Annotated in this window: 64 protein-coding genes and 1 other annotated feature (2 of these 65 running past the window's edge); of the genes, 48 read left to right on the top strand and 16 right to left on the bottom strand. The window is 38.6% G+C overall.

The annotated features are described in order from the left end of the window. Positions 1–651 carry the start of a TrkH family potassium uptake protein gene (locus BR30_RS0103650; RefSeq protein ID WP_026563814.1) on the bottom strand. It extends 711 nt beyond the left edge of the window, so only the first 651 of its 1,362 coding nucleotides appear in the window; it begins with the start codon at positions 649–651; its stop codon lies off the left edge, out of view. Positions 652–832: 181 nt separating this feature from the next. Between BR30_RS0103650 and BR30_RS0103645 the strand changes: the two genes are divergently transcribed. From BR30_RS0103645 to BR30_RS0103600, 10 genes are all read left to right on the top strand, one after another. Continuing rightward, positions 833–2,158 carry an aspartate aminotransferase family protein gene (locus tag BR30_RS0103645; RefSeq protein WP_026563813.1) on the top strand — a complete coding sequence of 442 codons (1,326 nt, stop codon included), beginning with the start codon at positions 833–835 and terminating at the stop codon, positions 2,156–2,158. Between the two features lie 33 nt (positions 2,159–2,191). Beyond that, positions 2,192–2,884: a CoA transferase subunit A gene (locus BR30_RS0103640; protein ID WP_026563812.1), complete on the top strand. Its 693-nt coding sequence runs from the start codon at positions 2,192–2,194 to the stop codon at positions 2,882–2,884. Further along, positions 2,869–3,534 (top strand): 3-oxoacid CoA-transferase subunit B, encoded by a 666-nt coding sequence (locus BR30_RS0103635; protein ID WP_026563811.1) that lies wholly within the window; start codon positions 2,869–2,871, stop codon positions 3,532–3,534. Before BR30_RS0103640 ends, BR30_RS0103635 begins: the two co-directional genes overlap by 16 nt. Positions 3,535–3,577: 43 nt before the next feature. Further along, on the top strand, positions 3,578–4,831 hold the full coding sequence (locus tag BR30_RS0103630) for a peptidase (protein ID WP_035445048.1): 1,254 nt from the start codon (positions 3,578–3,580) through the stop codon (positions 4,829–4,831). Between the two features lie 124 nt (positions 4,832–4,955). Next, positions 4,956–5,810 (top strand): putative beta-lysine N-acetyltransferase, encoded by an 855-nt coding sequence (gene ablB / locus BR30_RS0103625; RefSeq protein ID WP_026563809.1) that lies wholly within the window; start codon positions 4,956–4,958, stop codon positions 5,808–5,810. 63 nt (positions 5,811–5,873) lie between these two features. After that, entirely contained in the window at positions 5,874–7,268 is a 1,395-nt protein-coding gene (locus BR30_RS0103620; RefSeq protein ID WP_026563808.1) for a sigma-54 interaction domain-containing protein, read from the top strand. Positions 7,269–7,533: 265 nt separating this feature from the next. Continuing rightward, on the top strand, positions 7,534–8,973 hold the full coding sequence (gene ablA / locus BR30_RS0103615; RefSeq protein WP_026563807.1) for a lysine 2,3-aminomutase: 1,440 nt from the start codon (positions 7,534–7,536) through the stop codon (positions 8,971–8,973). Positions 8,974–8,984: 11 nt separating this feature from the next. Then, a complete protein-coding gene (locus BR30_RS0103610; protein ID WP_026563806.1) occupies positions 8,985–9,269 on the top strand; it encodes a YokU family protein in 285 nt (94 codons plus the stop codon). 119 nt (positions 9,270–9,388) lie between these two features. Further along, a complete protein-coding gene (locus tag BR30_RS0103605) occupies positions 9,389–9,613 on the top strand; it encodes a YozE family protein (RefSeq protein ID WP_231507623.1) in 225 nt (74 codons plus the stop codon). Positions 9,614–9,738: 125 nt separating this feature from the next. Continuing rightward, the gene (locus BR30_RS0103600) at positions 9,739–10,434 is read left to right on the top strand and encodes a hypothetical protein (protein WP_026563804.1); all 696 of its coding nucleotides are present in this window, start codon (positions 9,739–9,741) and stop codon (positions 10,432–10,434) included. Here BR30_RS0103600 and BR30_RS36465 read toward each other — a convergent pair whose 3' ends face one another. Next, positions 10,435–10,602 (bottom strand): hypothetical protein, encoded by a 168-nt coding sequence (locus BR30_RS36465; protein ID WP_155928424.1) that lies wholly within the window; start codon positions 10,600–10,602, stop codon positions 10,435–10,437. A 196-nt stretch (positions 10,603–10,798) separates the two neighbouring features. Between BR30_RS36465 and BR30_RS35635 the strand changes: the two genes are divergently transcribed. From BR30_RS35635 to BR30_RS0103575, 3 genes are all read left to right on the top strand, one after another. Then, positions 10,799–10,972, top strand: a complete 174-nt coding sequence (locus BR30_RS35635) for a YozD family protein (RefSeq protein WP_081825338.1) — start codon at positions 10,799–10,801, stop codon at positions 10,970–10,972. 362 nt (positions 10,973–11,334) lie between these two features. Continuing rightward, positions 11,335–12,132, top strand: coding sequence for a serine/threonine protein kinase (locus BR30_RS0103580; RefSeq protein WP_051633448.1), 798 nt, complete (start codon positions 11,335–11,337; stop codon positions 12,130–12,132). An 11-nt stretch (positions 12,133–12,143) separates the two neighbouring features. Continuing rightward, the gene (locus BR30_RS0103575; protein WP_026563802.1) at positions 12,144–12,914 is read left to right on the top strand and encodes a sporulation protein; all 771 of its coding nucleotides are present in this window, start codon (positions 12,144–12,146) and stop codon (positions 12,912–12,914) included. Between the two features lie 114 nt (positions 12,915–13,028). On the opposite strand, the gene BR30_RS38365 is transcribed toward BR30_RS0103575, so the two are convergent. Beyond that, positions 13,029–13,163 carry a hypothetical protein gene (locus tag BR30_RS38365; RefSeq protein WP_269320596.1) on the bottom strand — a complete coding sequence of 45 codons (135 nt, stop codon included), beginning with the start codon at positions 13,161–13,163 and terminating at the stop codon, positions 13,029–13,031. A gap of 187 nt (positions 13,164–13,350) precedes the next feature. On the opposite strand from BR30_RS38365, the gene BR30_RS0103570 reads away from it, so the two are divergent. Next, positions 13,351–13,662 (top strand): YodL domain-containing protein, encoded by a 312-nt coding sequence (locus tag BR30_RS0103570; protein WP_026563801.1) that lies wholly within the window; start codon positions 13,351–13,353, stop codon positions 13,660–13,662. A gap of 68 nt (positions 13,663–13,730) precedes the next feature. Here the strand turns inward: BR30_RS0103570 and BR30_RS38360 are convergent, their stop codons facing one another. Next, positions 13,731–13,859 (bottom strand): hypothetical protein, encoded by a 129-nt coding sequence (locus BR30_RS38360; RefSeq protein WP_088088665.1) that lies wholly within the window; start codon positions 13,857–13,859, stop codon positions 13,731–13,733. 161 nt (positions 13,860–14,020) lie between these two features. Between BR30_RS38360 and deoD the strand changes: the two genes are divergently transcribed. The 6 genes from deoD (at position 14,021) to BR30_RS0103535 (ending at position 20,914) form a co-directional block, all read left to right on the top strand. Further along, positions 14,021–14,725 carry a purine-nucleoside phosphorylase gene (gene deoD, locus BR30_RS0103560; RefSeq protein ID WP_026563800.1) on the top strand — a complete coding sequence of 235 codons (705 nt, stop codon included), beginning with the start codon at positions 14,021–14,023 and terminating at the stop codon, positions 14,723–14,725. A 223-nt stretch (positions 14,726–14,948) separates the two neighbouring features. Beyond that, positions 14,949–17,138 (top strand): heavy metal translocating P-type ATPase, encoded by a 2,190-nt coding sequence (locus BR30_RS0103555; RefSeq protein WP_026563799.1) that lies wholly within the window; start codon positions 14,949–14,951, stop codon positions 17,136–17,138. Between the two features lie 21 nt (positions 17,139–17,159). Continuing rightward, the gene (gene copZ / locus BR30_RS0103550) at positions 17,160–17,366 is read left to right on the top strand and encodes a copper chaperone CopZ (protein WP_026563798.1); all 207 of its coding nucleotides are present in this window, start codon (positions 17,160–17,162) and stop codon (positions 17,364–17,366) included. Between the two features lie 144 nt (positions 17,367–17,510). After that, on the top strand, positions 17,511–19,022 hold the full coding sequence (locus BR30_RS0103545) for a lmo1851 family serine protease (RefSeq protein WP_026563797.1): 1,512 nt from the start codon (positions 17,511–17,513) through the stop codon (positions 19,020–19,022). Positions 19,023–19,101: 79 nt separating this feature from the next. Then, a complete protein-coding gene (locus tag BR30_RS0103540) occupies positions 19,102–20,007 on the top strand; it encodes a CobW family GTP-binding protein (RefSeq protein ID WP_026563796.1) in 906 nt (301 codons plus the stop codon). An 88-nt stretch (positions 20,008–20,095) separates the two neighbouring features. Beyond that, positions 20,096–20,914, top strand: coding sequence for a hypothetical protein (locus BR30_RS0103535; RefSeq protein ID WP_026563795.1), 819 nt, complete (start codon positions 20,096–20,098; stop codon positions 20,912–20,914). Between the two features lie 67 nt (positions 20,915–20,981). Here the strand turns inward: BR30_RS0103535 and BR30_RS0103530 are convergent, their stop codons facing one another. Further along, complete coding sequence (locus tag BR30_RS0103530) at positions 20,982–21,227, bottom strand: hypothetical protein (protein WP_026563794.1); 246 nt, start codon at positions 21,225–21,227, stop codon at positions 20,982–20,984. A gap of 100 nt (positions 21,228–21,327) precedes the next feature. On the opposite strand from BR30_RS0103530, the gene BR30_RS0103525 reads away from it, so the two are divergent. Both BR30_RS0103525 and BR30_RS0103520 read left to right on the top strand, forming a co-directional pair. Continuing rightward, positions 21,328–21,606 (top strand): hypothetical protein, encoded by a 279-nt coding sequence (locus tag BR30_RS0103525; RefSeq protein ID WP_026563793.1) that lies wholly within the window; start codon positions 21,328–21,330, stop codon positions 21,604–21,606. Between the two features lie 12 nt (positions 21,607–21,618). Next, positions 21,619–22,089 (top strand): FixH family protein, encoded by a 471-nt coding sequence (locus BR30_RS0103520; protein WP_026563792.1) that lies wholly within the window; start codon positions 21,619–21,621, stop codon positions 22,087–22,089. Positions 22,090–22,138: 49 nt separating this feature from the next. Here the strand turns inward: BR30_RS0103520 and BR30_RS0103515 are convergent, their stop codons facing one another. Beyond that, positions 22,139–22,564 carry an Hsp20/alpha crystallin family protein gene (locus BR30_RS0103515; RefSeq protein WP_231507619.1) on the bottom strand — a complete coding sequence of 142 codons (426 nt, stop codon included), beginning with the start codon at positions 22,562–22,564 and terminating at the stop codon, positions 22,139–22,141. Between the two features lie 212 nt (positions 22,565–22,776). Here BR30_RS0103515 and BR30_RS0103510 point away from each other — a divergent pair, with 212 nt between their 5' ends. After that, on the top strand, positions 22,777–23,547 hold the full coding sequence (locus tag BR30_RS0103510) for an SDR family oxidoreductase (RefSeq protein WP_026563790.1): 771 nt from the start codon (positions 22,777–22,779) through the stop codon (positions 23,545–23,547). Between the two features lie 91 nt (positions 23,548–23,638). Beyond that, on the top strand, positions 23,639–23,797 hold the full coding sequence (locus BR30_RS37240) for a hypothetical protein (protein ID WP_197032286.1): 159 nt from the start codon (positions 23,639–23,641) through the stop codon (positions 23,795–23,797). 55 nt (positions 23,798–23,852) lie between these two features. Here BR30_RS37240 and BR30_RS0103500 read toward each other — a convergent pair whose 3' ends face one another. Further along, positions 23,853–24,413: a GNAT family N-acetyltransferase gene (locus BR30_RS0103500; protein WP_026563789.1), complete on the bottom strand. Its 561-nt coding sequence runs from the start codon at positions 24,411–24,413 to the stop codon at positions 23,853–23,855. Positions 24,414–24,723: 310 nt separating this feature from the next. Then, positions 24,724–25,851, bottom strand: a complete 1,128-nt coding sequence (locus BR30_RS0103495; protein ID WP_026563788.1) for an amidohydrolase — start codon at positions 25,849–25,851, stop codon at positions 24,724–24,726. Positions 25,852–26,029: 178 nt separating this feature from the next. On the opposite strand from BR30_RS0103495, the gene BR30_RS0103490 reads away from it, so the two are divergent. The 3 genes from BR30_RS0103490 to dapF all read left to right on the top strand — a co-directional run bounded on the left by BR30_RS0103490 (position 26,030) and on the right by dapF (position 28,850). Further along, positions 26,030–26,884, top strand: a complete 855-nt coding sequence (locus BR30_RS0103490) for a patatin-like phospholipase family protein (RefSeq protein ID WP_026563787.1) — start codon at positions 26,030–26,032, stop codon at positions 26,882–26,884. Positions 26,885–26,995: 111 nt separating this feature from the next. Further along, a complete protein-coding gene (locus BR30_RS0103485; RefSeq protein ID WP_026563786.1) occupies positions 26,996–27,787 on the top strand; it encodes a hypothetical protein in 792 nt (263 codons plus the stop codon). 79 nt (positions 27,788–27,866) lie between these two features. Next, entirely contained in the window at positions 27,867–28,850 is a 984-nt protein-coding gene (dapF, locus tag BR30_RS0103480) for a diaminopimelate epimerase (RefSeq protein WP_026563785.1), read from the top strand. Positions 28,851–28,864: 14 nt separating this feature from the next. Here dapF and BR30_RS0103475 read toward each other — a convergent pair whose 3' ends face one another. Next, the gene (locus BR30_RS0103475) at positions 28,865–30,703 is read right to left on the bottom strand and encodes a DNA ligase D (RefSeq protein ID WP_026563784.1); all 1,839 of its coding nucleotides are present in this window, start codon (positions 30,701–30,703) and stop codon (positions 28,865–28,867) included. Positions 30,704–30,832: 129 nt separating this feature from the next. Here BR30_RS0103475 and ku point away from each other — a divergent pair, with 129 nt between their 5' ends. The 4 genes from ku to BR30_RS0103455 all read left to right on the top strand — a co-directional run bounded on the left by ku (position 30,833) and on the right by BR30_RS0103455 (position 33,625). Next, entirely contained in the window at positions 30,833–31,663 is an 831-nt protein-coding gene (gene ku, locus BR30_RS0103470) for a non-homologous end joining protein Ku (protein WP_026563783.1), read from the top strand. A gap of 110 nt (positions 31,664–31,773) precedes the next feature. Beyond that, on the top strand, positions 31,774–32,736 hold the full coding sequence (locus BR30_RS0103465) for a nucleoside hydrolase (RefSeq protein ID WP_026563782.1): 963 nt from the start codon (positions 31,774–31,776) through the stop codon (positions 32,734–32,736). A 294-nt stretch (positions 32,737–33,030) separates the two neighbouring features. Then, positions 33,031–33,231 (top strand): cold-shock protein, encoded by a 201-nt coding sequence (locus BR30_RS0103460; RefSeq protein WP_026563781.1) that lies wholly within the window; start codon positions 33,031–33,033, stop codon positions 33,229–33,231. Positions 33,232–33,421: 190 nt separating this feature from the next. After that, a complete protein-coding gene (locus BR30_RS0103455; protein ID WP_026563780.1) occupies positions 33,422–33,625 on the top strand; it encodes a cold-shock protein in 204 nt (67 codons plus the stop codon). A 43-nt stretch (positions 33,626–33,668) separates the two neighbouring features. Here BR30_RS0103455 and BR30_RS0103450 read toward each other — a convergent pair whose 3' ends face one another. Then, entirely contained in the window at positions 33,669–33,965 is a 297-nt protein-coding gene (locus BR30_RS0103450) for a DUF6509 family protein (RefSeq protein WP_026563779.1), read from the bottom strand. A 275-nt stretch (positions 33,966–34,240) separates the two neighbouring features. On the opposite strand from BR30_RS0103450, the gene BR30_RS35095 reads away from it, so the two are divergent. From BR30_RS35095 to BR30_RS0103415, 7 genes are all read left to right on the top strand, one after another. Then, positions 34,241–34,912, top strand: a complete 672-nt coding sequence (locus BR30_RS35095; RefSeq protein WP_051633446.1) for a TorD/DmsD family molecular chaperone — start codon at positions 34,241–34,243, stop codon at positions 34,910–34,912. Further along, positions 34,902–37,295: a DMSO/selenate family reductase complex A subunit gene (locus tag BR30_RS0103440; RefSeq protein WP_026563778.1), complete on the top strand. Its 2,394-nt coding sequence runs from the start codon at positions 34,902–34,904 to the stop codon at positions 37,293–37,295. The genes BR30_RS35095 and BR30_RS0103440 overlap by 11 nt, the downstream gene beginning before the upstream one ends. A gap of 12 nt (positions 37,296–37,307) precedes the next feature. Next, positions 37,308–37,907, top strand: a complete 600-nt coding sequence (locus BR30_RS0103435; RefSeq protein WP_026563777.1) for a DMSO/selenate family reductase complex B subunit — start codon at positions 37,308–37,310, stop codon at positions 37,905–37,907. Positions 37,908–37,946: 39 nt separating this feature from the next. Beyond that, a complete protein-coding gene (locus BR30_RS0103430) occupies positions 37,947–38,852 on the top strand; it encodes a DUF362 domain-containing protein (protein WP_026563776.1) in 906 nt (301 codons plus the stop codon). 211 nt (positions 38,853–39,063) lie between these two features. Next, positions 39,064–39,816, top strand: coding sequence for a DeoR/GlpR family DNA-binding transcription regulator (locus BR30_RS0103425; protein WP_026563775.1), 753 nt, complete (start codon positions 39,064–39,066; stop codon positions 39,814–39,816). Next, positions 39,813–40,727 carry a 1-phosphofructokinase gene (pfkB, locus tag BR30_RS0103420; RefSeq protein WP_026563774.1) on the top strand — a complete coding sequence of 305 codons (915 nt, stop codon included), beginning with the start codon at positions 39,813–39,815 and terminating at the stop codon, positions 40,725–40,727. The genes BR30_RS0103425 and pfkB overlap by 4 nt, the downstream gene beginning before the upstream one ends. Positions 40,728–40,740: 13 nt before the next feature. Next, the gene (locus tag BR30_RS0103415; RefSeq protein ID WP_026563773.1) at positions 40,741–42,606 is read left to right on the top strand and encodes a PTS fructose transporter subunit IIABC; all 1,866 of its coding nucleotides are present in this window, start codon (positions 40,741–40,743) and stop codon (positions 42,604–42,606) included. Between the two features lie 30 nt (positions 42,607–42,636). Here the strand turns inward: BR30_RS0103415 and BR30_RS0103410 are convergent, their stop codons facing one another. Further along, on the bottom strand, positions 42,637–43,923 hold the full coding sequence (locus tag BR30_RS0103410) for a bacillibactin exporter BcbE (protein WP_026563772.1): 1,287 nt from the start codon (positions 43,921–43,923) through the stop codon (positions 42,637–42,639). Between the two features lie 218 nt (positions 43,924–44,141). After that, positions 44,142–44,390 (top strand) — a binding site (T-box leader). 61 nt (positions 44,391–44,451) lie between these two features. Between BR30_RS0103410 and trpE the strand changes: the two genes are divergently transcribed. The 8 genes from trpE (at position 44,452) to mnmH (ending at position 52,120) form a co-directional block, all read left to right on the top strand. After that, positions 44,452–45,840, top strand: coding sequence for an anthranilate synthase component I (gene trpE, locus BR30_RS0103400; RefSeq protein ID WP_026563770.1), 1,389 nt, complete (start codon positions 44,452–44,454; stop codon positions 45,838–45,840). Further along, positions 45,837–46,448, top strand: a complete 612-nt coding sequence (locus BR30_RS0103395) for an anthranilate synthase component II (RefSeq protein ID WP_026563769.1) — start codon at positions 45,837–45,839, stop codon at positions 46,446–46,448. The genes trpE and BR30_RS0103395 overlap by 4 nt, the downstream gene beginning before the upstream one ends. Next, positions 46,420–47,448 carry an anthranilate phosphoribosyltransferase gene (trpD, locus tag BR30_RS0103390; RefSeq protein ID WP_026563768.1) on the top strand — a complete coding sequence of 343 codons (1,029 nt, stop codon included), beginning with the start codon at positions 46,420–46,422 and terminating at the stop codon, positions 47,446–47,448. The genes BR30_RS0103395 and trpD overlap by 29 nt, the downstream gene beginning before the upstream one ends. Further along, positions 47,449–48,240, top strand: coding sequence for an indole-3-glycerol phosphate synthase TrpC (gene trpC / locus BR30_RS0103385; RefSeq protein WP_026563767.1), 792 nt, complete (start codon positions 47,449–47,451; stop codon positions 48,238–48,240). After that, positions 48,237–48,854 carry a phosphoribosylanthranilate isomerase gene (locus tag BR30_RS0103380; RefSeq protein WP_026563766.1) on the top strand — a complete coding sequence of 206 codons (618 nt, stop codon included), beginning with the start codon at positions 48,237–48,239 and terminating at the stop codon, positions 48,852–48,854. Before trpC ends, BR30_RS0103380 begins: the two co-directional genes overlap by 4 nt. A gap of 5 nt (positions 48,855–48,859) precedes the next feature. Further along, positions 48,860–50,059, top strand: coding sequence for a tryptophan synthase subunit beta (trpB, locus tag BR30_RS0103375; RefSeq protein ID WP_026563765.1), 1,200 nt, complete (start codon positions 48,860–48,862; stop codon positions 50,057–50,059). A 3-nt stretch (positions 50,060–50,062) separates the two neighbouring features. Next, a complete protein-coding gene (trpA, locus tag BR30_RS0103370; RefSeq protein WP_026563764.1) occupies positions 50,063–50,848 on the top strand; it encodes a tryptophan synthase subunit alpha in 786 nt (261 codons plus the stop codon). Between the two features lie 183 nt (positions 50,849–51,031). Then, positions 51,032–52,120 carry a tRNA 2-selenouridine(34) synthase MnmH gene (gene mnmH / locus BR30_RS0103365; protein ID WP_026563763.1) on the top strand — a complete coding sequence of 363 codons (1,089 nt, stop codon included), beginning with the start codon at positions 51,032–51,034 and terminating at the stop codon, positions 52,118–52,120. A gap of 40 nt (positions 52,121–52,160) precedes the next feature. On the opposite strand, the gene sda is transcribed toward mnmH, so the two are convergent. Continuing rightward, complete coding sequence (sda, locus tag BR30_RS0103360; RefSeq protein WP_026563762.1) at positions 52,161–52,295, bottom strand: sporulation histidine kinase inhibitor Sda; 135 nt, start codon at positions 52,293–52,295, stop codon at positions 52,161–52,163. A 199-nt stretch (positions 52,296–52,494) separates the two neighbouring features. On the opposite strand from sda, the gene BR30_RS0103355 reads away from it, so the two are divergent. Together BR30_RS0103355 and BR30_RS0103350 are read left to right on the top strand one after the other, a co-directional pair. After that, positions 52,495–52,698, top strand: a complete 204-nt coding sequence (locus tag BR30_RS0103355) for a DUF6501 family protein (protein ID WP_026563761.1) — start codon at positions 52,495–52,497, stop codon at positions 52,696–52,698. A gap of 58 nt (positions 52,699–52,756) precedes the next feature. Beyond that, positions 52,757–53,347, top strand: a complete 591-nt coding sequence (locus BR30_RS0103350) for a GNAT family N-acetyltransferase (protein WP_035445037.1) — start codon at positions 52,757–52,759, stop codon at positions 53,345–53,347. Between the two features lie 75 nt (positions 53,348–53,422). Here the strand turns inward: BR30_RS0103350 and yidC are convergent, their stop codons facing one another. The 4 genes from yidC to pflB form a co-directional block, all read right to left on the bottom strand. Further along, a complete protein-coding gene (gene yidC, locus BR30_RS0103345; RefSeq protein ID WP_026563759.1) occupies positions 53,423–54,214 on the bottom strand; it encodes a membrane protein insertase YidC in 792 nt (263 codons plus the stop codon). 18 nt (positions 54,215–54,232) lie between these two features. After that, on the bottom strand, positions 54,233–54,535 hold the full coding sequence (locus BR30_RS0103340) for a hypothetical protein (RefSeq protein ID WP_026563758.1): 303 nt from the start codon (positions 54,533–54,535) through the stop codon (positions 54,233–54,235). A 176-nt stretch (positions 54,536–54,711) separates the two neighbouring features. Next, positions 54,712–55,464, bottom strand: a complete 753-nt coding sequence (pflA, locus tag BR30_RS0103335) for a pyruvate formate-lyase-activating protein (protein WP_026563757.1) — start codon at positions 55,462–55,464, stop codon at positions 54,712–54,714. A gap of 58 nt (positions 55,465–55,522) precedes the next feature. After that, positions 55,523–56,631, bottom strand: partial view of a formate C-acetyltransferase gene (gene pflB, locus BR30_RS0103330; protein WP_026563756.1) — the final stretch only. The gene runs 1,117 nt beyond the window's last position; 1,109 of the gene's 2,226 nt are visible here — the last part of the coding sequence; the start codon falls outside the window, past its right edge — the gene reads right to left on this strand; the stop codon is at positions 55,523–55,525.

Raw genomic sequence — 56,631 nt, 5'->3', positions numbered from 1 at the left:
CTCCACCATCACTGGGAAGCCAATCGCCCCCACAATCATCAATACAATGATGACCGACTGTACATAATAATCCCCGCTAAATGGACTGAGTGACTCATCTGTCAAATCAAACCCCGCATTGGTCGTGGCGCTGATCGATGCGAAAAATCCATGTTTAAATGCAGATAATGTTCCTTCGTAATAGTTCAAAAAACGAATCCCTAAAATGATCCCACCCACAAATTCAAACGAGATAAAAATAATTAATATTCGTTTTGCCAATTGGACCAATCCAGAGAGTTTCGATTGATTTTGATCAATCATGATCAATTGTCTTTCTTTTAAGCCTACTTTTTTGCCAAGCATAATCCAAAGGAATGTACTTAGAGACATGACCCCTAATCCACCCAATTGGAGAATTAAGCATAAGAGAAAGATTCCAAAGTTGCTAAAAGTATCTTTAATGGAAATCACACTTAACCCGGTAACACTTATCGCACTAGCCGAGGTAAACATGGCATCAATAAAGCTGAGCGAAACATTCTCGCGGTGGGCCATCGGGATTTTTAATAAAAGTGTCGAGATGACTAAAGCAGATAAATAAAAAATAACGATTAATTGTACGGTCGAGATCTCTTTTGTTTTTAACTTTATTTTTTTGAGTGAACTCATTGGATCCATTCCTTCTGTATTCTAAAAGTAATTTTATATGAATCCTCAAGAAATGTAAAAGAATGCATTAGATTAAATAGTTTGGCTTCCGCTTTTCTTTGTAAATAACACGAAAGAAATATATAAACCATTCATACAATTTCTATAAGGACTGCCTAATTTTAAAAGGAAGTGAATCCCTTTGGATCATTCTTTTCTCATAAAGCCAATGCTCGATGACATATATCCCGTTATTGACTATGGCCAAGGAATTTATTTATTTGATATGGATGGAAAAAAGTACTTAGACGCTGCTTCCGGCGCCGTAACAGCTAATATTGGTCATGGTGTTCCAGAGATCATCGAAGCAATGAATGAACAAGCAAAAAAGGTTTCGTTTGTGTATCGGTCCCAATTTACGAGTGAGGCAGCGGAGAATTTAGCGAAAAAGATGGCAGATATGCTTCCTGGAGATCTGAATTGGTGTTTCTTTGTGAACAGCGGTTCCGAGGCAACTGAAACGGCGATGAAAATGGCGATTCAATATTGGCAAGAAAAGGGGATTCATACGAAATCTAAGGTGCTTTCAAGATGGGTGAGCTACCACGGGATAACGCTAGGAGCACTATCCATGTCAGGGCATACAGCAAGGAGAGCTAGATTTGTTCCACTTTTAGAGGATTTTCCAGTCATTCATCCCCCATATTGCTACCGTTGCCCATATAACCTCGAGTCAACAAGTTGTAACTACTTATGTGCCCACGAATTGGAAACGGCGATTAAGCGGATTGGAGCTGATCAAATCGCTGCCTTTATTGCTGAACCCGTGATTGGCGCTGCAGGAGGAGCCATAACCCCACCCTCTGGGTATTACAAAGTCTTAAAGCAACTTTGTGAGGATCATGACATCCTTTTTATTGCAGATGAAGTCATGACAGGCTGTGGCAGAACTGGATCCATGCTGGCATGTGAACAATGGGGAATCACTCCTGATATTGTTGCCTTAGGAAAAGGGATGGGTGCGGGGTATGCACCGATTGCCGCCGCTATCGCCAGCGACAAAGTCATCGGACCGATATTGGCTGGTACAAAGGCCGTAATGAGCGGTCATACCTTGAGTGCAAATCCGCAGGCATGTGCGGCTGCCTTGGCAGTCCTTCAATATTTAGAAGAAAACAATATTATTCAGGAGGTTGAAAATAAAGGGAATTATTTACGTGGCCAGCTTGAAAATTTAAAGCAATACTACTCATTTATTGGCGATGTCCGCGGCAAAGGGTTATTGCTAGGAATCGAGTTTGTCCAGGATTCCACAACCAAAACACCATTCCCTAGAAACGCGCAGGTAACACAAAGAATGGTTGAACTGGCCAAGGAAAAAGGGCTGATTGTCTATCCTGCTGGTGCAGGAATGGATGGAATTAATGGTGACTCAATCATTATTTCACCACCACTAAACATTACACAAAAAGAGATGGATGAATTAGTCCTGTTACTAATAGAAACATTTAAAGACTTCTCAGTGTAAACGCAATGAATGAAGGAAAGGGGGGAAACTGAAATGGAAAATCCGTTTAGAAAAGTGACTACATTAGAGGCAGTCATGGAATATTTCCATGATGGAATGACATTGATGTTTGGCGGGTTTGGCGGGGTCGGCTCACCTCCTGATATAATTGATGGCATTCTTGAAAAAGGAGTCCGTGATCTTACATTAATAGGGAATGACACAGGATTCCCGCATATTGGCATTGGAAAATTAGTCAGCCAACAAAGAGCATCGAAAGTCATCGCCTCTCATATCGGTTCCAATCCGTTTGCAGGACAGCTGATGCATGAAGGAAAACTAGAGGTCGAATTTTCACCACAGGGAATATTAGCTGAAAGAATCCGTGCCGGCGGTGTCGGACTACCTGCAATTCTTTCTGATATAGGCATGGATAATGAATTAGTTGTGAAAAACAAACCGTATATTTCTTTAGCAGATAAGAGGTATTTGCTTGAAACAGCCCTAACTGCCGAGGTGTCCATTGTTTATGCAAAAAAGGCCGATGAGTATGGGAATTTAATTTATGACAAAAGTGCCCGCAATACCAATCCGCTTGTTGCCATGGCAGGGGATATCACGATTGCGGAAGTAGAAGAAATTGTCCCGCTTGGCAGTCTTGACCCCGACGCAATCATTACACCAGGAGTTTTTGTGGATTATGTAATTTTATCGAAGGGGGTCAATTGGAAATGGGCATGGGAGTAGATGTTCGAAATCAAATGGCCAAACGAGCCGCAGAGGAAATTCATTCTGGTATGGTTGTCAACTTAGGAATTGGGATTCCATCGCTCGTTCCGAACCATCTTTCAAAAGAGACAAAAGTGATGTTTCATGCGGAAAACGGTATTACCGGAATGGGACCTAGCCCTAGTAAGGGTGAAGAAGATGAAAATTTATGTAATGCAGGAGGATTTCCAGTTACTTTGAACCAGGGCGGATCTTATTGTGACAGTGCGATTTCGTTTGGAATGATTCGCCGGGGCAGAGTGGATATTACCATTTTAGGATCGCTTCAGGTTAGTACTAGCGGTGACCTTGCGAACTGGATTGTCCCAGGGAAAAAGGTTCCAGGTATGGGCGGAGCAATGGAACTAGCGCAAAAGGCGAAAAAAGTTATTGTGGTTATGAATCACTGTGACAAACAAGGGAAGCCCAAAATTGTTTCTTCTTGCACATTACCGTTAACTTCATCCGCCTGTGTGGACTTAATCATAACTGAATTAGCTGTATTCATGGTAACGGAAGAGGGTTTGCTTTTAACAGAGTTATTTGCCCCTTACAGTTTAGAAACGGTTGTCAATAAAACTGGCTGCGAATTCAAAATACGGGAAACTGTTCGTATGATTCCATACTAAGCAGAATCATTCTGAAGGAGTGAATCGTTTGAACAATGATGAAATGCGAATCAAACAATGGATAAAAGAGAATCGGGCTCGTGGAGCGAGATTGTTACAAATAATGGTACGAGAAAATAGCACTCGGGGAAATGAAAGTAGTACACAAGCGATTATCATTGAAAAATGCAGACAGTTAGGCTTAACCCTTGATATTTGGGAAATCGGCGGTGATGAGTTAACATCTCACCCAGCTTATTGCTGTGATAGGAAGAGTTTCGAAGGAAACCCAAATCTTGTAGCTGTGTTAAAAGGGACTGGCGGCGGTAAGTCGATGATTTTAAATGGCCATATCGATGTGGTCCCAGTTGGTAATGAAGCAAGTTGGAACCATGACCCGTTCAGCGGGATAATTGAGTGTGGCAAGCTGTATGGGAGAGGTGCGACAGATATGAAGGGCGGCAACGCAGCGTTATTAATGGCGATTGAGTCATTAATTGCGAATGGAATCAAACTGAAGGGTGATGTGATTTTTCAAAGTGTAATAGAAGAAGAAAGCGGCGGGGCTGGTACCCTTGCTGCTGTTGTAAGAGGTTATCATGCGGATGGGGCCATTATTCCTGAACCGACCAATCTGAGAATTTTCCCTAAACAGCAGGGATCCATGTGGTTCAGAATATCCGTCAAAGGCAGGGCAGCACACGGAGGGACAAGGTACAAAGGGATCAGTGCAATCGAAAAAGCACTCTTAGTCATTCAAAGATTACAACAATTAGAGAAAGATAGAAATGCCAGAATGACAGATCCACTCTTTGACAAAATCCCCATCCCAATTCCTATTAATATCGGAAAACTTACGAGCGGCGAATGGCCTTCTTCGGTGCCTGACACCGCAGTGATCGAAGGTAGGATGGGCGTATCTCCGGAGGAAACGATTCAATCTGCACAGCAGGAGATGGAAAAATGCTTGAGTGAATTAGGTGATCATGACGAGTGGCTGCATGAGAATCCACTTAAATTAGAATGGTTTGGCGGAAGATGGCTTCCAGGAAGCCTCGACAATGATCATCCTTTGATGGCTGAATTGACGAAGAATTTTATAGAAGTGAAGGGGGATAGCCCGATAATCGAGGCAAGCCCATGGGGGACAGATGGTGGTATTCTTTCATCGATTGGGGATACTCCCGTCGTAGTATTCGGGCCGGGTATAACTGAAACTGCTCACGATGCTAATGAGCATATTGTTCTCGAGGATATGTTTGTGGCAAGTGAAATTATCGCGTTAACTCTATTAAAATGGTGTGAGGTTGCAGAATAAATAGAAAGATTATTCCTATTAAATTATCATAAAATTGTTATAATTGATATAGAAATGTCTGGCTTTTCTAGGGTCAGACATTTCTTCAGATTGCAAGAAAAATAATCGAAATGAGGTGAACTCGATGAATCAAACAGCATCCACTATTTTTCTAGAAGTGGACCATTATTTCCTCGAGATTTATCTTGATTCATTTAATAAACGTATCCGTGTGGATGATTACCGTGGCAATACAAACTTGTTGATGGAGAAGGTCGAAGCACTCGTCCTAGAACACAAGGCTGAAAAATTAATTGTTAAAGTCCGCCGTGAAGATTACTTCACTTTCTTGGAAAAAGGTCTTCAGCCAGAAGCTGTAGTAGACCGTTATTTTCTTGGCTCGGATGCCCATTTTTTCTCAAAGTTTTATACCCCAGACCGTAAAAAAAATGATCATTGGGTGATTGAGGACGGGATAATCCGTAGTATTTATCAATTAGACACCACTGTTCAAAAGGCATTTCCACCGAAAGAATATGAATTAAGAAAGGCTGATGACAGTTGCGCTGAGGAACTTGCCGCACTGTACAGGCAGGTGTTTCCAATTTATCCAACACCATTGCATGATCCGGAATATATTAAAAAGACCATAAAGGAAGGAACGATTTATTACACTTTTTTCCATTCGGGAAAAATTGTTAGTGCTGCTTCAGCAGAAGTTAATTCTCTTTATAAAAACGCAGAGTTAACGGATTGTGCTACATTGTCAGAACATCGAAAATACGGGTTGATGAAATTAATTCTCCAGGAACTAGAAGGGGAATTGCAAAGGAAAGGAATTTATTGTGTTTATTCCATTGCCAGATCGTTATCCTTTGGGATGAATGCTGTGTTATTTCAGTTGGGCTATTTGTACCGGGGAAGGTTTATGAATAATTGCTATATTTATGACAAACTTGAAAATATGAATATGTGGGTAAAAAATCTGGCAAACTGCTAAAATTTCGGCTTGCTGTGCCAAAATTTTGGCACCTTATTTACAGCAGCGAAGGGTGGTGATTGAATGGTTTTGTTAACCGCTTTAACACAAGAAGTTCTTACCGCCATTCTAAAGGGCATTGATGAAGGGATTCATGTGGTTAATACCGACGGAAAAACAATATTTTATAATGAAGTAGCGGCCAAACACGATGGCATGGACGTGAAGGAAGTCCAGGGAAAGTATTTACTTGACGTATTTCCTTCCCTTACAGAAGAGTCGAGTACCTTGCTAAAAGTAATTACAACCGGAAAGCCTATTTACAATCAAACACAGGTCTATATGAACTTGCATGGGACAAGGATCGATACCATGAACACCACCTTGCCGATTTTTCTCGGGAATGAAATTATTGGTGCGGTTGAAATCGCCAAAGATTATTCTCGGATGAAACTGCTCGCGGAGCGACTATTAGATTTACAAAAAGGATTGAATAAAAGCAGTAAGAAGAAGGCGTTGAAACAAGTTACGTATACATTAAATGATCTATTGACGTTGAATCCAGGGTTTCAAAGGATGAAAGATGAGGCTAAGAAACTGGCCAAATCAGATGCCCCTATTCTTGTCTATGGTGAGTCGGGTACAGGGAAAGAATTATTTGTGCAAGGCATGCATCATGAATCCCATCGTTCCAATGCCCCATTTATTGCCCAAAACTGTGCAGCCATCCCTGAAACACTATTAGAAAGTATCCTTTTTGGCACGGCAAAAGGAAGCTATACCGGTGCCGTAGACCGCAAAGGGTTATTTGAACTGGCAGATGGCGGTACGTTATTCCTGGATGAATTACACACGATGCCGACCGAGCTCCAGGCGAAGCTCTTACGGGTTTTAGAGGATGGGATGGTACGAAGGGTCGGAAGTTCACAAAGTATTTTCGTGAATGTCCGTGTGATTGCCGCCATGAATGTATCCCCAAGTAAGGTCCTCCAAGAGCAAACACTAAGAGCTGACCTTTATTACCGCTTGAATGTCTTTACCTTTTCCCTTAGCCCTTTAAGGGATCGAAAAGAAGATATTCTTTTTTTAACGGAACATTTTATCAATGAATTTAACCAAAAACTCCACAAAAATATCAATGGATATGAGAAGAAACTGGGGCTCTTCCTGACGAATTATCAATGGCCAGGGAATGTGCGGGAATTAAAACATACCATTGAATATATGATGAATGTTTGTGAAGCAGGGCAGTTGCGATATGAAGATCTACCAAGTATATTAAAACATCTTCCGGGGACAGTTACGAGTACCTGCGTCGTACAAGAAAATCTATCATTAAGGAAAAATATCGAAAGATTAGAGAAGGATCTGATTATGAACGCCCTTGAATTATCTGAAGGGAATATTAATCAGGCAGCAAAGCTGTTAGAGATTCCTAGACAAACCTTACAATATAAATTGAAAAAAATTATTGAATAAGGTGCCGAGTTTTCGGCGGTTTTTTTTTTATATAAGAAATTATTACTCTGAATTATGACAACTATCTAGCTACAGCGCCCAACGGCTAGTGTCCTTCGCTCTTTTCCCTACGATAAGTCAACATCGAATCGCTTACGCTCTCCGTGTTTCCTTTATCTCAGTCAAAGCGCTCCAGGCCATACGCCGCTAAACGGGCGCTTCCGCTTTTATCATTGGCACATATCTTGCATATTATTTTAGTGAAGCAAGATGGGAGGAACTGACAATGAAACAATTTTTATATAAACCAAGCAGGCATTGGAAAGATATAGAGTTGTGGAAAGGTGTGACCGAGGAGCAGTGGAACGATTGGCTTTGGCAGTTAACAAATACGATTCGAACGTTAGACGATTTAAAAAAGGTAATCAATTTAACACCTGATGAAGAAGAAGGGGTAAGAATTTCAACGAAAACTATTCCCTTAAATATTACACCCTATTATGCCTCCTTAATGAATCCAGACGACCCGCGCTGTCCAATCAGGATGCAATCGGTCCCAATTTCAAAGGAAATTTACAAAACGAAATATGACTTGGAAGACCCATTATATGAGGATGAAGATTCACCAGTCCCAGGATTAACGCATCGTTATCCGGACCGGGTTCTCTTCTTAGTAACCAATCAATGTTCGATGTATTGCCGTTACTGTACAAGGAGACGTTTCTCAGGTCAAATTGGCATGGGCGTCCCCAAGAAGCAGTTGGATGCGGCCATCTCCTATATTAGAAATACCCCGCAAGTACGTGATGTCTTGATTTCAGGAGGGGATGGCCTGCTGATTAATGATAATATCTTGGAATACATCCTTAAAAACCTGCGAGAAATCGATCATGTTGAAATAATCCGAATCGGAACACGAGCTCCTGTTGTGTTCCCACAGAGAATTACCGAAAACCTTTGTAATATTTTAAAGAAATATCATCCAATTTGGCTCAATACCCATTTTAATACTTCAATTGAAATTACAGAGGATTCCAAAAAAGCTTGTGAAATGCTTGCAAATGCTGGAGTTCCGGTTGGGAATCAGTCTGTTATCCTTGCAGGAATCAATGACAGTGTGCCTATTATGAAGAAACTCATGCATGATCTTGTCAAAATCCGCGTCCGCCCGTATTACATTTATCAATGTGATTTATCAGAGGGGATTGGTCATTTCCGTGCACCTGTCTCCAAAGGACTGGAGATTATTGAAGGTCTCCGCGGCCATACTTCGGGCTATGCAGTTCCAACTTTTGTTGTCGACGCACCTGGCGGCGGAGGTAAAATTGCCCTTCAGCCTAATTACCTGATTTCTCAAAGTCCAGATAAGGTGGTCCTCCGAAACTTTGAAGGGGTAATTACCTCCTACCCTGAACCGGAGAATTATGTCCCCGGGAGGGCAGAAAAATATTTTCAAGAGGTTTATCCGGATATGGAAGAGAAGCGTTCACTAGCAGGAATCGCAGGTATTATGAATGACCAGCACTTTAACCTTGTACCTGAGGGGTTAACGCGGCTAAATCGACGCAAAGATTACAACCAAGACCCTGCCCACACCACATTAAAGGATAAACGCAGCAAACGGGATGAATTAAAGGATAAGAAATTTAAGGCGTTGACGCAGAAAGAAATGGAAAGTCAGAAACCAGCCAATAAAGGCAAATCAGCTGAAACAATGAAGGATTAGGAGGGGTGTAATTGAATACTGAATGTGAGTGGTGTAATAGCACAAATGTGGTGAGATTAACAGATTCTGTGTTTTGGGAATTGCCTGATGGGACGCGAGCAATTGAAATAACAGAAACCCCTACCCATTCCTGCCCTGACTGTAAGATGGTTTATCAAAGTGAACCAATCGTAAAAGAAATCGAAAATCAGTTGTATTTAATTGATTGTAAGCAGCTTGGAAAAGTGGTCAGCTTTGAAGAATTAATGGGGATTCCGAGATTACTAAAGAAAAATTATTTTGATTTTTCGTCATAACGAATCAGTCCCACCCGCAGGTTAGTTTAAACTATTTTCATTCCAAAACGCTGGACGCCTATCATTGAATCCGTTATAGTATTTCTAAGAAATCTGGATGAGAAAGGCGTTTCGGTATGATCAAATCCTTTTACCATTTTTTAATGAAATATAGGCATCCAGCTCCAAAGGATGACATTAGTTTATTTGCGAATCATGCGTATTTAGATCATAGTTTTCCTAAAGTATCGGAGGACTACGATGAAATCAGTTCTTATTTGGAGCTGAACGGTCATTATTTAGAATCCATGTCTGTTTTTGATGAGGCATGGCAGCAATATTTGTTAACTGAACGGAAAGAATAGGAAATTAGAATCGTCTCATGATGAGGCGATTTTTTCATTTTACAAATGCCATGCGCTTTTATTTAAACGGTGCATATACTATTGTAATCAAAACTCACGACTTATTATTGAGAGGATGGGAGGAAATGGCAAATAGAAAAAAACCGAAGTTTAAGATCGGTGATACGGTCGTGATTACCCTTTATGGAACAGTTGGCAAGGTAACAGATGTAAAGTGGCTAGATGGGAAGTATGTATATGAAGTAAATAAAAGTGACGGATTATTCATTGAATCCGCCTTACAGTTACTTTCAGAATTTGAAGGCGTTGTGATGGAGAAAGAACAAATTGACATCGAATATAATTTTTTCTTCGGTGATCTAGTTCAAGTAAGCGGTTATGGCGCAGACTTGTTTAAAGTCGTAGGCTTCCGAACAGAAATTTGGCGCTATAAGGAAGATGCCTGGGAAGATGTCATTTATGAGTTATCACGAGTTAGTGATGGTGAATGGCTTGAAGCAGGTGAAGAAGAATTAACACTTGTAGCCGATGCTGAAAATGCTGATACATTCATTCAAAAACTAGGTCTCCTATACTTAGTGAATAAGCAAGACAAGGTAATCGAAAATCCAAAAGTCCAGAACATGATCAGAAAAGCAGAATTTGAAGAAATTGAAAGAAAAAAAGAAAAGAAGGAACTAATTGATAATTTATTGGACATATTTAATGATTACCGAATTTTATATGAAATGTTTCAGGATCAGGAATATTATCAAGTCATGCGTGTGATTATCAGAAAATTAGAAAGTCTCGTCAGTAACGATGGGAAAAGCCATGTATAATTACCACTTTGAAATTTCAAATAGTAAATAAACAACAAACGGGATACCTGCCCATTTAATGAAGGAAAACATTCCAACTAAAAACTTTTCAATTAATTGGAGAGTGAAACTATCCTCTCTATTCACATCATCTATCCATGCCTCTAATTTTAATTGTAAATTTGACATCCAAATCACTCCTTGGAAAGTTCTTTTCATTCATCCTATGCTTGTCCAATCCAAAAAAGACATCATCTCCTGCTTAATTTTCCAAGTTTATTTTAGATATTTGTTCACAACCAATGGATATTCCGTTTGCTCCATAAAGTAACTAGCATGAAAAAGCCATGTACATCATACATTCTCTAAAAAGGGAGGCGATGCTATGAGAGAAATTGAAGTTTTTATTGATACCGAAGAGATTGCCGAATTTTTCTTTCATGAGCTTGTAAAAAGGGGATACGTTCCTAGCGAAGAAGAGCTAGAAGAAATTGCAGACATCACCTTCGAATATCTAATTGAGAAGAGTATTATCGACGAAGAAGAAGATGAAGAATAAAAAAGAGGAAAAGAAGTTTTCCTTTATCATAGATTAATGCGAAAGACGAGCATTCAATGCTCGCTTTTTGTTGTGTGTGTAGACCTATCTGTGATACTTATTTAAATAAAAGATACAGATCATGAAACCTTTCCGTTGGGGATACGTATAACTATTTACGAAGAAGAGGAGGGGAATGAGTTGTTTAAAAAAATCCTTAAAATGATTTTTGGAAGCAAGTCACATCACAAGTATAGTTCCTCAAGTGATGCCTGGAAGAAAAGGAATCATTATAAGCAAAACAACCTAGGACACAATTATTATAAAAAGAAATATAAAAGTAGTAGTTTTTTTAGCAGCTAAACGTAATCGGTGTTTTATTCATGATGAAGAAAATCGCTTTACTCATATCAAATTTATTAGAAAAACCCTTTCCCAAAGATGAACTAATCGCTGAGCGATACCGGGTGATCACCCATCTCGGAGCAGGTGGTTATGGTCATAGTTATTTAGTGTATGATTTGGAAAGTGGGCAGAAGAAGGTTCTAAAAGCCTTGCGTCTCCATAAAAGATTGACCCCATCTGGGAGAGGAAGTTTTGAATTAGAAAAAGAACTGTTAGATTCGATTAATCATCCAAGTTTTCCAAGGTATTTTGAGGAGGGAAACTATAACAACATTCCCTTCTACACCATGGAATTTATTGCGGGCATGAATTTCGAACAACTCATTTTTTCAGAAGGAAGGAAAATCTCAGAAAAAGAGGCCTTTCAAATTGTCCATGAATTACTTACACCACTAGAATATTTGCACAACCGTAAAATAGTCCATCGAGACATTCGCATTCCCAATGTCATTACCGATGGTTCAAACATAAGGCTGATCGATTTAGGGTTGGGTAGACATTTCCATCAGGAAAATGACGTAGTAAATACAAAGGAAAATCATTTGCGTAAAGAAATAAATTTCCAAGCGGATTTCTATGGACTTGGACATTTCCTTTTGTTTTTGCTGTATTCTAATTTTACTTTTTCAAAAGACATACATGAAAAAAGCTGGGAAGAGGAACTGAAAATCTCGAACCAGGCGAAACACATAATTAGAAGGCTCTTGCAAATCGAACCTGCATATGAGAACTGTGCCCAAATAAGAGCTGAAATAATAAATTTATACTTAATCTAGGAGGAAGAACGATGTCTTTTTTTAACAAAGTATTTGCCAGTGTAGGAATTGGGTCTGCAGCTGTAGACACAAAGCTTGAAAAAGATACGTATATGCCAGGAGAGACAGTTAATGGTGTAGTTGAGATTAAAGGCGGCAAGGTGGAGCAGCAGGTGGATGAGATTTATCTTACTCTAAATACCACTTATTTAAGAGAATCAGATGACAAAAAATATACTGTCACTGCCGCTATTGACAAGTTTAGATTGACTACTCCTTTTGTTATTCGTCCGAATGAGAAAAAAGACATTCCGTTTGCCTTTCAACTTCCGTTTGATACACCACTTTCCATTGGAAGGTCAAAAGTTTGGGTAACAACAGGCCTTGATATTAAAGGCGGTGTCGACCCAAGTGATAAAGATTATCTTAAAGTTGTTCCCAACCCATTGATGTCTGCTGTGTTTACTGCCATTGATCAGTTAGGTTTTAGTATTCGAGAGGCCGATTGTGAAGAAGCACCGCGGCGATTACGAGGGAGATTACCATTTGTTCAAGAATTCGAATTCGTCCCAACTTCAGGATTGTTTCGGGGCAAACTAGATGAATTAGAAGTTGTTTTCTTTCCATCAGGGAATGGAAGCCTCGATATCATGTTTCAAGTAGATAGGCGAGCAAGAGGGTTATCCGGCTTGTTCTCGGAAGCCTTAGGGACAGATGAGACCAATGTGCGCTTGTCAGTATCAAATGCAGATATTCCTTATTTACAACAAAAAATTCAAAGTGTTATTCAACGATATTCATAAAACCGAGGGAAATAGGGCCATATGGTCCTATTTTTTTATTTAATGATAAGTTTTTGAACTTAGATTACGGTCTAGCTCCAGCGCCCTAGCGGCTAGTGTCCTTCGCTCTCCGCCCTACGATAAGTCAAGCACGAATGCGCCTCCGGCTCTTCGTGTTTCCTTTATCTCAGTTGGAGCGCTCCACAAGGAAGGCTTCGGCAGCATAAGCATCGCACGAAGAAAGAGCGTTAGCTCTTTCGAGGAGGCCATACGCCGCTGACCAGGGCGCTTGCGCTTTTCTTATGTTCCAACTTTATTCGCTAAATTTTCACAAGAATCATCCTGTCTGGATAAAAAAAGTGTTATTCGACAAAAAAATTGGGCGTTCTATGGAGGAATCGACAGTCGCTATCGCTAATTATTAGAATAGACATTAAATTCTAATAATTGGAGGTTCATGATGATCAAAGTATTAACTAAACGAGCTAGATTGCAATATGATGTAACGATCTTTCAAACTCCAAGGTATCGTGAACATAAGGGGCATAAAGAGGTTTATCGTACCATGGTTCCAGCATCCACCCGTAAACAATGCTTAGAGGAAACCTTCAGCCGCTTTAATGTGACCGATAGAATTCCTGCAAACTATAAGGGAAGATTTCTCTCCACTGGAGATATTGTTTTAATTGATGAAGGCCGTGGCGGCCAGCATTATTATCAATTAAAACCTGGTGGATGGTTTCCTATAAACAGAATCGTTCTCCTATAACTCTAAAAAAACCTAAGGACAATTCCTTAGGTTTATTTTCCGGCGCTAAACGGATGATAGCGCTTTTCTTAATGTTTTCGTCCGCCTGTTGCATTGTGCTCTTTTGCATGTGCTTCATGTTCAGCTACGATTGCCTCAGCAGGAATATGGTTATTTTTCTTCGGTGAATTAGTACGGCTTCGATGTTTTTTACCCATGGATAATCTCCCTCCAATCTAAAAATAGCTTCCCACAAATTAAAAAATTCATGTCTATTTCATTGCAGAGTTTCTCATTGGAAAATGTTTATGATATATTGTCCTTGACACAGTTTTAATCATTAAAAACTGTTCGCAGTTCTTGATTGGAGGATTTTTAAATGAGTGTACATATCGGTGCAAAAGAAAACGAAATAGCAGAGACAGTATTACTGCCAGGAGATCCGCTTCGGGCAAAATATATTGCTGAAACCTTTTTAGAAGATGCAAAATGTTACAATGAAGTCCGGAATATGTTTGGTTTTACAGGGACCTATAAAGGAAAACGGATTTCTGTTCAAGGAACTGGAATGGGCGTACCCTCCATCTCAATTTATATAAATGAATTGATGCAAAGCTATAATGTCCAAAATCTAATTCGGGTAGGAACATGTGGAGCTATTCAAAAAGATGTAAAGGTTCGTGATGTCATTCTAGCTATGACCAGCTCTACCGATTCAAATATGAATCGACTTACCTTTGGTCATGTCGATTTTGCCCCAACTGCAAACTTTGATTTACTTCGGAAGGCATATGATGCTGGGGTGGCAAAAGGGCTTAACTTGAAAGTAGGAAATATTTTTACAGCAGATTCGTTTTACAATGATAATGCAGAGTTGGAAAAATGGGCTAAGTACCAAATTCTTGCGATTGAAATGGAAACGACTGCACTTTATACTTTGGCCGCTAAATTTGACCGTAAAGCACTCTCAGTTCTAACTGTCAGTGATCACATTCTAACAGGGGAAGAAACCACATCCGAAGAAAGACAACTAACTTTTAACGATATGATTGAAGTTGCATTAGAAGCAGCTATAAAGGAATAATCACCACAAGCCTCTTCCATATAGGATGAGGCTTTAAATTTATTTAGATAACAGGAACTCACCACCAAAATGGAGAATTAATAAAAAATAAACTTCTCTGTGACAAATATCATCGAAAGGCGTTTAGATTAGGCTTAAATTTAAAATAGTATGATTTTGAAATTATTCCTTTGACGAAATATACACTCCGGGGGTATAGTATATAGTAATAGAGGTGATTAAAATGAAAGAGCAGCTCAAATTAGATATTACTGGAATGACATGCGCGGCCTGTTCTACCAGAATTGAAAAGGTCCTAAATAAAATGGACGGTGTACAAGCAAATGTCAATTTGGCCATGGAGACTGCAGCTATTTCTTTTAATACTGAACAAGTTTCAAGTAATGATATCATTGCTAAAATAGAAAAACTTGGCTATGGTGCACGATTTGATGAAGCGGAACAAAAGCAGCAATATAAAGAAGAGGAATTACAGAGGAAAAAACAGAAGTTTCTACTCTCGGTCATTCTATCTATTCCACTTTTATATACGATGCTTGCGCACATTCCAGTGGATCTAGGATTGGCAATGCCACACCTATTGATGAATCCATGGTTTCAATTGCTTTTGGCAACTCCTGTGCAATTTTATATTGGCGGGCAATTTTATGTAGGTACTTTTAAAGCATTAAAAAACAAAAGTGCTAATATGGATGTTCTTGTGACCCTAGGAACTTCTGCGGCCTATTTTTATAGCCTTGCTGAAGGAGTGAAAACAATTGGAAACCGGGCCTATATGCCGCATCTTTATTTTGAAACTAGCGCTGTGCTGATTACTTTAATTCTTTTGGGGAAGTTATTTGAAACGATAGCAAAGGGGAAAACCACGATTGCTATTTCTAAATTGCTAAGTCTCCAAGCAAAGGAAGCAACAGTAATCAGAGATGGAAAGCAATGGCAAATCCCTATAGAAGAAGTGAAGGTTTCCGATCTTTTATTGGTGAAACCAGGTGAAAAAATTCCCGTTGATGGTGAAGTAACCTTAGGACAATCTTCTGTTAATGAGTCCATGATAACCGGTGAATCGATCCCGGTCGAAAAAGCTGTAGGGGATACAGTTATAGGTTCGACCATCAATAAAAATGGAACCTTGACAATAAAAGCAGTGAAAGTGGGTAAAGACACAGCACTTGCTGGAATAATAAAAATTGTCGAAGAAGCGCAAGGCAGCAAAGCGCCCATTCAACGTGTCGCTGATACCATTTCAGGATATTTTGTCCCTATTGTTGTCGCTATTTCGTTGATTACCTTTTTGATTTGGTATTTCTTTGTCCACCCTGGTGAGTTTTCTTCCGCCCTTGAAACAGCAATTGCTGTTCTCGTGATTGCCTGTCCATGTGCTCTCGGCCTTGCAACGCCGACATCAATTATGGTCGGGACAGGGAAAGGAGCTGAAATGGGAATTCTCTTTAAAGGCGGAGAACATTTAGAAACAGCTCATAAAATCAATGCACTCATCCTTGATAAAACGGGCACAATTACAAAAGGACAACCCATGGTTACTGATTTTATTGCATATGAGGAGGAGAAAAAAGTTCTCCAATACCTTGTGTCCGCTGAGAAGTCTTCGGAACATCCATTAGCGGAAGCAATTGTAAAATATGGGATCGAAAAAAGATCGAGTACTCTCCCTGTTAAACGGTTTAAGGCTGTGCCAGGGTATGGAATTGAAGCGAAAATTGGCGAGGATGAAATATTCGTGGGCACCAGAAAGTTAATGAATCTTAAAAATATTGCCAGCTTAACGGGAGAAAAAGATCTGTCTCGTTTAGAAAACGAAGGAAAAACAGCGATGTTTATTGCTATAAATTCTACTATCGTAGGTGTGGTTGCAGTAGCTGATACAGTGAAAGAAACAGCCAAATTAGCCGTGCAGCAATTACTGCATTTAGGTATTGATGTGTTTATGTTAACTGGTGATAATGAGCGGACCGCCAAGGCGATTGCACATCAAGTAGGAATCACAAATGTCATTGCAGAAGTATTGCCAGAGGAAAAGGCTAATCATGTGAAAGAATTACAGTCAAAAGGTCTAAAAGTGGCGATGGTGGGCGATGGCATTAATGATGCCCCAGCTCTTGCTGTTGCTGATATCGGAATTGCAATCGGTACTGGAACAGATGTGGCCATTGAAGCTGCCGATATCACGATTCTTGGCGGCGAATTAACCTTGATTCCAAAAGCGATGGCTTTAAGTAAAACAACGATGCAAAATATTCGTCAAAATTTGTTCTGGGCTCTTGTATACAATACAGGGGGAATACCGATAGCGGCTCTAGGATTGTTAGCCCCATGGGTTGCTGGTGCAGCTATGGCATTTAGTTCAGTATCAGTAGTGTCTAATTCCCTTCGATTGAAGAGAAAGAACATATAAATAAAAAGTGAGGTATTCGATATGGAGAAAACAACATTACAGGTAACAGGAATGACATGCGGACATTGCGAAAAAGCAGTCAAAACAGCACTTCTAGGTGTTGAAGGGGTAAGCGAGGTAAATGTTTCACTAAAGGATGGCAAAGTGGAGGTAGGTCATGATTCAAGCAAAGCCCCAGTAACAAAGCTAAAGGAAGCTGTCGAAGACCAAGGCTATGATGTAGAATAAGTACGAACGGCGCTTACTATTTTGTAGGTGCCGTTTTTTGTGAACATCGGTTTCCTGTGAATATTATTAATTTCATTAACTTTTCTTTGTTAATTTTAAGTAAAAGATGTTATTCTAATCACTAAGAGTTAATTTTTATGGTGAATGAAAGTGGTGAAGGCTTTGGAAGATGAGAAAATTGGACAAGAAAAAGTGAAAGATACCAATATTGAACAAGAGCAGGCAGTCGAAAACAAAACTGGATACATACGATTAAAGAGATTTCATTTTATCATGCTGTTGTTTATGGTGGTGTTTCTTTCTGCGGGGATTACAACATTTGCACTTGCGTTTGGGGATGAAAAGGTAGTCAACGTAGGAACGGAACGACCAGAATTTAATAAACTTTATGAAGCATTTGACACATTAAAGACTGGTTATTACAAAGATATCGATCAAAAAAAGGTCATTAATGGGGCAATAAACGGAATGGTGGAGTCGCTCGATGACCCCTATTCAGATTATATGAGCAATGAAGAAGCCGAAAGCTTTCATGGCAGTATTTCTTCTTCGTTTCAAGGTATAGGAGCCGAAATTCAGGAAAAGGATGGGCATATTGTTATTGTATCTCCAATCAAAGGCTCTCCAGCTGAAAAAGCTGGCTTAAAACCTAATGATATGATTATGTCTGTGAATGGAAAAAGCCTCCAAGGCATGAATTCAACTCAAGCAGTAACCCTGATTCGCGGCAAAAAGGGGACGAAGGTAGAGTTGTCCATTCAAAGGCCTGGAACAGATGCACCAATGACAGTCCCAATTATTAGAGATGAGATTCCGATTGAAACGGTTTATGGTGAAATGGTTGGTGATGGTATTGCAAAGGTTCAAATTACCAGTTTTTCAAGCAATACAGCAAAGGAACTTGTAGAAAAACTCAATGAATTGAATGGTAAAGGCATGAAGGGTCTCGTATTAGACTTGCGCCAAAATCCAGGAGGTCTATTAGACCAGGCCATCTCGATTTCGAGTATGTTCGTTCCAAAAGGAAAACTTATATTAAAAGTAGAAGATCGTAATGGAAAGATTAAAGAGTATCCGTCGCAAAATGAAGGAAATCCAAATCTTCCTTTAGTTGTCTTAATTGATAAAGGCAGTGCCAGTGCATCAGAAATCCTTGCAGGGGCTGTGAAAGAATCAGCAGGTGTAAAACTAGTTGGAGAAAAGTCTTTTGGGAAGGGAACTGTGCAAACGGCTTCTGACTTTAAGGATGGTTCAAATCTTAAATTTACAACCGCAAAATGGTTAACACCAAACGGAAATTGGATTCATAAAAAGGGGATTAATCCAGATGTGGCAGTAGCCTTGCCTGATTATGCGTCCTTAACAATCATTAATCCGGATAAGGAACTAAAACAATCTAGTTCAGGAACAGAAGTACAAACTGCACAGAAAATGTTAAAAGCAGTTGGATATAACCCAGGTCGGACAGACGGATTCTTTGATAAAAAGACAAAAGCTGCCGTCACTGCTTTCCAAAAAGCTCATAAGCTACCAGTTAATGGAATTCTAAAAGGCGATTCTACCTTGAAATTAATGGACTTATTAAGAGACAAAATTAAAAATAATGATACACAAATGCAAGAGGCGATTAAAGTATTAAAGGGAACGATGAAATAAACGATAGCGACCCGACTTCCTTAGAAGTTGGGTCCATTTTTTTAAGAAAACATCACTGAAGAATGGAAGGGATTTGACGATGAAAAAAGCTGAGGTTTATATTTTATCCGGTTTTTTAGGGAGCGGGAAAACCAGCCTTCTCAAACAATTATTAGAGGATGAACATCGAACAGGAAGAAAAACGGCTGTCATGATGAATGAATTAGGTAAGGTCTCCATTGATTCTGATATAGTCGATGAGGAAGATGTTACTTTAAAAGAACTGCTAGGTGGTTGTATTTGCTGTTCCATTCAGGATAAGCTTGAAGCCCAATTGCAAGGTCTATTGGTAGAGGAAGAACCAGAAGTAATCTATATCGAGACAACCGGGGCTGCACACCCTGTGGAGGTTTTAGATGCGATTCTTTCTCCCTTATTTGCAGATAAATTAATCATAAAGGGGATTATCACCACCGTTGATGGGACAAGGTGGTTAGTTCGAAAATCATTAAGTCCACAACTTCAGCAATTGATTCTAGAGCAGGTGAGACATGCGGACTATATTCTTGTTAATAAGTTGAATGAATTAACAGAGAGTGAGCAAGCAAAGATCACTTTTGAAATTCAGTCGATAAATCCGAATGCAAGATGCCTTCTTACTAATTTTTCACAGGTCTCTATCGACCAGTTGAGAAAACTTTCCGTGTCAGTTGATAAGGTGACACAACCTGTACATCTTAATTTAACGACCTTTGTTTACCAATTTGAATCAGCAATCAGCCAAACAGAATTTGAGGATTTTTTGAAAAAGCTGCCTGATACGATTTACCGTATAAAAGGCTATCTTAAGTTTGATTATTCGAAGCTCCCTTTTTTATTTCAATTTTCTTATGGAATGCCATTATACATGAAACAGGATATGAATATGCCATTAAACCTTGTCTTTATCGGTGAGAATATTGATTGGAACGTAATTAAAACACAATTAGAAAATCTTGATAAATAACAAAATTACCGGGATTGAATGAATGATTATTTCCTCTTCAGGTAACTCTTTTAATGTGGCAAAGTTTATTTTTTAAAAGGAGGATGCGATGAAGAGGGTAGTTATTTTTTTTGTATTTATTCATATCCTCCTATTGGGTCAAGAGGTTAAAGCTGCAACAACCATTAGTTATAAAATTGAGATGTTGAACTGGAAAGAAGTTAATCAAATTCTGCCGAAATACACAAAATTTACTGTTTTGGATGTAGAAACGGGTAAAAAGTTTAAAGTGCAAAGACGGGCGGGGAGCCACCATGCGGACGTCCAACCCTTAACCTCCAAGGATACGAAAATCATGAAAAGAATATACGGGGGCGAATGGAGCTGGAAACGCAGGGCCATTATTGTTATTCATAAGGACCAGTGGATTGCAGGTTCCATGCATGGGATGCCCCATGGTGCAGGTGCACTGCAGAATAACTTTCCAGGACACTTTTGTATTCATTTTTATGGCAGTACGACCCATCGTACGAACTCAATGGATTTATCGCATATGCTTATGGTATTGAAAGCTTCAGGGAAATTAAATCAGTATTTAGGTAAAGCAAATCCCTATGAAGTCATAAATGCCTATGTAGCCGGATTTAAGCAGCAGGACAGCCGAATTACATCACTAGCCTCATTGCAAAAAATTAATTGGAAGCCCATTTTAGACGATGTTGAAAATATTAGACTTTCTCGAACCGAACTATTGCCGGCAGAGGATTTAACGGAAGAAATCAGTTTGAACGTACCTGTGGAAATTGACTGGTATATTAAAAATAGAGGCAGACAAACCTTTAGGGGAGACATTCACCTGATTAGATTTTCACCTCTGGACGCTTGGAAAGTGGATTCACAGGATTTTCTAAAGGAAAATGGACTTTAATAAACAAAAACAAAAACATCCTGAAATTGGACACTCCAATTAGGGATGTTTTTGTTTGATGATGAGGCTATAACGGCTGTTCTCCAAATTTGATAAAGGTTCGTTCATCTTCAATTAAACCGCAAGCACCGCATTGTATTCGATAATCGGGGCCATTGTAAGGGAGATGAAAGGGCTCTAAATCGTTTTCAGCATACTCTCTGATAACGGCTCCTGATTGTGGGTCGAGTTTAACAGAATGAGATACTTGTTGGATCACATTAAAACGACTTCGATTGGTCTTGCAATTTGGACATTTATAAGGTGTTGACATAGTAGGATTCTCCTTCCTCAATCTTGTTAAAAGTTATTTTTTGCAATGTGGTTAGTAAATATGTAACAATGCAAGTGAAGACAAAAAGGGGGGATTGTTTTTGTCAATTGAAAAGATATCATTTGATCATTTATTAGAAAAATATCGGCTGATTTGGAATCATCGGTTACTTGAAACGATGGGGAAAAGCAGTAAGGAGACATTGCTAGAAGCAATAAAAAGAGAGCTTCTCGATGAAAATTCACACCCGAGAATCAGAAAAAACAAATATGAGAAATATTTTTCTGCCATTAAAAGAGTGAGTGATTCTACAGTTTCGCTAGAAGCTAAGGTACTGTTAATAAAAATTCACAATAAAGTGATGGAAGAATTAGGATAGGGGAGAGAGACATTGAAAAAGTTTTTCGTTTTTTTAGTGATTGTTATATGTTTAAATATCGTTGTGTCTTGTAATAAAAAAGATCAAGATGATAATCTGCCGCAAATGGTTGAAGTAATCTTATCCATAAAACCAAATCCAGGTGAACTGGGCAAGCCGGTCACATTTGAAGCGAAGGTTACCCAAGGAAAAGATCAGGTGGATGATGCAGAAGTTATCTTTGAGATTTGGCGTGCAAAGAATGACAACCATGAAAAAGTAGAAATAAAACATTCTGAGAATGGAGTCTATCGTCTAGAGAAATCTTTTAATCAAGAAGGTACGTATTATATCATCTCACATGTTACTGCAAGAGATATGCACAACATGCCTAAAAAAGAATTTGTTGTCGGAACCCCAAGTGAACCTGAGGATGCTAACGCAAAGAACTCAATGGATAACATGGATAAGGATAATATGAAGGAATCAAATGATGGGCAATAAAGGAGGGACAGCAGATTTGCTGTCCTTTAAATTAAATGCTTTTGCTTGTTTAAATTTCCGTAACGTCTATTTGTGAATACTGCATATCAATATTTTTAGGGATTTTAACTTCAAGCACGCCATCTTTGAAGGTAGCAGATGCCCCTTTCTTTTTTACAATAGCTGGAAGGGTTATCGTGTGTTTATCTTCATGATGAGGGATATGCTCCACGATGAGTTGATTGGATGTGTAATAAATTCGAAGCTTCTTTATCCATTCCTCCTGTTTTATTGAAATTCTAACATATACATAATTATGGGTCTCAAATGCAGCTGAATTTAATCGATCGCTATTGGATACAGGTGAGGATAATGATGATTGGAATCCCTGGAACATCTCCTCTGGATTTATTCCGGCTTTCATATTTCCAGGCATGATTTTCCCTAATACATCCTGAACATAATTATTAATTTCTTCCGGTTTCATTTTTGCCATCTTATCCTTTATATTTTTATCAAAAGGGAATATATTCCACGGGAACAATGATCTCATCCTTTCCGTGTTACTTAGATATTTGTATCATATGCTATCACTTGCCCATGCGTTATTAAAACCTAAGTCAATTTGAATGTACAAAAATTGCGTATAAACATGTCTAGTTAACATATAGTTAAGAGAGAGATTCTAAACATAGAGAGGTAATGATTTTGAATAAGAAAACAGCTCTGATTACGGGGGGAGCAACTGGTATTGGCAAAAAAACTGCTTTATATCTAGCGGAAAATGGTTATCAGTTAGCCATAAACTATCGTAATAGTGAAACAGAAGCAATTTCTTTAGCAAACCAATTGACTGAATGTTTTGGAACCAAAAACATTACTGTTCAAGGAGATGTGGCAATCGAGAAGGATTGTATCCGAATTGTTAATGAAACACTTGCTGTCTACAAGACTGTGGACGTTTTAGTACATAATGCAGGTCCATACATCCAAGAACGAAAAAAGCTCGCAGACTATTCCTTCGAAGAATGGAATTATGTAGTCCAAGGGAATTTAAGCTCTGTTTTTTATTTGACTAAACTAGTTATCCCTTCCATGCGTAACCAAAAATGGGGGAGAATTATTACATTCGGGTATGATCGCGTTGAAACTTCACCAGGTTGGATATATCGGTCAGCCTTTGCTGCAGCAAAGACAGGTTTGGCCTCACTAACAAGGACTATAGCGATAGAGGAAGCTGAATATGGGATTACGGCAAATATGGTTTGTCCAGGAGATATCATTAACCAATGGAAAGAAAGTAATATTCATGATGCAAGGGGAATGGAAGGAAATACCCCGATTGGCAGGTATGGAACAGGTGAAGATATAGCCAGAGTCATTGCATTCTTGGTTGATGAAAAATCAGATTTTATTACAGGTAGTATCATTCCTATTACCGGGGGATTGGATGTATTAGGGAAGGTACATAAGAATTAGTATAATTTTTTGAACTATTTGATTTTCTGGAATGAAAACGGCTCCTTTTGTGGACAATAGATAACAATCATCTATGAAAGGAGCAAAGAATATGAGTTTTAATATGAACAGAATAAACCCTAATCAAACCCAGGTATTTTTTCATGATGGCCGCTTTGAAACATTAACAAATGAGGAATTAGATGAATTTTTGCTCCAAATGGGTCTTAGTGACGTGAGTGAGACGATTGAACAAAACGTAACGGAATAATATTTTTTGAAAAAAATCCTAAACAAAAAGCAATCGGACAAGACCGATTGCTTTTTTATGCTTCCAACAATTGTGAATCGTCGGATTGAACAGTGCCATTTCGCATTAGGTAGAAAGTGTACTGATCCTTTGGTATTTCATACAAATCATATACGTCACCAATTGCGTTCAATTGTTCATATATAGATTTTCTCGTTTCATTTGCTTTTATTACATAAGGTAGTTTTTCAGCTGCTTTGATTGATCGAATATTAACCTTCCGTATTCTCATAAAGACGGTTTCAATTCCTAATTCATAAAATAGTTCTTGAAAAAAGGCATCTTTAGCCGGACTATTATAACCTTTGCCGTGGTAAGGCTTGCCAAGCCAAGTTCCTAAAAACCCGGCGTTGTCCTCAATATCAAATAGGTTAATGGTACCAATAGGTGCACCCCATTCATCAAAAATGGTTCGCGAAATTAACTCCCCGCGGTCTTCGGCCTCAATGGTTTGTTTTGTCATAAATAAGAATTCTTCATAGGAATCAGCTTTTTGGCGCACAAATGGGAAGACATCAGGATGCGTCATTAATTCGTACAAAGTGTGGCTGTCATGAAGATCACGTTTTTTAAGCATGAATAACCCTCCATTAGGGCATTCCGATCCCCTGTCAAAAGAAACGGTCCGGTCCACCCTCGAAATTTTTTATAAAGTTACTAAAAAATTTCGGGGTGGGAATCGAACCCACTAGAACCAGTAATACTGGTGGCGCACCATTTGCCTTCCCTATATCATTTTTTTGTTAACAAGAATATGTTCGTAAACCTCCAAAGATTTCAGGTTTTAAACGGCTTCACTAAAAGTATGATACAAGAAAAAAGCTAAAAAATAAATAGGTTTTTTGTGGATTTTTCGATAATATTTTTTACCAAATTCCAGCAATATTCTACGCTTCTTGATAGACCATTTCGCCGCCAATCATCGTCCATTTTGGCTTAGCCAAGTATTGGAAAGGATGATGGCTCCAAAGCACTAAATCGGCTTCCTTGCCCTCCTCGATACTTCCAACTTGACTGTCTATTCTTAAGTTCTTGGCCGGCAGAATCGTAATTCCTTCTAGAGCTTTTTGTTCTGGTAAACCTTCCCTGACAGCAAGGCTCGCACAAATATTTAAGTATTGGATGGGTGTATAGGGATGATCGGTGGTAATAGAAACTTCGACACCGTGATTCGTCAGTTCTTGATAGGTTTTCCAGGTTTTATTCTTCAATTCGACTTTGGATCTTCGTGTTAAGGTTGGACCAACTGAAACTTTTAAATTTATCCCTGAAAGTTCACTTGCGATAAGATGTCCCTCAGTACAATGCTCAATTCTTAAATCAAGATTAAATTCTTCTGCGAAGCGAAGAGCCGAAATAATATCATCAGCACGATGTGCGTGGATTCTAACGGGAATTTCTCTTTTTAGGGCCATGATAATCGGTGCGATTCTAGGCAAGTCTGGATTATCCGCATGGATTGCTTGGTAAAAAGCCTCCCTAAGCATCCCCATAATCCCCATCCGTGTAATGGAATCGCTGTTGCCATGGCTATGAATTCTTTTTGGATTTTCCCCTAAGGCAATTTTTAAGCCTGAGATTTCTTGTAAAATCATCTTTTTAATATTTCTGCCGGTAGTTTTGATGACAGAGGTTGTTCCTCCAATGACATTTGCACTCCCAGGCATGACATGAACAGTGGTAATACCGCTTTTAACTGCATCAGAGAATGCTGGGTCCAAAGGATATACCCCATCAATAGCCCGAATATGCGGTGTGAGCGCCTCAGCTGTTTCATTGGCATCATTCCCAGCCCATCCTGTTCCTTCATCATAGAGACCTAAATGGGTATGGACATCAATAAAGCCAGGAAAAAGAAATTGGTTCCCACAATCGATGATTTTTACATTTAAATCAGTTGTAAGATTTTTTCCAACTTTAAGGATCTTCCCTGCATCAATTAATACATCTCCATGTGGGATGGGTTTCGATGTAATGGGATATACCGTTGCATTTTTTAAAAGAATTTTTGTCATAATAAAACCTTTCTTCACATTGATAATAGTTATTTTATCAATTTTAACAATTTAGGTGCCTAGGGAGAAGTTTCAATCCGAAAAAAATTTTTAACAAAGTCGTATTATTTTGTAAAAGAATCAAGTGGGTCTATAATGACAAGGAAGTTTAATGTTAACAATGAAAGGGCGAGGCAACATGGAAAATCAAGTCGGTTTGGTACTAGAAGGTGGAGGAATGCGAGGTGTTTACACTGCCGGAATTCTTGAATACTTTTTAGAATCCCAATTATTTTTTCCTTATGTAATCGGGGTTTCTGCAGGTGCATGTAATGCTGCCTCCTATTTGTCGAAGCAAAAAGGGAGAAATAAAACTGTTACGATTGAATATGCTTCTGACCCAAGATACATTTCATGGAAAAATTATTTTCGAAATCGGCAATTTTTTGGAATGGATTTTATTTTTGACGAAATTCCAAATAAACATGTCCCATTCCATTATGATGTTTTTTATAATAGTCCTTCAGAATTTGTTGTGGGAACAACAGATTGTATGACAGGAGAGCCTGTTTATTTTAAGAAGAAGGATTACGGGAATGACCTTTTAACGGTGATACGAGCATCAAGCTCACTTCCTTTTATTGCCCCTGAAGTCCGTTTTAAAGATAAAATATTACTGGATGGGGGCATTAGTGATCCCATTCCAATCAAGAAAGCACAACAGGATGGGTTTACCAAAAATATCGTCGTTCTTACAAGAAATGAAGGGTATTTGAAAAAGCCCTCGAAGTTTCATTTTCTTGTCGATCGTAAGTACCCCGAATACAAGGGCTTGCAACAGTCCCTTAGGAATCGATATCAAATATACAATGAAACGGTCGAATATATTGAGAAGGAAGAGAAAAAGGGAAATGTTTTGATTATCCGCCCATCCCAGCCATTGAAGGTCGGTAGAATGGAACGGAATCCCCAAAGGCTGGAAGAGCTATACAATCAAGGCTACGAGGATGCCAAAGCATCCATGTCAACGATTATTAACTATATTAAAAATTAAGAGAAGGGACCATTTCGTCTCTTCTTTTTTATTGTAATCGTAATCTCCTATCATTTTTTTTGTTTATAGTAAATAAACTAAGAAAAGAGGAATTGATAAGGAGTTTTCTAGATGAAAATAAATGAATATTACCGGGATACAGCTCATTTGAACTTAAATGGTAGTATTGCTTCTCTATTGCCAGTAATCATAATCATCGCTGGCAACCTTTCTATTTTTAAAACGAAAGAAATCATGTTATTAACGATCCCATTTCTTATCTATAGCTTGGTTAGTTTTCAATTCTATCTTTTTAGAAGGCGGCAGTCGATTTCCATTGACAGACAGTTGAGGAAATCTGAAGTCGGAAGAATGTCTTTATTTGAAGCACGCCATTTACTAGTGTTCTTTCTGAACACTAAATCTTCTAGACTACTATTTTATTTTCCTAATGGGCATCTAGCTGGAATGATGAAGAGATATCGAGGCAAAGGGACCAAGATGCTATCTTTTTCAAAAATTTATGCACTCTATTCTATGGAGAACCAGAACCAAGCAATCGGTTACTATAAGGTTAATAGTGGAAAAACGGTAAAAATAGAGGTATTTAATCATCGAAGGCAATATCTAGGCAGTTTTGAGAGAAGAAAAAAGGATTGGAGAACATCCAAAAAGGAATTAATAGATTCGAAAGGAAGGTTTGTTGGTGCTGTAGAAGGTGCTGCTGTCTTTATGGATGAACAATTAATTAACCCCGACCACTTTCAGGAAGTGCGTCTCCGTCGTGGTTGGATGCCCTTGGAATGGAGTCCCTTGTTTCCAGAGCCGAATACACCGGTACTTTCCATGAGAGAGACTTTATCTGAACAAGATAAGCTCCTCCGGCTGTCATTTCTGATTAATGAGTATTTTATCGAAAGATAGAAGTTTCGACAGTTTCCCTCATGAACATTGTTTGGTATGATAAATTAAATACTGTTATCAAGGTTGTGGGGGATGAACAATGGAAGTCCAATTAATAAAAGGACATGGATCGGGAAATGACTTTCTAATCATTGATGAAATGTCGAATGGATATGCATTTTCGGAACGTGAACGCGCCCAACTTGCGAAATTGCTATGTAATCGTCAGTCTAAATTAGGGGCAGACGGAATTCTCTTCGTAATGAATAGCAAAAATGCGGATGGTCGAATGCGTGTCTTTAACTCAGACGGGTCAGAAGCATCGATGTGTGGAAATGGATTGCGGCTTGTCGCGAGATATGTCTGTGAACATCTTGGCCAAAATAAAGCTGTAATTGAAACAATGAAAGCAAATTTAAAGGTGAGCAAACAAAACGACCTGTTACCAGACATCCACACTTACCAGGTGGAAATTTCTCCGGTGTTGTTTGAATTAAGTGCCCTCCCATTAAATTTAAATAAACCAACCCTTTTCAATGAAAAAATTGAAGAACTATCAGCAGATTTAAGGTTTACAGCACTTGCGGTTCCCAATCCGCATCTAATTGCAATTGTTGAAGCAGCACAGCTTGAAGGTGACATTCAAAAACAGCTTAGTGAAAAAGTTAATGGTCCTAATGATTTGTTTCCGGACGGAGTCAATGTCAGCTTTGTTAAGCATTTACAGCCGGGTTCCATTTATGTAAGAACATTTGAGCGTGGTGTTGGATTTACTAATGCCTGTGGGACTGCGATGTCAGCGTCCACGCTTGTCACTTGTTTGCAGGAAATAAATGAATTGGAAAACGTCGTAAATGTTTATAATAATGGCGGCAAAGTTCAGTGTGTTGCCCATGAAAGCGAAGGAAAATACTCGATTGACTTAATCGGGAATGCCACCTATCTTTATAGTGCTACAGTAAATGTTGACCTAGAGAATCATTCGTTTACAGTTTCAGCTAAAACAGAACATTCTGAACAGGCTTCCTATGAGCAGTTGCAAAATGAAGCGAAAAAATTTGTTGAAACGAATATGAAAGGATAGGGGAACCCCTATCCTTATTTTTTTCCCCCTTTTTTTAATACCTCCAAAACAGGTCCAAACGGTTGAATCGCTTTTGATTGAAAATAATCTGAAAAAGGGTCTCCTTGTTGGCGTATTCGCTTTAATGCATTTTCCATATTAAACGAAACCGGTTTGAGTTTTTCAGTTACTTCCTCCCAATAAAGGGGAGTGGCAACACCTGCATGTTCGTTTCCCCGCATCGAATAGGGGGCGACAATTGTTTTCCCTTCGCTATGCTGAACATAATCAACATAAAGCCTGTTACCGCGGTTTTTCTTCATTCGTTCAATGGTGAAGGAGTCAGGATCCTTTGAAATCAAATATTCAGCAATAAAGCTTGTAAATAACCTCGTATCGTCATAAGTAAATTCAGTTTCCGGCAAAGGCAGGTAGATTTGCAATCCTTTATTTCCAGAGGTTTTAATGAAAGCGATTAAATTTAATTGATCGATAACTTCTTTAATTAACAGTGCAGCTTTTACCGCCAAGTGAAAGTGTTCCTTAGAGGGCGGATCTAAATCAAAAACAATCTCACTTGGGCCCCTGCTTTCGATGGTTTGAAAGGGGATGTGGAACTCAATCGCTAATTGATTGCCAAGCCAAACGAGTGTTTTTAAATTATTGCAAAGGATATAGTCAATCCCATCATCTGTATGTGTTTGCACGAATTCAGGCGCATAGTCTGGACAGTTTTTTTGATAGAACGCTTCACCGAACATCCCGTGCGGATAGCGGATGACGGTTAATAAGCGATTGTTTAAAAAGGGCAGCATATAGGGTGAAATTTCTCGCAAGTAGTGAATATAGTCTGCTTTTTTAATCGCTAATTTTTCCCATAATGGTTTATCAGGGTGGGTTATATCTAGGTCTCCGGGGAGGTTTTTTTGTGCAAAGATAAAACGATCATATGTACACTCAGCGGGTTCTAAGTCAAAGCGAAATCGGTCAAAATGGGGCTCACGAAGTTGGTTTTCATATAGCTCTAAATATTTCACCTCTAAGCATATGGCTGGTTCCACAATCATTAGTTGTCCTTCTTCACGGAGCATATTTTGTTTAATCGTTTGCTGGAGTGCTTGTTTCTCTTCCTGTTTAAATCCAAAAAGGACCTGACCAATAGGATGGATTTTTTGGTCCTTAAAAACACTGACGTAAAAATATCCATTGGTTTTATCATAGGCGTTGATAAAACAACTTACATATTTCCAATTTTTATACTTTAACCACTGTAAGGAGCGTTTTCCTTCCTCCCATAGACTGTTTTTTTGTTTTGCAATAATTCCTTCCCCGTCAGACAATACAACCTTTTCCCAAAGCGGGTCAAATTTTTCATGTGCCTGAACAAGTTGAAGGAGTTGTTCGTTGTAGGGGTCAGCCTCTAGTTCAAAACCGATTGTTTCGAACAATTTGATGAGTTCCTTTTTGCGTTTTTGAAAAACAAGTGAACGTATTGGTTTTCCAGCGCTCATGAGTAGGTCAAACACCATTAGGCGACAAGGAGATTTACTCGCTTGCTCGCGAATCTTTATTTCTGATCTTAATCGCCCGCGAACTTGAATCATCGAGAAATTGGCTTTGTGTGTGTTTTCTAATGAGACCAGTTCCCCGTCTAATTGTAATGGTAGAAACGGTTTAAATTGATTTTCGTGTTTTAATAAAAATTCCTTTATTTCTGGGAATTGGGGGAGAAGAGATTTTTCATTCCGGCTAATTAAATCAATTCCATGAGAACTCCATTCTAAAAGGGCGCGAAATCCATCATATTTTACTTCGTAGAGCCATTCAGGATGAACAGGTAGATCAAATGTAAGGCTGGGCAGCATCGGCTTCATGGATAATTGGTCCCTTCTTTTTCATATATTTTGTTTAAAAATACTTAGATTCATTCTTTTCCAAATGTTTTTAGGAATGTGAATGTCTTGGTAACGCAAAATAATAACAAAAAGAATGGAGAAATACAGATGCATACGATGTGGAAGGGCAGTATCAGTTTTGGACTTGTAAATATACCCATCAAACTCCATACGGCAACAGAAGATAAAGATATCAAGCTTCGAACACTGCATAACAAATGTCATGCTCCCATTAAATATGAGAAAATATGTTCTGTCTGTGAGGAAGAAGTGAAACCAGAAGATATCGTTAAAGCGTATGAGTATACAAAAGGGAAATTTGTCGTCCTAGATAATGAAGAGCTTGAAAAGTTACGTAAAGAAAACGAGGATAAAGCGGTTGAAATTATTGATTTTGTTAAAATGGAGCAAATTGATCCAATTTACTACGATCGCAGTTACTATATGTCTCCAAGTGAGGGTGGAGGCAAGGCCTATTCCTTGCTAAGAAAAGCCTTACTGGAGTCTCAAAAAGTGGGACTTGCCAAAATTATCATTCGTTCCAAAGAGCAATTAGCAGTCATACGTGTGTATGAAAATGTGTTAGTCATGGAAACCATCCACTATCCAGATGAAGTTCGAAAAGCGGGTGATGTACCGAGTGTACCTGCTGAAGATAAGGTAACCGAAAGAGAACTTGATACTGCCATCATGTTGATTGACCAATTAACATCAGATTTTAACCCTGAAAAATATACGGACGATTACAGAACCGCATTGCTTGAATTAATTGAGACGAAACGAAATGGACAAGAAACTGTATCTGCAGCAACGAAGGAAGTGGCTTCAAATGTCACGGACTTAATGGCGGCATTACAAGCTTCCATTGACCGGACGAAACCTCCAAAAACGGCTGCGCCAAGAAAGAAAGCAGCACCAAGAGTCAAAAAACGAGCATAGGGAAGTATTCACAAAACCGATTCGAATCAACGAATCGGTTTTTATATTAGTTCTTTCATTCAATTAAATTGCATATTTTTTAGAAATATAATTTATTGGGGGAGATAGGCATGGCTACTAATGTCCTCATGATTGCTGATCCAGGTATCGATGATTCTTTTGCCATAATGTATGCCTTACTAAATCCAAAAATTAACCTGGTTGGTATTGTCAGTGGTTATGGTAATACCCCTAAAGACAAATCAGTTAAAAATACAGCCTACTTGTTAACATTAGGTGGCAGAGCTGATATTCCAATCATAGCAGGTACCGCAGGACCCCTATTAGGTGAACCGATAACATATTACCCGGAGATACATGGAGAAGAGGGATTAGGACCCATTAAACCTCCTGATACAATACAGAATGTGAAGGTATATGATATTAACAAAATCAGTGAGATAGTAACTCAGTTTGAAGGTAATCTTATTATTGTTTCTGTAGGAAGATTGACCGAGTTAGCCTTAATGTTTATCTTATATGGAAATGGCGCACTTAAAGGAGTCAATGCTTTTTATATTATGGGGGGGGCTTTTTTGGTTCCGGGGAATATTAGTGCTGAAGCCGAAGCGAATTTTTATGTTGACCCAATTGCGGCACATACTGTGATGGAAAAAGCACATAATATCAACTTATACCCATTAAATGTTACCAATAAAGCAATCATCACGCCCGAAATTATTGACTTTCTTAGCCAAAACAGCCCCACACCTTTCCGCCCGCTATTAAAACCAGCCTTTGATTATTACTATAAAGCCTATCAGAAAAATGTCCCGGGTATTAAAGGGGCACCGCTTCATGACGTAGTCCCTCTTATGGCGCTAACGGAGCCCGATCTGGTGAAATATATCCCAAAACGAGTGAGAGTGGAGCAATTTGGGAATGCCAAGGGAAAAAGCATTGCAGACTTTCGACCAAAACCAGATCAGGAACCCACTGAATCACTTGATAACATCGGGATGGAAATTGATGTAACGAAATTTTCTGTCAACTTCGTGGAAATATTTTTACAAGGTGAATTTAATAAAGAATAATGAAACTCGTTTAGAGTTTCATTTTCTGCTAGAACGAGACAAGTTTGGCAAGTTATTATTATACTGAAATATTTTATCTGAATTTCCTAGTTTTTGAAATTCAAATTGACGGTATGGCCAAAATCTGTTAAAATAAAGATACGCTTTTAAGTTAGTTAAATATTTATTGGTTTAGGTAGCCGTAACTGCACGAACATGTGGGTGATGTCTATTACCCTCGTGACAGTACGTCTTTTTTATTTTTTTTAAATGTAAAATAAACTAAAAGTGAACAATTATTTTGGGGGTTATTTTATGAACAACGGTAAAGTTAAATGGTTTAATGCAGAAAAAGGTTTTGGATTTATCGAAGCAGATGGCGGTCAAGACGTATTTGTTCACTTTTCAGCTATTCAATCAGAAGGCTTTAAAACTTTAGAAGAAGGCCAATCAGTGTCTTTCGAAATCGTTGAAGGCGCTCGTGGACCACAAGCATCTAACGTTCAAACAGTTTAATTCTCTTAAAATAAAAAGGTGATGCACCCGATCTAGCATCACCTTTTTATCTATAATATTTATAATTAATGTACTAGTTTCAATGGCAATGGGAAACTGCTAAATGATGTATATTGATATTTTCCATATTATTTAGCTAACAAACAAAATAGTAAAAACAGTCATGCACTAATAACAAGGGGTGATCGTTTTGGCGTTTGGTAGAAAAAATGATGAGGAAATCAAATTAGAAGAAACGAAAATATGGGTTTGTACTTCAGAAAGTTGCAAATGCTGGGTTCGCGACAATTTTAAAAGCACGGAAGTGCCTCTATGTCCGATCTGCAAAAGTGAAATGACTGAAAGTACTAAAGAATTACAAGTAATTCATAATCATAGTAAAAATTTTATGTAAATAAAAAGGAAGCAGGGAGATTTCATTACTCCCTGCTTTTTTATTATTCCTCTTTTGCGTTTTCTTTACAATATGCTATAACCAGTTCTTCTTCATCCTCTTCGAGTTCAAAGTCCAGCACCTTTTCACTCCCGCGCTCATAAAGATAGGAGTTGGTGATTTTGTTACCATTTTCGTCGCTAACGAAAATGGCTCTTAATCCAATTCCTTTATCTGAATAAAGCTCATCTTCGTCATCAACTTCTAGTTCTAGGAAAAACTCATAGCGGTCACCTGATAATAAACCGAATGGATCTTCTAATTTTTCAACTGTGTGTCCAGTAATGTTCAAGTGTATCATCCTCTGCAATATATTCATCCATACTATTATACACATTTTTGTTTCAACAAGAAAAAATTGAATCGCAATTACTATTTTTCACAAGCATTGTCAGTTTTTCCAAATTGATTTCACACCATTTTGAATTTAATGTGAATAATTCGGAAATATAGTTTCCATGCCTTGGTAATAAGGTAAAATTAGATTGTTAAAAAAGTAACTAGTGATTATTTTGAGGAGTAGGTGATTGGTTATAAATACATATGTGAAATATTTCACAAAAAGATGGGAGATAAATGATTACTGTGACCGACCCAATACATATTCAGTTGCAGCCCTTATTATTAGCTAGAAAAAAATATTATCAATTTATTCATTTGTTATTTTTAGAGCCTTCAGGGAGCGAGATATTAGTAAAGATTCGGAATCATGGGAATTTGCAAGAACTAGAAGAAATTCATGAGGGGGGAAAGATTCTTCAAAACGTTTTTGAACAGTTAACGGAGGAGCAAATCAACCGAGAATATGAAGAATTTCATCGATTATTTGTGGGACCTGGACCGCTTGTGGCACCACCTTGGGAGTCATTTTATCGAAGCAGAGAACATTTATTATTTGAGGAATGGACCTATCAAGTCAGAGAACAATACCATCAATTTGGTCTTCAATTTAAAAACGAAAATAATGAACCAGATGATCACCTTTTACTTGAATTGGAATTTATGCTCTCTCTCATAGATTTGAGTTTACAAGAGGCCCGGATAGAGAGGGTTATTGAATTAATTTTAAGCCAAATTCATTTTCTTGAAGAACATTTAACCATTTGGGTGCCAGATTTCTGTAAACGCATCATTGAACATACAGGCAGTCAATTATACTTGGGTGCAGCAATGCTCTTGGAAGACTTATTGAGCTCTGATTTGACGACTTTACTTGAAGTAAGGGAGGCGTTAAACGATGTCGGATAAGAAAAATTTAAAAGATATATTATCAAATAAAATGCAGCGACGGACATTTTTGAAATGGTCCGGAGCGATTGGAATTCCTGTTATTGCTGGTGGAATTGGTACTAAGATGCTTGTTAAACGGGGCGAAGAGCCGAAGACAGCAAATGCTAAAGATACGGAGAAAATTATTTCAACTTGCAGCATTAATAATTGTGGCGGGCGATGTGTCATAAAAGCACATGTAAGGGATGGAATGGTTGTTCGTGTAAGTACTGACACTCAAGAAAGCGGTGATTTTACTACACCGCCGCTAAGAGCATGTATCAGAGGTAGAAATTATCGGAACATGCTATATGACCCTGACCGCTTAAAGTATCCAATGAAACGGATTGGCAAACGGGGTGAGGGAAAATTTAAGAGAATTTCTTGGGAGGAAGCAATTGAAACAATTGCATCTGAAGTGAAACGAATTGGTGATCATTATGGTCCAGAATCGAGATATGTTAATTATGCCTCTGGACAAAGTTGGGGGTTACATGGAGGGAAAAATGCAGCAAGGAAACTATTAGCACTTACAGGCGGCTTTTTAAATTATCGAAATGACTATAGTTCTGGTGCAGGAAATGTGGCCACCCCTTATACGTATGGTACAAATAATTCTGGCAGCAGTTTTGATAGCTTACTGCACTCAAAGTACATAATTTTATGGGGGCAAAATCCATCAGAAATGATTTTTTCAACCCCATACCGAGAATATTTAATGCAAGCAAAACAAAACGGCGCAAAAATCATTGTCATTGACCCGCGTTATACTGATACAGCGATTGCCTTTGCGGATGAGTGGATTCCGATTCTTCCGACAACAGACAACGCGATGATGGATGCAATGGGGTATGTGATTGTTACCGAAAAATTACATGATCAAGCATTTCTTGATAAATATTGTATTGGTTTTGACGGTGACCATATGCCAACGGGTGTAGCTAAAGAAGAGTCGTTAAAAAGCTACCTATTGGGTGAAAAGGATGGGATTGAAAAAACACCTGAATGGGCTGAGAAAATTTGCGGGGTCCCAGCTGCAAAGATACGTGAAATTGCAAGGGACTATGCAAAAACAAAGCCAGCAGCACTTATTCAAGGTTGGGCAGCACAGCGACAAGCGTATGGAGAACAGTACATGCGCGGCGGTGCACAGTTGGCTTGTCTTACAGGTAATGTCGGGAAGCTTGGCGGATGGGCAGCAGGAACCGGTTATTGGAGCCGTTCGGACATTGTTTATCCATTTTCGTATGAAAATCCAGTCAAAGCTTCGATTCCGTGCTTCCTTTGGACCAAGGCTGTTGAAAAAGGAACTGATATGACAGCAGCGGATGGCCTAGATGGTACAGATAAGTTAACAACTAACATAAAATTAATTTTCAACATGGCTGGTAACATGTTGATTAATCAACATGCTGAAATCAATAAAACAAGAAAGCTTCTTGAGGATGAAAGTAAGGTAGAGTTTATAGTGGTCAGTGATATTTTTATGACTCCAAGTGCGAAATATGCTGATATTTTACTGCCAGGAACAACCTTTTTTGAACGGTATGATATTGGTGTGCCATGGTGTTTTGGAGATTACGTCGTTTTTGGTGATAAAACAATTGACCCGCTTTATGAATGTCGTGATGAATACGATGTATTTGCAGAAGTGGCGGACAAGTTTGGGCTGAAGGAAAAATTCACTGGTGGGAAATCAACTCTTGACCTTGTTAAGGAAAGTATAGAGAGAACGCGGAAAGAGTTGAGTCCCGATTTCCCTTCATTTGAAGAATTTCGAAGGAACGGGGTTCATCATTTTAAATATGACTCACCTCTTATTGGTTTTAAAGAGCAAATTGATGATTTTAAAAATCATCCGTTCGAAACGCCATCAGGTAAAATTGAGTTATTTTCGAAGGCATTATGGGACATGAATCAGCCTGATGAAATACCAGCCATTGCAAAATATATATCCTCATGGGAAGGACCACAAGATCCGATAATAAAGAAGTTTCCTCTACAACTTATTAGTTGGCACTATAAACGGAGATGTCATTCAACCTACGATAATCAAGCATGGCTTGAGGAAGCAGCCAAACAAGAGATGTGGATGAACCCTAAGGATGCAGAAAAGCGTGGAATAAAAGAAGGTGATCGTGTTCAGGTATTTAATGAGCGAGGTTTAATATCTATCGATGTCAAGGTAACTCCAAGAATCACTCCAGGAGTAGTGGGTATCCCACAGGGAGCATGGTATACGCCTGATAAAGATGGACATGACCAACGGGGGTCTGTTAATGTCCTGACTTCACAACGGCCAACAGCCCTTGCAAAATCGAATCCGCAACTAACAAACCTGGTTGAAGTGAAAAAAGCATAGGGGGTGAGTAGGTTGGAACAGTTAGGATTTTATATTAATCAAAGTCTCTGTACAGGTTGCAAAGCATGTAGTGTGTCATGCAAGGATAAAAATGATTTACCTACCGGGATTAATTTCCGCAGGGTTTATGCCTATGAGGAAGGCACATTTATCCAACGCCCTACCAAAGGGATGGTCCAAAACATCAAAGCTTTTTACTTTTCGATATCCTGCAATCATTGTACGAATCCAAAATGTCTCCCAAGCTGCCCGACAGGAGCGATTGTAAAAAATAAAGAAACAGGCGTAGTTAAAATCGATCAAGATATATGTCAAGGGGTTCAACGATGTATAAAGGCATGTCCTTATGGAGCCCCACAATATAATCAGAAGATCTTTAAATCGAATAAATGTGATTTTTGTATTGATCTACAGTCAAAGGGGGAAGACCCTGTTTGCGTTTCGACTTGTCCAATGAGGGCGATTGATTTTGGACCCGTCGAAGAGTTAAGAAGAAAGTACGGAAGTGTAAGTCAAATCAAAGGGATGCCAAGCAATGCTATGACCAATCCAAACATTGTGATTAACCCGCATAAAGATGCGAAATTATCAGTTCATGATCCAAAATATTAAAGTTGCGCAGTCCTGCATCTTTTAATAGAAGGTGAGTGTATGTCATTTTTAGTAAAGTGGCTTGAAAACATGCATTTTGATTTGAATATTACCAATAAGTGCTCACGGAAAAGAACTGTATATTCTACGTGCTCCGTTTGTATGGAAGCTTGTTCCCTTGAGGCATTATCTATCAATCAGCAAACAATAGAAATAAATCGAGAAAAATGCTCTTCCTGTGGAGATTGTGTCATTAGCTGTCCCGTGTCAGCAATCGAAGGAATAGCTTTTACGCGGGAATTTGAAAATCAATCCCTCATTTATAATGAATTCTATATACCATCTGTGAAGGAAATGTTGATTTATAAGTGCCGGGGATTGGCATCAGTTAAAATGGATTGCAATCGAATGAATCAACAATGGGAAACGGTTATGAAACAAACGAATAAGATATTAATTGAATTAGGACAGAGACCCATTGAATTAGTACAAAAGAATACAAAAGAAAAATATTCAAGGAGAGCTTTTTTTACCTCTATGCAAACGGAGGGAAAGAAGTTAGCAAAAAGTCTGGCACCAGCTTCTTGGAGAATGTTAGCAAATGAGTGGAATCTAGCAAACTATTTTCCAGAATACCAATTTTACACAGTTGAGTTGGATCATAATAAATGTATCTTATGTAGAGCGTGTTTTTCCTTTTGCCCACAAGAAGTCTTTCATATTAGAGACTCAGTCCTACATATCGAGAGTAATAAATGTGTTAAATGTTGTGATTGTACGGATATTTGCCTAGAGAATGCCATTCAGATCAGACCAGAAATAAAAATAAAAAGTGAGTCTCCACACCCTTTTCATATAAAAGAATGTGGGGATTGTGGTCAGTCCTACTATTCCTTTCAATCAGAAGCAGAGAAATGTCCTATATGTGTGAACAGGAACCCTGAATGGTTAAGTCCCTATCAATAAGCTGACATGTAAAAGCGCCAGAAATCTCTGGCGTTTTTTATATATTGGAAAGGGGATAATATATAAATATTATACTGTAAAAATATGTGTATTTTCAGAAAACATTCAAAAACATTCAAAAAATGATTGTTTTTGAAAGAAAATGATTGAAATGTGCAATCGTTTTCAGTATTATGTAGTTATAGAATAAAAAAATCTAGGTGGTGATGACTTGTTAACACCAGAACGTCATCGAGTGATCCTGCAATTATTAAAAGAGAAAAATGTGGTAAAAATCAATGAAATAATGGAGTTAACCGAGTCCTCGGAGTCAACTATACGACGAGATCTCTCACAATTAGAGGACCAGAAGTTTTTAAAGAGAATTCATGGAGGTGCCTCAAGATTACAAGGGAAACTTCAAGAGCCCAGTATGATTGAGAAATCTTCCAAAAACCTTCAAGCGAAACGAATGATTGCACAATATGCAGCCGGTTTAGTAGATGAAGGTGAAAGCATTTATCTTGATGCGGGGTCAACTGTGATTGAAATGATCGAATTCCTCCCTTTTACAGATATCGTTGTTGTCACGAATGGCTTAATGCATTTAAAACCATTATTAGACAAAGGGATAACCACTTATTTAATTGGCGGCTTGGCGAAGCCTAATACTAATGCTTTCATCGGAAGGGGAGCCTTAGCAGGCCTAGACCTCTACCGATTCGATAAATGTTTCATGGGTGTGAATGGCATTCATCCACAATTTGGGTTTACAACGCCAGACCAAGAGGAAGCAATGGTGAAGCAAAAGGCAATGGCTCTATCTCGTGAAACGTATGTGCTAGCAGATAATACCAAATTTGCTGAAATATCGTTTTCAAAGATTGCCGATATTCACGAAGCAGCCATTATCACGAATGAATTAGATGAAGAGACAGAGATGCAATACTTAAATAGAACTACAATAAAGGTTGTGACAGCATGATTTATACATTAACGTTAAATCCCTCTGTAGACTATATCGTTAAACTAGAAATCTTTCAGCTCGGTGAATTAAACCGGACAGTTGAGGAAGCAAAATTTCCAGGCGGGAAAGGAATCAATGTGTCAACAGTTTTGAACCAATTTGGCACAAGCAGTATAGCACTAGGTTTTGTTGGTGGTTTTACCGGTGCTTACATTGAGCAATATCTTCAAAAGGAACAGATTGAAACAGATTTTGTTCAGGTAGATGAAGATACACGAATCAATGTAAAACTTAAAACGGGACAAGAGTCAGAGATTAATGCAAATGGACCGAAAATCACGGCAGAAAACTTTTTATTACTAAAACAAAAAATTAAGCAATTAGGTGCCAAGGATTTATTGGTACTGGCTGGAAGCATTCCTAGTAGTTTACCGAAAACTACGTATGAGGAACTGGTCAGAATTTGTAGTGAAAGCAGTGCACAATTTGTAGTAGATGCAGAAGGAGATTTATTGAAAAAAGTTCTCCCTTATCAACCATTACTAATTAAACCGAATCATCATGAGCTTGGGGAACTATTTGAAACAACCATTACAAACGTTGAGGAAGTCATCCCATTAGGGAAGAAACTCGTTGAAATGGGCGCAAAAAATGTTATTGTTTCGCTCGCAGGGGCAGGGGCAGTCTTGATTAATAGCGATACCACACTTTTGGCAGAGGTTCCAAAAGGAGAAGTGAAAAATTCAGTAGGTGCAGGTGACTCGATGGTTGCCGGTTTCTTAGCTGCCTATGTGAAAACTAGAAATATTGAGGAAGCTTTTCGCTATAGTGTGGCCTCAGGAAGTGCAACAGCCTTTTCACTTGGTTTATGTACCAAGGAAAAAGTAGAAGAACTTCTACCACAAGTTCATATAAAAGAGATCCGTTAAAGGAGAGATAGATATGAAAATTACTGAATTGTTATCTAAAAATACGATTCTTTTAAATATAGAAGGCAATGAAAAAGAATCAACAATTGATCAGTTGGTCGATGTCCTTTCTAAGGCAGGGAAAATATCTGATCGTGCAGAATTTAAAGCAGCCATCTTAAAGCGTGAAGAGCAAAGTACAACAGGTATTGGGGATGGAATCGCCATCCCACATGCTAAAACAAAAGTAGTAAATGAAGCAGCCATTGTGTTTGGGAAATCAGCGACAGGTGTTAATTATGAATCATTGGATGGAAAACCAGCACATTTGTTTTTTATGATTGCTGCTCCAGATGGTGCCAATAATACACATTTAGAGGCATTAGCACGGCTCTCTGGGTTGTTAATGAAAGCGGAGGTCCGTTACGAGCTATTAAAGGCAACGACTCCTGAAGAAATCCTTGAAACGATTAACCGGTATGATAAAGAAGAAAAACAGGAAACCGTCACTACGACAGAAACAAAGAAAAACTTAATCGTTGCTGTGACGGGATGTCCAACGGGTATTGCACATACCTATATGGCGGCTGATTCTCTAAAAGCAAAAGCAGCTGAAATGGGTGTGGACATTAAGGTTGAGACAAATGGTTCTGGCGGTGCAAAGAATGTCCTGACAAAAGAAGAAATTGAAAATGCAACAGCCGTTATTATTGCCGCAGATATCAATGTTGAGATGGAAAGGTTTAAAGGTAAGCATGTGATTCAGGCAGCAGTAGCTGAAGGAATTCGTCGCCCAGAACAATTAATTACCAAGGCACAAAAACAAGATGCTCCAATTTTTAATGGGAACAGCCAGAGTGAAAAAGCAGCGGATCAAAAAGGATCTCGTAATGGGTTTTACAAGCACCTAATGAATGGTGTTTCAAATATGCTTCCGTTTGTTGTTGGCGGTGGGATATTAATCGCAATTAGCTTTATGTTCGGATATAATTCCGCTAATCCAGATGACCCATCATACAACCCTATAGCAGCAGTTATTAAGGCCATCGGCGGTGATAATGCATTTGCATTAATTGTTCCTGTACTTGCAGGATTTATTGCTCTCAGTATTGCAGACCGTCCAGGTTTCGCTCCAGGTATGGTAGGAGGAATGATGGCGGCACATGGCGGGGCCGGATTCCTTGGTGGTTTGATTGCAGGTTTTCTAGCAGGTTACATTGTTTTATTGTTAAAGAAAGTTTTTGCAGGGCTTCCACGTTCTCTAGAAGGAATAAAAAGTATCTTAATTTATCCTCTATTAGGAATAGCGATTACTGGATTCTTGATGCATTATGTCGTTAATAATCCTGTTTCATGGATAAACAAGGAAATTGCTGAGTGGTTAACAGGTCTTGGAACAGGTAATGCTGTTTTGTTAGGTGTTGTACTAGGACTTATGATGTCCTTTGATATGGGTGGTCCAATTAACAAGGCTGCCTATGTATTTGGAACAGGGTTACTAGCAAGTGGTGTATATGGACCAATGGCTGCAATTATGGCTGCAGGTATGGTTCCACCGTTAGCAATTGCTCTTGCGACGACATTCTTTAAAAATAAATTCAATGAACAAGACAGAGATGCAGGAAAGGCTTGTTATGTCATGGGCTTATCCTTCATTACCGAAGGCGCGATCCCGTTTGCTGCAGCTGATCCATTACGCGTCATTCCTTCTGTTATGGCTGGTTCTGCCATTGCAGGTGCACTATCGATGGCATTTGGAATTGGTCTTCGTGCCCCGCACGGCGGAATATTTGTTGTACCATTGGTTGAAAATAGCGCCTTACTTTATGCGCTTGCCATCTTAGTGGGTTCTGTTGTTTCAGCATTATTAATTGGATTTCTAAAAAAACCAGTGAAATAATATATCAAAAGAAAGAGCTGAGGGTATTCCTCAGCTCTTTTGGTCTTGTGCATTAGGCTTAATAGCTATTAATGCGATAAGGGCGGCTAGAATACTTAGACTGCCAAGGAGTATAAAAATCCAGTGGGTAGCCTGCTTTAATAATAGAGCGATAATCGGAGGACCGGCAGCAACTCCAATAAATCTCATCGAACTGTAAATAGATGTGATGGTACCTCTTTCCTCCTTTTCAACACCCTCAGTTATCAAGGCATCAAGACAAGGAAGCCCTAAACCGATACCTACTCCACTAATAAGAAACATGGTAATCACGTACCAAAGCTTTATCGAAAACCACAGGGCTCCAATCGATAGAGCTGTGGCAATTAAACCGCCAAATGTAATCCATTTCATTAGAACTTTATTTTTCTTAATCACTTTTCCGCTAATAAACGAAGATAAACAAAGGGCACCAAGTGGTAGAGCTAGCAAGAATCCTTTTTTGATATCCTTAATGCCATATTCTTTTTCAAAAAGCTCAGACAGGTAAAACAATATTCCAAATAGGACAAGCATTAAGATTCCACCAATAAAAAAGATGGCATAAAGCCAGCGGCCCTTTTCAGTAAAGGTTTTTTTCACATTGATGAAAAAAGCTTTAAATGGAATAGGTTTCACCGTCGATTTCGGACATTTGACCAGTAACATAATCATTAAAACAGAAATGACACAAAATACTGGAAAGGAAAAAAAGGGCATAAACCAAATGATTCCCGCAAGAAAAGCCCCTAAAATAGGGCTTAATACCTTTCCAAACGTATTCGATGTTTCAATTAAACCCAGACAACAGCTAACATCATCATCATTTTTAAACATATCACCTACCAATGGCATTACGATTGGAGCGGCTCCAGCTGCTCCGACCCCCTGAAGGGCTCGGCCAGCTAAAATAATCCAATAAGCATCATCCATTTTCCATGCAGCAAAACCTGAAATCAACCCGCCAATTCCAGCAATGATAAGGCTGGGGATAATGACCTTTTTTCGACCAATATGGTCTGATAAGTATCCTGCAACAGGTATCAGGAAAATAGCAACAATCGAATAAACAGTAATAACCATACTGGTTTGAAAGGAAGAAATCGATAATTTTTTTTCCATTGAAGGTAGAACTGGTATTAACATCGAATTACCCAACGTCATGACTAGTGGAATGGAAGACAGTGAGATGATTGCCCACTTCTGATTAGCTATCTCATTCGATCGCTTTTGTCCCGCTGCTGATTGTTTCTTTTTCGCAGCTTTTGGATTTTGGCTTAAATGTTCAATATGCTCCATTAATCTTCAATCCCGCCTTCGTTATTTGCTACTATTACTATTCGCTTATTCACTTTTAAAAAAACCTTGTTGGAACATCCTTTAAATGGAATTAATATAAATGCTAGTGATTTAAAACTAGGAGGAGGAAAGTTAATTTTCAAACTAATTTGAAATTTTCCGAATCTTTCCCTTGACTTCAGCTTAAATTTTGCGTAGGATATAAACAAAGTTAAATAATTAACTCGTTGAACAAGAGGAGTACACTAATTTATTTCTTCCAAGAGAGTCGGGGTAGGTGGGAGCCCGATAAGAAAGGATTTGTGGAATGGACTTGTGAGAGGCATCTTGAATCTAAGTAGGGATGCACGGGTCTCCACCGTTAAAAGGATAGGATATCGAACGGATTGTTCCGTATCTGAAGAGGAAGCAGATTTAACAATTGCTTCAAACAGAGGTGGCACCACGACCATAGAATCGTCCTCTATATGCGTAAAATTTTTGCGCATATAGAGGACGATTTTTTTTTATTTAGAAGGGAGTCCTAACATGCAAACTAAAATGGATTATTTCATAAAGGAAATCAAAGGAGACACGCTTACACCAATCTCCATCTTAAAAAAAATAAACGGGAACAAGAAATTCTTATTAGAAAGCTCACATAAGTATAATGATTCTGGTCGATATTCCTTTATTGGTGCAGAACCAGCCTTTGAACTAATTTCGAGGGGGGATCGGAATGAGATACTTAAGCGGAATGGTGAAAAAGAAGTTTTAACGGGTAATCCTCTAGAAGTGTTAAAAAGACTTATCCCGCCAATGGGCTTTGAAGAGTATCCCTTCCCGTTTATTGGTGGCGCGGTCGGATTTGTAGGCTATGACATTATTAGGCAGTATGAGGTGATTGGAGAGGAATTTCCGAACGGTATGGAAATGCCGGATGTTCACTTAATGTTTTATGAAGAAGTAATTGTCTTTGATCATCTACAAGACAAGGTTTTGATTTGTGGTTGTCCTTTAACGAAGGAGAGCGACACCGCTGTAATTGAAAAAAGAATCAATCTCAGAATAGAGGAACTCAAGCAGCCTACTTTTTACCCAGCAGAAGAGCCTTTTGATTTTTCAGGCTTCGACTCTGAAACAACAAAAGAAACCTTTATCAAAAATGTAGAAATTGCGAAGGAGCATATTTTAGCCGGTGATATTTTTCAAGTGGTTCTTTCTAGGAGGATGAAATCAGCCTTTAACGGTGATCCATTATCACTTTATCGCAAACATCGTGCAAATAATCCAACACCCTATATGTTCTATATTGATTTTGACGGGTATACCGTGATTGGCTCTTCTCCTGAAAGCTTAATTAAAACAAGAGCACATACAGTTTTTTCGAATCCTATCGCTGGAACAAAAAGACGCGGCAAAACAAATGAAGAGGATTTGTTGATTGAGCAAGAATTGAAAAATGATGAAAAGGAACTAGCGGAGCATAAGATGCTAGTCGATCTTGGCAGAAATGACCTCGGAAAAATTTGTGAATTTGGATCCGTTCGAGTGGATAAGTATATGGCGGTGGAGAAATACCGACATGTGATGCACCTTGTCTCTGAAGTAAGCGGTCATTTAATTTCTGACAAGACAGCCATCGATGCGCTCGCTGCCTGTCTGCCGGCCGGGACTGTTTCAGGAGCTCCGAAGGTTCGCGCGATGGAGATAATAAACTCGTTAGAAAAGTCCAAACGAGGGTTATATTCAGGAGCTGTTGGATATATATCCGCTGATGGAAATATGGATTTTGCCCTTGCGATTCGAACGATGATTTTAAAAGAGGGTTCCGCTTATATACAAGCCGGTGCTGGTATCGTATATGATTCAAATCCAGAATCCGAGTATCAAGAGACGATAAACAAACTAAACTCTTTCCTGGAGGGTGAGAAATGATTTTACTAATTGATAATTTTGATTCGTTCACATTCAACCTCTATCAATATCTAGGAGAACTAGGGGAACAAATAACAGTTTTTAGGAACAATCAGCTTACCATGGAACAAATCAAGGAATTAAACCCTAAAGCAATCATTCTTTCCCCTGGACCAGGGAAGCCGGAGAATGCCGGAATTTGCATCGAAGTAATTCAAACATTTTTTAATAAAATCCCTATCTTAGGAATTTGCCTCGGTCATCAAGCCATCGGTGCAGCATTCGGTGGTGAGATTAAAAGGGCAGCCCTAATCAAGCATGGTAAAACATCATTCATATCGCATCAGAGCGATGGATTATTTGAAGGCCTGCCAAACCCATTAGAAGTGATGCGGTATCATTCATTAATCATTGAAAAGAGTAGTATTCCTGAAATGCTCGAAAGTATTGCTCACTCGGACGATGATCAGGAAATTATGGCGATTAGGCATCGTGAGTATCCTGTTTTTGGTCTACAGTTTCATCCGGAGTCGATTGGTACTCCTACCGGTAAACAAATCCTAAATAACTTTTTAAAAGAGATAGAGAGGATGAAGAAAAATGAAGAATTATTTACTCCAATTAGCTGAACGTGAATCATTTTCTGAAAACCAAATGAAAGAAGCCGTTAGTTTCATTTTAGGTGAAGAGGTTTCAGAATCTGAAATTGCTGCCTTCTTAATGGGTTTGAAATCAAAAGGAGAAACAGTCGAAGAAATTACCGGAATAGTAAAAGCAATGAAGGCAAATACATTGAAATTTAACGAGAAATTTTCAGGCGTTCTTGATAACTGCGGGACAGGAGGAGATGGTTCTTCCAGTTTTAATGTGAGCACTACATCTGCTTTTGTGATTGCTGGTGCTGGAATTCCTGTTGCCAAGCATGGAAATCGAAGTGTTTCCAGTAAAACAGGCAGTGCCGACGTATTAGAATACTTAGGGATTAATTTAAATCTTTCAGCAGAGAGAACAGAAGAAATTCTGCAGGAAATCGGCTTATCCTTTTTATTTGCACCAAATGTTCATCCCAAATTAAAGAAAGTCATGACCGTTCGAAAACAATTAAAGATTCCAACGATATTTAACTTTATTGGACCACTTACAAACCCGATTGAGTTGGACTATCAATTGTTGGGTGTGTATCGGAGAGATTTATTAAATGTGTTTGCTGAAGTGCTTTTAAAGTTAGGACGCAAGCGGGCCGTTGTTATTAATGGAGCAGGCTTTATGGATGAAGCATCGCTTCAAGGGGAAAATCATTTAACTATTTTAGAGAATGGCGTCATTACAAATCAGTCATTCTTCCCAGAAGAAATCAATCTCCCACAATATGATAACAGTTGTATTAGGGGCGGAGATTCTAAGGAAAATGCTGAAATATTAATCAATGTGTTAAAAGGGGAAAAGGGCGCTTACCGTGACACGGTATTAATTAATTCGGGCCTCGGAATCTTTACAGCTGGAAAAGCAAATTCCATTAAGGAAGGTATTCACGTGGCAAGAGAGATCATTGATTCTGGCGCTGCTTATGAAAAATTAACTACTTTGATTGAAAAATCTAAAGCAGCAGGGCAGAAAGAGGCGATTTAAGTGGCAACCATCTTAGATAAAATTATTGACCAAAAGAGAAAAGAAGTTCAATTCCTGCGTGAAGGGAACCAACGATTCGAAGAAACAAACCAGCCGAGAAAATCTTTTATTCAAAAACTAAAAACAACAGATCAAATATCGATTATCTCAGAGTTTAAGCGGGCATCGCCTTCGAAAGGGATAATTAATAATTCAATTGATCCTGCATTCCAGGCGGGACAATATGAAGCATATGGCGCGTCAGCTATTTCTGTTCTAACGGACCAAACTTTTTTTAAAGGCTCTTTCTCCGATTTAAGAGCAGTTCGGAGTAAAGTAAATCTGCCGATTCTCTGTAAGGACTTTATAATAGATGAACTACAAATAAAGCTTGCTGCTTCGAATGGTGCAGATATCATTTTATTGATAGTAGCTGCCTTAGATGAACAGAAATTGGTTGAACTTTTTCAATATGCGAAGGGTTTAGGCCTTGAAGTATTAGTGGAGGTTCATAATCAGAATGAATTGGAAAGTGCACTTAAAACAGGTGCGAAGTTGATTGGAGTTAATAATCGCGACTTAAAGACGTTTCATGTATCGCTTGAGGTGACTGAGACATTAGCTCCTATTATAAAAAGCACGGGTGCTTTTCTTATTAGTGAGAGCGGTATTCATCATCAGGCCGATGTAGCACGTGTAAGAGATGCAGGAGCTCATGGGATTTTAGTGGGAGAAGCGTTAATGAAAAGTGTTGATGTGAAACAATCCTTTTTGAACTTTCGCTTACCTCTAAATGGGGGCGTTAAAAGATGAAGGTGAAAATTTGTGGAATCACTGATATCGAAACGGGCATCGCGGCGGCTCAATATGGTGCCGATGCAATCGGGTTTGTCTTTGCAGAAAGTAAGCGTAGAATATCCGTTGAGAAGGCGCAAGAGATTATTGCACATTTACCTAATGAGGTGGATAAGGTCGGTGTCTTTGTAAATGAGACAAGTGAAGTAATCGAACACATTGCTTCCACGGTAGGTCTAACCCATATTCAATTACACGGAGACGAACCAGCTTCATTTAGTGCATCACTTTCCTTACCTGTAATAAAATCAATCAGTTTTCAAGGAAATGAAAGCTTAGACGCTTTTGCTAACTTTCCAAGTGATTTTATTTTACTTGATAGTCCCAAAGGAAAATACAGAGGTGGAAATGGGACGGTGTTTAATTGGAATGACGTGAATCCTGAATTGATTTCTAGGCAAAAAGTCATCCTGGCCGGCGGTTTGCATGCAAACAATGTGGAAGAAGCAATTAATATTATTCGACCATATATGGTAGATGTTAGTTCGGGGGTAGAAACCGACGGAAAAAAGGATTTAGAAAAGGTTAAATCATTCATAGAAAAAGCAAAAAGCATACCTGTAGGGAGGTAAAGGGAATGAACACATATACATTGCCAAATGAGAAAGGCCACTTCGGCATTTTCGGGGGAAGATTTGTCCCTGAGACATTGATGAAAGCAGTAATAGAACTTGGTGAAGCGTATGAAAGTGCGAAAAAGGATCCATCCTTTCAAGCGGAAATTCAAGAGTTATTAAAAAACTATGTTGGTAGAGAAACGCCATTGTATTATGCAGATAATCTTACAAGACATGCCGGAGGAGCTAAGATTTTTCTTAAAAGAGAAGATTTAAACCATACAGGTGCCCATAAAATTAATAATGCTATTGGGCAGGCACTATTAGCCGTACGTATGGGAAAGAAAAAAATCGTCGCTGAAACGGGAGCTGGCCAGCATGGTGTAGCAACTGCGACCGTTTGTGCCTTATTAAATCTTGATTGTATCGTGTTCATGGGTGAAGAGGACATCAAAAGGCAGGCCCTTAATGTTTTTAGAATGGAATTGCTGGGAGCAAAGGTCGTTAGTGTTACCTCTGGGAGCGCCACATTGAAAGATGCAGTAAATGAGGCATTAAGATACTGGGTAGAAAATGTTGATGATACTCACTATTTATTGGGATCTGTAATGGGGCCGCATCCATTTCCTCAGATGGTCAGGGATTTCCAAAGTGTGATTGGTAAGGAAACCAAACACCAATTCCAATTAAGCCAAGGGTCGCTTCCTGATGCGGTTGTAGCATGTATTGGCGGCGGAAGCAATGCAATGGGGATGTTCTATTCCTTTATTGAGGATGAAGAAGTTAGTCTCTATGGGGTAGAAGCAGCTGGACAGGGTGTTGATACAAAGTACCATGCAGCCTCTTTAACAAAAGGAAGTCCAGGGGTATTACACGGAGCACTCATGTACCTATTACAAGACCAAGATGGTCAAGTTCAAGAAGCACATTCAATCTCGGCCGGGCTAGATTATCCAGGCATTGGACCGGAGCATAGCTATTTACATGACATTGGTCGTGCAAAATATCAGTCGATTACCGATAAAGAGGCGCTAGATGCATTTCAGCTTTTATCTAGACTGGAAGGAATCATCCCAGCACTTGAGAGCGCGCATGCCATTGCTTTTGCAGTGAAGCTGGCAGCAGAAATGGACGAATCGCAAAAAATTGTAGTGTGCTTATCAGGGCGCGGTGATAAAGATGTTGATACGGTGAAAACACGTTTAAGAGAGGAGAGATAAGAAATGAATCGTTTTGAAAAAACTTTTGCAGAAATGAAAGAGAATAATAGAAAAGCGTTTGTTCCCTACATCATGGCAGGAGATGGCGGGCTGGAATGTTTGGGTGATCGCCTTAAATTATTAGAGAAATTTGGTGCAACTGCCATTGAAGTGGGGGTACCATTTTCAGATCCAGTGGCCGATGGACCAACCATTCAGCAAGCGGGTATTAGAGCGCTTGGAAATGGAACAAAACTAAAGAGTATTATTACTGAGCTAGGTAAGGCACGAAAGGAAATTAATGTTCCAATCCTGCTTATGACTTATTTAAATCCAATTTATCGTTATGGGATTAATGAATTTATCCAAGATATACGGAATGCAGGTGTAGACGGGTGTATTATTCCTGATTTACCGATTGAAGAAGAAGGAATTATTACATCGCTGCTAGAAGAAGCTGAAATAGAATTAATTCGACTTGTCACGCTCACAACACCTATTGAGCGAATCAAAACTATTGCAAATAAGGGCAAGGGATTTTTATACACGGTAACAATTAAGGGGATTACAGGTGTGAGAAATGAATATGATTCGGAATTGAATCAATTCTTACAGAATGTTAAAGCTCTAAGTCCAATCCCTGTCTTGGCGGGCTTCGGCATTTCAAACCAAGAACAGATATTAGACTTAACCAAGTACTGTGATGGAGTTATTGTTGGCAGTAAAATTGTGGATCAATTTCATAACGGAAAACTTGTTGAAATGGAAAAGTTAATGTCTGTTTTTAAACCAATATCCAAAATGGTATAAGCACACAGAATAACTGTCTCTCCTTGAATACAAGGGGTATTTCCTGTATAATAATTACGTAAGAAATCCTAATTGACATGAGTTAACTTTTTTCGAAACTTCCCGTTGTGGAAGTTTTGTTTGTTTTCTAGTAGATATTTGATTTATTCAATAAGAGTATTTTATAAGGAGCGTAGATGTTATATGAAAGAAATGACTGTCGAAGACCTTTTTACGATTAAGAATCCTATAATCATTGACATACGCTCACCAATTGAGTTTAATGATGGTGCAATTCCTGGAGCAATTAATGTTCCCTTATTTACAGATGAAGAACGTCAGATAATTGGTACGATTTATAAACAAGAAGGACCAGCGGATGCTAAATGGAAGGCGATGGAAATTGTTTCTCCTAAAATTCCTGTCCTATTACAAACGATTAAGAAAGTCATTTCCAACGATACCGAGCTGATTATCCATTGCTGGCGAGGCGGAATGAGAAGTAAAGCCGTGGTCACGTTTCTGGAGTTTGCAGGTATTTATGCTAGTCGGCTAGTGGGTGGATATAAAGAGTACCGCCACTATATTCTTGAAAAGTTACCAACAATGCTTCCCGGCAAAGCTGTTGTCCTTCATGGACTAACAGGGGTTGGGAAAACGGAAGTCTTAAAGGTCTTGAAAAAAAGGGGTTATCCAATATTAGACCTTGAAGAGATGGCAGGGCATCGAGGTTCGATATTCGGAACGATTGGCCTTGGGGATGGTCATAATCAAAAAACATTTGACTCATTACTTTTCAAAGGACTTACCGAAATAAAGGGTGCTGAATATTTTCTCGTGGAAGCGGAAAGCAAAAGAATTGGTAAAGCCGTTCAAACAGAGGAACTAATGGATAAAAAAATGGGGGGGATTAATATCAATCTAAATACCCCGATTGAACAAAGGGTAACACAACTTGTAGCGGAATATGTACTTCCTTACCAGAATGAGCCATGGTATTTTGATAAGATTTCTGATGGGATTGAAAAGGTGTTAAGGCGTATTAAAGCTATTGACATCAGAAATTCACTCATCCAAGCGTTATCTGATCGAAATTATCCGGATATGATTCACCTTTTACTTGAACACTATTATGATCCACGCTATGATCATGCGAAACAAGAGTATGAAGGGGAATTCTTTGAGATTGTTGCTGATAATCCAGTAGAGGCAGCTGATCAGATTGCAGAGAAACTTACAGAATTATCCTTTTATCCTAATGGGTTAACAAGTAATGAAATTAAGACGGGATGAAAATGAAAAACCGCTGAATCCTTTCAGCGGTTTTTTTGAGTTAACGATTTTTAAATGGTCTTAGGCCACGGCGTTTGATTTCATCTTTTAAAATTTTAATCCATTCTTTTTCCTTGTCAGACTTTAATGCATCCCGATACGAAACAACTAATTGCTCATTACTCATAATTTTCATACTTATGAATGCCTCCTCGAGAAAATGGATTGAATATTCAGTTTTTATAATTGTAATGGTTTTTTGGTCATTTGAGAACCCAAAATTAATAAAATTTTTAAATAGTTCACAATTCCTTAATATATTGATTTTGTTGCGCACCACCAGCCATTTTGATTATACTAGGAGTGGGACAAAGAACGAAAGGAAGGGTGCAGCAATGATTCATCTATCATGGCGTGATCGGGAAACAATCAAAAAAATAAAATGTGTTCATACGGATGCCAAAAAATATCTTGTCAATAATGCTTTAACTGCTGGGAAAGTCTATGATGTAAAAAACGAGACAGAAGAATTTTATTACATTGTTGATAATACAGGAAAAGTTGGCGGCTTTTACAAGGAATATTTTCAAGATGCATAATAGGAGGACTGTGGAGCATAGCCCGCAGTCTTTTCTTATGGATAAGGGAGAATATATTATGACTAAATTGTGGAACGATTTATTTTCGTTACAAGGGGAAACGGTAAAATTAATTCCTGTCAATATGAACCACTTAGACGGTTTGTGGGAAGCAGCTAAACCCGATGAAATCTGGACATATATGGCGACAAAAATTCGCTCGAGAGAAGAAATGGAACAAATGATAAACGCTGCCATAAAAGCACGTGAAAATGGGACAGATTATACCTTTACGGTTGTAGACAACAAAAATCATATCATAGGGAGTACACGTTTCTTAGATATTCTCCCTAACCATAATAGTGCGGAAATTGGGTCGACGTGGTATCACCCGAATGTATGGCGGACCAAAGTAAATACTGAATGTAAGTTTCTTTTATTAAGCCATGCATTTGATGTTTGGAACCTTACTCGTGTTCAATTAAAAACGGATTCTCGAAATATAAGATCCCAAAAGGCGATTGCTAGAATCGGTGCCATGAAAGAAGGAGTATTACGGAAAGATCGGATAATTTCTGATGGATACGTAAGGGATACGGTATTTTTTAGTATCCTTCGTGATGAATGGGAAGACATAAGCACCCATTTAAAAGACACGTTGCAAAGATAAGAAAAATGTCAGTCTAAATGTAAAAAACTATCCAAAAAAAAGAAGCATCCAAGGAGGCTTCTTTTTTCAATCTGACTATTTTTGTTTGACTGGAACCTTAGGTGTCTTATTTGTTTGATAAAGACTTCTGCTAATCATCGTTTGAATAATCAGGAACGTACCACCAACTACCCAATAAAGGGGAAGGGCTGCTGGTGCGTTAAATGAAAACATAACAATCATTAATGGTGAGAGTAACCCCATATATTTCATTTGGTCTGCCTGTGCACTAGGCATATTCGACTGGGAAACTTTAAACTGGAAGTAGTAAATAACACCGGCAATAATCGTAATAATGATGTCAGGATTTCCAAGACTGAACCATAAAAACTCATGAGTTTTAATCTCTTCTGAACCACGAATCGCATAATAGAAACCAGTTAAAATAGGCATTTGGATGAGCAATGGTAAACAGCCCATATTTAATGGATTTACCCCATGCTTTTTATAAAGCCCCATCATTTCTGCTTGAAGTTCCTGCTTTTTCTTTGGATCCTTTTCAGTTTTCATTTTAGTCTGTATGACATCCATTTCAGGTTTTAAAACATCCATCTTTTCCTTCATGGCCATTTGATTTTTATACTGCCGTAACATAAGCGGCATTAAGGCAAGCCTGATAATAAGCGTAACAAGAATAATTGACAAACCATAGTTGCCATTAAAAAGTTCCGCTAAATAATGGATAAAAGTTGAAAAAGGTTCGACAAAATAGGTATGGAAAAATCCATTATTGTTTCCATTTTGGGATTGAGATGAACATGCAGATAATAATAAAGTCGTTAAAGCTAACATTGTGACAATAATGAATGAAGATCGTTTGTTTTTCATATTTCCTCCTAGAATGGTTTATAAATATTTATTAAGTGAAAGGGAGGAAACAGGTTCTTCAGAATCATCCTGTGAATATTCTTTTCTACGAAAATATATAACAATTCTTTTCAGAATAAAGCTGCCATTTAAACAACTTGTCTTAAGATAAAGTACCAATGGGTGAATAATATTTGTCCTTGCCGGATCAGATAAGGAACCAACAAAAGAATATTCCACACTCCATGCCCATAATAATTTTAAAGCAATTCCTAAAAAGATACTTACATAAAGAGCGTTAAGGGCATTTATATCTGAACTGTCGATAAGCAATTGAAACAAATATTATCACCTCACTTAAATGTCAATGATATGAGTATATAGGAGATAGGGGAAAGAATCAATTTAATACTTGCCAAAATGGCAGATTATGAAGATATTTACTTATTGGCCAATAAAGTATAAGTTTCAAGGCGGCCAAATAATGCCTACTATTTAAAAACACTGATTCAATCGAATCAGTGTTTTTGGATGGGTGCCTTCCAGTGTGCAGTTATCTTCTTATAGGCAAACTCCACGTTTTCTTCTGTGGGTGGCTCAACAGAATGGAGCTGATATTCATGTCCGAGTGCTTCCCATTTATAAACACCGAGTTTGTGGTAGGGAAGAATTTCAATCTTTTGGACGTTTTTAAGTGTTCCAATGAATTCACCAAGATTAGTTAAATCTTCAGGGTCATCTGTTACCGTAGGGACGAGCACATGGCGTACCCAGATAGGAACGTGATGGTCGGATAAGAATGTTGCAAATTCAAGTATATGGTCATTGGCCATTCCTGTTAATTGAATATGCTTTTTCCGGTTAATATGTTTCAAATCCAATAGGATCAAGTCAGTATACTGGAGTAGCTCCTCTATTTGTTCAACAAAAAGCTTTGAATGAGAGAAGCAGCCACCTGAAGAATCAATGGTCGTATGAATCCCTTTCTTTTTACATTCCTTAAACAGTTCTGTTAGGAAGGGGATTTGCAGCAATGGTTCACCACCGCTCACTGTAATTCCTCCGCCAGAAGACTGAATGAAAGGCAGAAAGGACATAAGATCATCCATGATTTCGGAAACGGTCATTTCTTTACCGCTGCCAATTTCCCATGTATCAGCATTATGGCAAAACTGGCACCGCAATAGGCAGCCTTGTGTAAAAATAACATAGCGGATCCCTGGTCCGTCGACTGTACCTAATGTTTCGATTGAATGAATATTTCCGTTCATGTTGATGATCCCCCTTAGTTTTCCAGGAGCCCCAAAAGAAGGGCCCCGGTTGGTTTGATTATAGTGATTCGTGGAATGTACGATTAATAACGTCTAACTGTTGTTCTTTTGTTAATTTAATGAAGTTAACTGCATATCCAGAAACACGGATTGTTAATTGTGGGTAAAGCTCTGGGTGTTCCATTGCATCAATTAATGTTTCGCGATTAAAGACGTTAACATTTAAGTGATGACCAGCTTTGATTGCATATCCATCTAGAATGGATACTAGGTTACGGATTTGGCTTTCTTCTTCTTTACCTAATGCTTTAGGTACGATCGAGAAGGTATTTGAAATTCCATCCATCGCATAGTTGTATGGAAGCTTCGCAACCGAAGATAGAGAAGCTAATGTTCCTTTTGTGTCACGGCCATGCATTGGGTTAGCACCTGGTGCAAATGGTTCTCCCATTCGACGTCCATCAGGTGTATTACCGGTTTTCTTTCCGTATACTACGTTAGATGTAATCGTTAAGATAGATAGTGTGTGAACAGAGTCACGGTAAGTTTGGTGCTTACGAAGCTTTTTCATAAAGGTTTTAAGCACTTCTACTGCAATCGCATCGACACGGTCATCGTTGTTTCCGTATTTAGGGAAGTCACCAGTGGTTTCAAAATCAACGGCCAGACCGTTTTCATCACGGATTACTTTAACTTCACCGTATTTAATAGCGCTTAGTGAATCAGCAACAACGGATAGGCCAGCAATACCAGTAGCCATTGTCCGAAGAATCTTCGAATCATGTAGAGCCATTTCAATTCTTTCATAGCTGTATTTATCATGCATATAGTGAATAACATTTAAGGTGTTAATATACAGACCAGCAAGCCATTCCATCACAAGATCGAATTTTTGCATTACTTCTTCGTAGTTTAATACTTCAGCTGTAATTGGCTGATATTGTGGTCCCACTTGAATTTTTAATTTTTCATCGACACCGCCGTTAATAGCGTAAAGAAGTGCTTTTGCAAGGTTGGCACGGGCACCAAAGAACTGCATTTGCTTACCAATTTCCATTGCTGATACACAGCAGGCAATTCCATAGTCATCGCCATATTCTGGGCGCATAATATCGTCGTTTTCATATTGAATCGAGCTAGTTTTGATAGACATTTTCGCACAATATT

The organism is Bacillus sp. UNC41MFS5, from assembly GCF_000686805.1.
Note: the sequence above shows the minus strand (reverse complement) of the source record. Positions and strands in the feature narration are given on the sequence as shown.

Bases quoted from the DNA above. Each gene is read 5' to 3' on its own strand.
- BR30_RS0103640 (WP_026563812.1), top strand. From the start codon at position 2,192: ATGGAAAATCCGTTTAGAAAAGTGACTACATTAGAGGCAGTCATGGAA.
- BR30_RS0103635 (WP_026563811.1), top strand. From the start codon at position 2,869: ATGGGCATGGGAGTAGATGTTCGAAATCAAATGGCCAAACGAGCCGCA.
- BR30_RS0103630 (WP_035445048.1), top strand. From the start codon at position 3,578: ATGCGAATCAAACAATGGATAAAAGAGAATCGGGCTCGTGGAGCGAGA.
- ablB (WP_026563809.1), top strand. From the start codon at position 4,956: ATGAATCAAACAGCATCCACTATTTTTCTAGAAGTGGACCATTATTTC.
- BR30_RS0103620 (WP_026563808.1), top strand. From the start codon at position 5,874: ATGGTTTTGTTAACCGCTTTAACACAAGAAGTTCTTACCGCCATTCTA.
- ablA (WP_026563807.1), top strand. From the start codon at position 7,534: ATGAAACAATTTTTATATAAACCAAGCAGGCATTGGAAAGATATAGAG.
- BR30_RS0103600 (WP_026563804.1), top strand. From the start codon at position 9,739: ATGGCAAATAGAAAAAAACCGAAGTTTAAGATCGGTGATACGGTCGTG.
- BR30_RS36465 (WP_155928424.1), bottom strand. From the start codon at position 10,602: ATGTCAAATTTACAATTAAAATTAGAGGCATGGATAGATGATGTGAAT.
- BR30_RS35635 (WP_081825338.1), top strand. From the start codon at position 10,799: ATGAGAGAAATTGAAGTTTTTATTGATACCGAAGAGATTGCCGAATTT.
- BR30_RS0103580 (WP_051633448.1), top strand. From the start codon at position 11,335: ATGATGAAGAAAATCGCTTTACTCATATCAAATTTATTAGAAAAACCC.
- BR30_RS0103575 (WP_026563802.1), top strand. From the start codon at position 12,144: ATGTCTTTTTTTAACAAAGTATTTGCCAGTGTAGGAATTGGGTCTGCA.
- BR30_RS38365 (WP_269320596.1), bottom strand. From the start codon at position 13,163: ATGGCCTCCTCGAAAGAGCTAACGCTCTTTCTTCGTGCGATGCTTATG.
- BR30_RS0103570 (WP_026563801.1), top strand. From the start codon at position 13,351: ATGATGATCAAAGTATTAACTAAACGAGCTAGATTGCAATATGATGTA.
- BR30_RS38360 (WP_088088665.1), bottom strand. From the start codon at position 13,859: ATGGGTAAAAAACATCGAAGCCGTACTAATTCACCGAAGAAAAATAAC.
- deoD (WP_026563800.1), top strand. From the start codon at position 14,021: ATGAGTGTACATATCGGTGCAAAAGAAAACGAAATAGCAGAGACAGTA.
- BR30_RS0103555 (WP_026563799.1), top strand. From the start codon at position 14,949: ATGAAAGAGCAGCTCAAATTAGATATTACTGGAATGACATGCGCGGCC.
- copZ (WP_026563798.1), top strand. From the start codon at position 17,160: ATGGAGAAAACAACATTACAGGTAACAGGAATGACATGCGGACATTGC.
- BR30_RS0103545 (WP_026563797.1), top strand. From the start codon at position 17,511: ATGAAAGTGGTGAAGGCTTTGGAAGATGAGAAAATTGGACAAGAAAAA.
- BR30_RS0103540 (WP_026563796.1), top strand. From the start codon at position 19,102: ATGAAAAAAGCTGAGGTTTATATTTTATCCGGTTTTTTAGGGAGCGGG.
- BR30_RS0103535 (WP_026563795.1), top strand. From the start codon at position 20,096: ATGAAGAGGGTAGTTATTTTTTTTGTATTTATTCATATCCTCCTATTG.
- BR30_RS0103530 (WP_026563794.1), bottom strand. From the start codon at position 21,227: ATGTCAACACCTTATAAATGTCCAAATTGCAAGACCAATCGAAGTCGT.
- BR30_RS0103515 (WP_231507619.1), bottom strand. From the start codon at position 22,564: ATGGCAAAAATGAAACCGGAAGAAATTAATAATTATGTTCAGGATGTA.
- BR30_RS37240 (WP_197032286.1), top strand. From the start codon at position 23,639: ATGAGTTTTAATATGAACAGAATAAACCCTAATCAAACCCAGGTATTT.
- BR30_RS0103500 (WP_026563789.1), bottom strand. From the start codon at position 24,413: ATGCTTAAAAAACGTGATCTTCATGACAGCCACACTTTGTACGAATTA.
- BR30_RS0103495 (WP_026563788.1), bottom strand. From the start codon at position 25,851: ATGACAAAAATTCTTTTAAAAAATGCAACGGTATATCCCATTACATCG.
- BR30_RS0103490 (WP_026563787.1), top strand. From the start codon at position 26,030: ATGGAAAATCAAGTCGGTTTGGTACTAGAAGGTGGAGGAATGCGAGGT.
- BR30_RS0103485 (WP_026563786.1), top strand. From the start codon at position 26,996: ATGAAAATAAATGAATATTACCGGGATACAGCTCATTTGAACTTAAAT.
- dapF (WP_026563785.1), top strand. From the start codon at position 27,867: ATGGAAGTCCAATTAATAAAAGGACATGGATCGGGAAATGACTTTCTA.
- BR30_RS0103475 (WP_026563784.1), bottom strand. From the start codon at position 30,703: ATGAAGCCGATGCTGCCCAGCCTTACATTTGATCTACCTGTTCATCCT.
- ku (WP_026563783.1), top strand. From the start codon at position 30,833: ATGCATACGATGTGGAAGGGCAGTATCAGTTTTGGACTTGTAAATATA.
- BR30_RS0103465 (WP_026563782.1), top strand. From the start codon at position 31,774: ATGGCTACTAATGTCCTCATGATTGCTGATCCAGGTATCGATGATTCT.
- BR30_RS0103460 (WP_026563781.1), top strand. From the start codon at position 33,031: ATGAACAACGGTAAAGTTAAATGGTTTAATGCAGAAAAAGGTTTTGGA.
- BR30_RS0103450 (WP_026563779.1), bottom strand. From the start codon at position 33,965: ATGATACACTTGAACATTACTGGACACACAGTTGAAAAATTAGAAGAT.
- BR30_RS35095 (WP_051633446.1), top strand. From the start codon at position 34,241: ATGATTACTGTGACCGACCCAATACATATTCAGTTGCAGCCCTTATTA.
- BR30_RS0103440 (WP_026563778.1), top strand. From the start codon at position 34,902: ATGTCGGATAAGAAAAATTTAAAAGATATATTATCAAATAAAATGCAG.
- BR30_RS0103430 (WP_026563776.1), top strand. From the start codon at position 37,947: ATGTCATTTTTAGTAAAGTGGCTTGAAAACATGCATTTTGATTTGAAT.
- pfkB (WP_026563774.1), top strand. From the start codon at position 39,813: ATGATTTATACATTAACGTTAAATCCCTCTGTAGACTATATCGTTAAA.
- BR30_RS0103415 (WP_026563773.1), top strand. From the start codon at position 40,741: ATGAAAATTACTGAATTGTTATCTAAAAATACGATTCTTTTAAATATA.
- BR30_RS0103410 (WP_026563772.1), bottom strand. From the start codon at position 43,923: ATGGAGCATATTGAACATTTAAGCCAAAATCCAAAAGCTGCGAAAAAG.
- trpE (WP_026563770.1), top strand. From the start codon at position 44,452: ATGCAAACTAAAATGGATTATTTCATAAAGGAAATCAAAGGAGACACG.
- BR30_RS0103395 (WP_026563769.1), top strand. From the start codon at position 45,837: ATGATTTTACTAATTGATAATTTTGATTCGTTCACATTCAACCTCTAT.
- trpD (WP_026563768.1), top strand. From the start codon at position 46,420: ATGAAGAATTATTTACTCCAATTAGCTGAACGTGAATCATTTTCTGAA.
- BR30_RS0103380 (WP_026563766.1), top strand. From the start codon at position 48,237: ATGAAGGTGAAAATTTGTGGAATCACTGATATCGAAACGGGCATCGCG.
- trpB (WP_026563765.1), top strand. From the start codon at position 48,860: ATGAACACATATACATTGCCAAATGAGAAAGGCCACTTCGGCATTTTC.
- trpA (WP_026563764.1), top strand. From the start codon at position 50,063: ATGAATCGTTTTGAAAAAACTTTTGCAGAAATGAAAGAGAATAATAGA.
- mnmH (WP_026563763.1), top strand. From the start codon at position 51,032: ATGAAAGAAATGACTGTCGAAGACCTTTTTACGATTAAGAATCCTATA.
- sda (WP_026563762.1), bottom strand. From the start codon at position 52,295: ATGAAAATTATGAGTAATGAGCAATTAGTTGTTTCGTATCGGGATGCA.
- BR30_RS0103355 (WP_026563761.1), top strand. From the start codon at position 52,495: ATGATTCATCTATCATGGCGTGATCGGGAAACAATCAAAAAAATAAAA.
- BR30_RS0103350 (WP_035445037.1), top strand. From the start codon at position 52,757: ATGACTAAATTGTGGAACGATTTATTTTCGTTACAAGGGGAAACGGTA.
- yidC (WP_026563759.1), bottom strand. From the start codon at position 54,214: ATGAAAAACAAACGATCTTCATTCATTATTGTCACAATGTTAGCTTTA.
- pflA (WP_026563757.1), bottom strand. From the start codon at position 55,464: ATGAACGGAAATATTCATTCAATCGAAACATTAGGTACAGTCGACGGA.